The following is a 57,671-nucleotide window of genomic DNA, read 5'->3' on the forward strand; positions in this document are numbered from 1 at the left end:
TTTAGCATCCCAGTAGCCACAGTCAAGCTCTATAAATACCGAGGTGTAAGGTTGTAATGATTCCGTCTTAAGAACAACCACTTTAAACAGTTTTGATGCCTCATCTATTTTTTTGAATATCGCTTCGTGTGGAATATCCTGAACAGTATATTTACTCCAGAGGGCTTTAACCTCCTTTTTATACTTATCTACACCTTTTACTAAACCCTCATCCAGATAATTGAGTTCTGCATCCTGATAAATAATCGGTTTGATATGAGCTTGCATCTGAAATATACTGTCCATTTCGCGCAGCACATCCATCATTTCTGCTCCAGTATTGATCATCACAATATCCGAATTATTAGGTGCTGGGTAGGCCTTATCAACAATCAAAATCCAGTTCCGATGTCCCAATAAAGGCAGCTGCTCTTCCAACCTTTGTTGCCAATCCTTATTGTTTACGCTTCCCTTTTGCTGAACACTGGCGGGTTGACAAGCGACTAAAGAAAGTATCAGCAGCAATACCATTATAGTTCTCAATCTTCTTATCATGACCAGCTAATCTGAAGTAAATCCCCCTTGTTCAGTTGCAGTTCCTTCTGAAATGTTACCGTTAATTTATCCGAAGCATCCTCTACTCTCGACAATTTTAGGGGTTTATTATTTAGAACTGCTTTTAGTCGATCCTTTTGCACAGGCTCATTTCTGACCTTACCTATCGAAAACTTCTGCAGCTGTAAATTTCCATAAGCCACAGACAGCTGACTTGTCTGTTCAGTATCTTGTTGAATCTGTTCATAACTTCCCCATGCTTCTGCTGTTGTGAAAGGGCTTTTGAACTTTTCTGGCAATACCTTCGGTGCAAAAGCCAAGTATTTATTAGGACCATGATACGCATATCCACAAGCATTCACAAATGTACCATAGCTTGCCATGGCACGGGCATAATGATCACTACATTCTATTTCATTAAATGGATTCCGCTTTGCAGCATGGTAACGGTCGTGAATGACCCGGGTCAAAACTAAGCTCTCCTCCACCATACCTTCTGCCATCATATGCGCGGCTACCTGATGTTCAAATCCGCTCATACATTCATGAAAATAACCCAATTGCCAGGTTTCATTTTCCCCATAAGCTTTCGCTTCATTTTTAGGGTTGGTATTCATCACCATCCCCCCCTCTCCGGCAAGAGCATAGGGCCGGCCATTCAAATGCGTTTTGATATAAGGACCTAAATCCATTGTAAAGTTGTACTTCCATAAAGCACGTAAAGCCGCCAATGTCTGTTTTTGATCATTGATACGGGGCATCCCCAATTGAAAAGTCCATGCCTGTCCATACACCTGATCAATATGGCAAGTGTTGTAAGAACCCAGATTTTTACGGCCAGATTCTGTATTGGGACGATGAATATAATAATCACCATTAAAGAGTTCTTTATCCATATTCACGGAGCCTTTCTTGACATAATCGTAACACAATTTTGCAAAACTCCTGTCTCCCATTTCCGTAGCCATTGCCCCTCCAGCTTGTACAGCAGCCAGACAAAGACCTACAATCCATGATATCTCACCTTCCCAAACCGCATCGAGCGTATTTTCCATAGGTGTATCGGTCATACCGTCGCCGTTCTTGTCTTGATCAATAATAAACTGGATCGCTTTTTTTAAATTAGCCCAATTTCTCTTCAAAAAAACATTGTCGCTAGACATCTGATGATCCCGGTAAAAACGAAGTACAACACCTGCCTGCCCATCTATAGCAGGACGGCTTTCATATTCGGCTCTAAAAATAATCGCCCCAGTCTCTGGTTTAAAGGCAATGTCTAGATCCGTGACCTCACGCAGATTACGCTCCAGCTCCGGAAATATACGTCCCATGGCCTGTCCGTACTGCCAGACGTGTGTGCAGGTTCCTGCACAAGCACCGATACCTTCCCAGCCCCAAAAACGGCCCGTTGCGAACCGATACGTATTGGCTGTAGCCAAAGTTCCGATATTAACAAAAGTGCGATCCAGGAACCAGTACGGAAGCGTCGAGTCATTCCACGTATCAGCCCATAATAATGTGTTTTCGTCCAGTTTATTTCTCTCCTGATTATAATACTCCAGTACATGATAAGCATTACTAAACTTTGTTCCGTACCAATAACCGTTCTGCGCATCTTTAATTCTTTCCTTCAGCTTAGGATGAACATTGTTAAAATGCCAACTTATCGCATAAGAGATTTTAACCTTTGTAGCAGCAGGTATCTTTCTTTTAACAGTAAGACTCCCAACCTGCAACTCATTAAAACCGATATTGCTAGACCCTGCTTCACTGATTAGATCAGCAGGGTTTATAGGCCATTCTTTAATTTGCGCTACAGCAATCGCATCACTGTGCTGGCACGATATGGCCATAGAGCCATAATCACTGGCTAAAAGATCTTTCTCCGGAACCTGTTGACATTCGAAAAATAACGCTTTCCCATCAATAAGATCTTTCGAAACCGACACTTTACGGACAGATGAAAGGTCTTTTCTATTCTTATGAACCCCATTTTCTAGCCAGCCACTAATCAATACATCCAATGGTTGATCAGTTTTATTAACGACTTCAACATGCAGCGCAGTCATAGGCAGTGAAGAATTTTCGATATCCAACGGAATAAAAGGAGAATAAGCCGTAAGCTTTACATCAACCGGAAAATCAGCACTACTGTAAGTCACTGTACACGTCGGGTACGAGGGTTCAAATACAATTTCGTCCCAATGGTTTTCGCGGAGCTCTTTTATCAACTGCTTACCTTTATAATACACAGAGATTGCAAATCCCTGTTCCAGTACGCGTAGATTATCTGCAATAGCCGGCTCAATATAAGCAGAACCATCTCTTGGACGAATCCGGACCTGTTCTTTACCGTTGTTCCATAGCACTATTTTCGGTTCTACACCTTCCTTCATACCATCGTAAGATTCGTTGTAAATCTGCCACAGCCACAACCGGCCGTCCCCTCCGATATACACAGTACCAGTATGAAGTCCTCCAATAGGCATACCGATATATTTGAGCTCATTTTTACTTTTAAAGTACTTGATTTTTTCTCCACGCTCATATAGTGAAGCTAGCCATTGGGGATCTATAGCCTTATCGGCTTCAATATTATGAATTGGTTGTTCCCATGCAAAAATACTGCGGGACCATGCCGGAAACTGTGTCGCCAAAACACCCAAGCTGATTAAACTTGAATTCCTTAAAAAATTTCTTCTGTTCATTATTTACGGTTTATCATGCCTTATTACCATCCTGGGTTCTGAGGCAGTAGGTTTTTATTTTTGTCAATTGAACTCTGTGGCACTGGCCATAAGTAGTGTTTACTCTTTTCAAATTTTCGGTTTTGAGCAAGAAATCTCGGTTTAGTCCAGTCACCGATCAGATCATTCTGATTACTGTTGATACCCTCTGCATTTTTATTCAGTACATCTTCCGCAATTTTCCAGCGTAATATGTCAAAATATCGCTTATGTTCTGCAACAAACTCATGCCGTCTTTCTTCCCGAATCAATTTACGCATAACAGCCTGATCTGACAAATCACTATTGCTTAACAAAGGTAGGCCTGCCCTCTTTCTAATCTGATCAATCATGGTTTTGATCTGCAGATCACCAGGTTTAAACTCATTCAATGACTCAGCAATGATCAGTAAGGTTTCAGCATAGCGATAAATAGGCCAATTGGCAAAACCAGCATCTGTTTTAACATACTCCGGTTCGTTAAACTTCAGGTACATATACCCCGTAATTCCCCCGCCCTCACTGTTGATTTTTTCACCCATATTGTAAGCTGGGTGAGGTTGGTAAGCCGCATATTTGCCATTTGGACGCAATACAGGTTCACCCGGTAACATAAATGTTTTTTTCAACCTTTTATCCCTATTTTCCCAAGGTTTTGCCGGATCATATAAATTGGAACTGCGAATGTCTTTACCATCGGTACAGAGATAAGAATCAACCAGTTCGCGGGTCGGACAAAAACTTGCCCAACCATTTCCTGTTATCCCCGTTCCTGCCGGAGAAGCCAGTACTGGTAACATATGGGTTATTTTATCTTCCACGTACTGTCTTGCCAAGATTACTTCAGTCGTATTGAGATTGTTGGCCTGCTTAAACACCTCCGCATAATCGTCGACTAAACCATATCCCATTTTTAAAACTTCGGATGCCGCCTCATAGGCCTGTTTCCACAACTGTGAATCTGCAGCTCCTTCATGATATTGTTTGATACTGGCTTGATGTAAATAGATATTTGCTTTTAACATGTAGGCTGCTCCCTTGTTGATTCTTCCCAAGTTTGCTCCAGTATAATGCTCCGGTAAATGATCGATAGCATAAACCACATTTTCAAGAGCATAGTCCAACACCAGGTTTTTATCTGTCCGCGGTAATGCACTTTCATCAAGATTGATCGGTTCATCTTTGATCAATGGGATATTACCGTAATGTTGCACCATTCTAAAATAACGCAATGCTAAAATAAACCGAGCCTCCGCTTCAAGTCTATTTTTTAGATCTTGCGTAAAAGACATTTTACTTAAATGTTGCAAATAATAAAGACATTTCCGAATATCATCATATCTCCACTCCTCCTGAACGTAAGCAGTCGCCGCATTATGATTACCCATACTGATATACCCGAGGCCACCTTCACCCCAAGCATTGGTCATAACAGAGTTATCGCTTTGACAATCACGCCAAAAGTCCCGTTCGCCAGGTAATGCTGTATATACTGCATTAAGCCCCACCAAGGCATCATTTTCTGTTTTCCAAAAGTTTTTTTCTGCAGCCTCAGATAATGGATCTCTATCCAAAAACTTTTCACAGTTGCTAAAAAGCACCGGAATAGATGCACAGATTATTATTTTGCTTATAAAATTAAATTTCATGATAGTATATTTTTAAAGGCAATGAAACAGCATGCAGTACTTGTTTTCATGTTATACGGACAAGCATTTCATGCTTTTTTAAAAGTTAAGATTAACACCAAATGAAAACGTTCTGGATAGAGGATAATAACTTCCCTCTGGATCAAACCCAGGATATGCAGTGATCGTTGCCAGATTCTGTCCCGACAGATATAACCGAAGTCCGTTGAGTTTCCAATTATCCATAAGACGTTTGGGAAACGTATATCCCACCTGCACATTCTGAATCTTGAGATAGTCGGCCTTTCTTAACCAATAGTCAGAATACTGCTGATCGTTAGAAGTATTTTGTAAGGACAATCTTGGATAACTCGCATCGGTATTCGTTGTTGTCCAATTATCCAGATGCATAGGCCTTGCATTCTGTGTTAGAAAAAATGCCCAGCCTTCATAACCGCTGATGTAACGTACATTTTGTAATGTTCCATAAAAATTAGCCATCATATCCAGATTTCTCCATCCCAAACTGATATTCATACCAAATCGAATACTGGGCTTGTCCCGCAAAATCACACGATCCTCCCCATTGATTACGCCATCATGATTTTGATCTTGATAACGGATGTTCCCTGGAAAAACATTTGTTCCCTGCGATGCGCTGTTCTGAATTTCATCTTCAGATTGAAATAGTCCGATAGCTTGATATCCATAAGGAAGATTGAAGGTATGCCCGACCTCGGTATAGGTTGAGGAACCAATCCAAGGTCCTGTTCCTGCTAAATCCCGGACTTTATTCTTGGAAAAAGAAGTATTAAAGTCCACGGCCCAGTTCCAATCATTTTTGTGATCCTTGTATCCAACCAAAACTTCTAAACCAGAGCTCTTCAGTTTCAACAGGTTGTCTAAAGGTCCTGTTAAACCAAATTCTGAAGGTACTGGAGGAGCATACAAGATCTTATCCCTATTATTTAGAAAATAATCAATACTGAAATTGATTGTCTTGGCGATTCCCAGATCCAGACCAAAATTAGTCTGTTTCGATTCTTCCCAACTGATATTGGGATTGATCGACACATTGTTCCATGCCCCCGGAACAACCAAACCATTAAACCCGTACATCGCAGGCTCATAGGCCAACACAGCAGCAGTTGCATAGTTACCCACCTTTTCTGCATCACCCAATATTCCCCAAGAACCTCTTAATTTTAAAGAGGAAATTAAATCCCAATGAAAAAAATCTTCCTGATGGATATTCCATCCGGCTGAAAAAGAAGGAAAAATACCCCAACGATAACCTTTTGCAAATCGTGATGAACCATCACCTCTTATATTTGCCTGCAAAAGATAGCGACCTTTATAATCATAATTTAAACGTCCAAATAACGATTGAATGGCTACATCTTTAGCCTGTCCTGCAGATCTCATATTTATTTGACTACCACTGTTAAGCACATCGACTTCTCCAAAAGGGAGATTCTCTCTAAATGCGGAAAATTCTGATGTATTAAAATATTCCTGTGAAAATCCACCTAACAATTTGATGGAATGATCACCAACTTTCTTGTTATAATCTACTGTAAATTGGAGCATATTTCGGTAGTTATTACTCACTCCTTCCGTCAAGCCTGTTGTTCTATTCTGCACAGAAGCGACCTCCCCCTTATCATTGTAAAGATTATAAGTCAAGACCCGATCTTTACTCCAATTATCATAGGTGTAACGTGAAAAATTCCCTTTAAACTCGAGATCTTGAATCGGTCTAAATACCACTTCAAAAATGCCCATCAGCTCCTTATACTTTTGTTTATTATAACCAGCTTCCTGTACACCCGCAATTGGATTATTCGCAATAGCAGAACCTGTTCCATACTGACCAAATGAATTTTTGATAAAATTTATCGGTGCTATACGCGTAGCTTGACTTTGCCAGGATTCAACTCCTCCCTGGGGTGTATTGATATAAGTTTCTGTATATTGAATATTAGCTCGCGCAGTTAATTTATCCGAAAGTTTAAATGTCATATCGGGTTTAAGGATCACACGGTTGTAATTATTATTCGGTAACGTCCCATTCTGATAATCGTGCGATGCCGAAAATCTATATTTCATTTTTTCTGTATTCCCGGAAAAAGCCAGATAGTTATTGGTGATCAAAGTATTACGTTTATAAATCTCTTCGTACCATTTTACATCTGCATATTTTCCATTTTTAAGATCTTCCAATCCTTTCTGGCCATAAAGAGGTGTCTTACCATCATTAGCCAAAGCTTGATCCCACAGCCTCATAAAATCTTCAGAGCCTACAAAATCAATCTGAAATTGTGGCGATTGTATACCTACTGAACTATTCAGTTCTATCCTTAATTTATCCAACTCCTGACCACTTTTGGTCGTAATCAGGATCACCCCATTCGCGGCACGAGAGCCATATATCGATGCCGAAGCGGCGTCTTTCAATACAGAAACACTTTCGATATCATTAGGATTGAGCGTATTGATATTTCCTGGCACACCATCAATCAAAATCAATGCGCCAGAACTTCCTCCAATAGTGGATGTCCCCCGAATATTAATGGTAGCACCACTACCGACTGCTCCACTTCCTTTACTTATATTGAGCCCCGGGACAGTTCCAGCCAACAACTCCTGTACATTCGTGACGGGTTTAGATTTTAATGCTTTTCCAACATTTACCACACCAACCGATCCAGTAAGATCCGATTTCTTCTGTGTACCATATCCCACAACAACAACTTCGTCCAGATTATTAACAACACTCTGTAATGTAATCGTCAGATTTCCACTCTGAGGAATCGTCACCACCTGTGTTTCATAACCGATGAAACTAATCTGTAATTTATCCCCTTCAACAGCATTAATTTCGAATGTCCCCGATTCATCCGAATGCGTCGCAACTTCACTATCCATTTTCTTAATCGTTACACCAGCAAGTGTGCCTCCTTGACCATCTTTCACCACGCCCTTTACCTTCTTCTCTTGTGACGTTTTAAGCAACTCAACCTCTTTATAGACAATATGCCGTTTTGATATTGCTTTTGACGCTATTATATACTGATTGCTAGATATTTTTTCAGCTTTCAGATTTATGCGAGCTAATAAAATATGAAGATCTTTCAATCTTATCGAAGCACTGTCAAAATTTTCTATTGATTGATTTTTAAGCACCTGATCAGCATATACAAAATAGATTTTTTCCCGTTTTGAAATCAGGGATAAAAGCTCATCTAACTTCATCGTACTGACTTTGCCGCTATTATTAAGCTGTTCACTGATGACGATTATATTCGTTTCACTAAACATGCCTGCAGCACGGGCTGTATGCGGACTAAGCACAAGAAGGCCAGGCCACATCAAGACGAATTGTTTGGTCCAGTTGCGGTTCATAATTTGATTTTGAGATTTATGGTTTTATTGATTATTTTTTTTAAAGATTATTTGGTCATTTTCCTTAACAATTTCAATGTTATAAATACTGCTTATAGAGCGGTAAAGATTTTCCTGGTCCCGAACATCAATCTCGCCACTCATCGTTAAGCCCTGTATTTCCTTTGGTAGATTATTTACAATATCTACGCCTTGTGTGATTTCTAACCAGGTTACAATTTCATGCAGGCTCGTATTATTCAATTGCAACACGCCCGTATGCCAAGCATTCATGAGAACCGCTTTAATCGGCACCAATTTCAATTCATTTCCTTCACTTTTGACCACTTGTCCAGGTGCCATGATGACCTTTTTATCAAACTGATCAACTGATACACGACCTTCATCCAGAGCAATTAACTTGACATGTTTATTATTGATCATGTTGAAACGCGTTCCAAGAACTTTCACCTCAAATCCATCTCCTCTAACTGTAAACGGTACCCGAACTTTATCTTTTAATTTTTTTGCAACATGTAGATAAGCTTCTCCCTCAAGCTCAAGATGTCTACCATGTTCATCTTCGCGATATTTAATCTGACTACCCTTATTTAAGATGACCCGACTGCCATCCGGAAGTGATACAGAACGTTGGTCAATTGCAGAAACGATTGCAATAGTATCAACAGATTTATAATCCAAAGGCATATTGAACCATAGCGAAAGCGATAATATAGCGAAGATCATTGCTGCATATGGAATCCAACTGCTAACCATCCGCTTCAAGAATGAAGTTCGAGATACGGGTGAATCCGAATATTCAACAAAGTCATCAACGGCCGACCAAACCTCTGATGCATACGCATCGCCATTAAACACGGATTGCTCAAAATACTGCAGCTCATACAAAGTTCTAGCTAAGTAAGAAACAGGTCTATACGCTAGCCGTTCGGCAAACCATTGCTCCCATTCATCTTGTTCGACAAATTCGGAACGTGCTAATAGTTTACAGAATTCCTGATTTTCATACAAATCATGCAAAAGCTCATCTTCTTCAGGTAGTTTCATTTAAGTCATTTAGGTTCTTCTCAATATTTGTACATCGTACTATTAAAAGACACAAGATCTCAAACTTTACCCCACCCAATCATTAAAAAAAAACATATCACACTGATTATCAAGCAAAAATAATTCAGCGCATCAGATAACAGATCGAAATCATATAAATTCTTATATTTGGTTGGCTGATAAAAGAAGCTTAAGCATCTATTTTTAATGAAACTACTAGAACACGATAATCATGAGTGGAATAATTTCTGTGCGGGAAACCGTACATCATTTAAAGTGATCTATGAGAATTATTTCAACAGTTTATTTCTGTATGGTTTACGCTTTACAGACAATCATGAGGTTATTAAAGATATCATCCAGAACCTGTTTTTTAAATTATGGGAAAACAGAAAGTCACTTCAGGATATTAAGCAACCACGCAGTTATCTGCACCGGGCCTTGCGTAACCTTCTCCTAAATAGTCAGCGCGACTCCAAACAGTACCTACATGAGCCTATTGACGAAGAGCATTATTCATTTCAATTGGATTTACCTATAGAATCTACCATTATTCGTGAAGAAGAACGATTGGAAATTCATAAACAGTTGAAAGACGCTTTCCGTCATCTTACCTCAAAACAAAAGGAAATGCTGTACCTAAAATATGTGAAACAGCTTTCATTTAAAGAAATTGCCGAAATTTTGGAAATTTCAATAAAAGGTACTTATAAGCTACACCAAAGAGCTATACAATCATTAAGAGCACAACTTGGTCAGATAGGAAATTCCCTTTTTTCCCTTATTGTATTGTACTTTCAGATCGTAAAATGATTTACTAAAATTCGATGAACATATATTATTAAATAAACGTAAAAGGTTTATATAGATTTTAAAATCGCATTCCTTGCCCATTTATTAGCAGTACAATTTTACCTAACGTCCACAAGCTTAGTAACAAGACACGATTTAAGAAATAAGAAAGTTATTTTGATGGAAAAATGATAAAAACCTTTCAGTTTGGAGTATACCTCTGAAATAGAAAAAGGAGATACTATTTGTATCTCCTTTTTCTATCATAAGCCATTTGAACTTATTTAAATCTCAACAGATTAATATGTTTACAATAAAACGTTCAAATCAGTTATATATAAAATCATGTCAGGAACAAACTTTAAATTTTCCGCTGTTAAGAATTATTTTTGACAACATCAACCATGTGATCCAGATCAAACGGTTTTTCGATATAGTCATCAGCTTTACAATCTTTTGCTGTTTGAGGCAAATCATATGATGTTGAAGTAAGCACGGCCGATAAATCCTCTGTTTCTGGATCACTTTTCAACTCTTCTATCACTTTCGTACCTTTCTTCCCTCCCCTAATATGCTCATCTACTACCACAACATCGGGTTCGATCTTGTCGATATTTTCAATGGGTTCGGTTGTTAATGATGAAGTAACATCAAAGCCCTCATCCGTCAAAACTTCATCCATGATTTCAAGGATATCTTCATCATCCTGAATAAGCACAACCTTTTTTTTCATATTTCCAACAATTTTGACACAAATATATAGATATAAAATTAATATTCTAATGACCTAATCAACACCTTTTAAACATGATAACAAATTGACAATCAATAAAATGTATAGTTAAATTTATATCACAAAAGTTTAACATAAACACACTAGTAGGATAATTAGAAAACTTTTTATAGAGCCATCAACATCTCGCGTTCTATTGTCAAGTAACAATTATAAACATTCTAATCTATTTACCACATCGAAAAATCTGGTTTAGTTAAAGCCGGAAGTACCTGGTCTCTAATTTCATGTTCAATGCCCTCCATTTAATAGATTCAAATGCATACAACATCTTACTGTTATCAGCACTGTATGCTCGCATTACAAAAATATATTGATCATACTATTTTAAATTGTAGGTAGCTTATAACCATTATGGTAGGATGCCGATATTAATTTATCTGCATCTGCAGTTCCAAAAGACCAGGTTTCTTGGTTCCAATAAATCTTCTTTCCCGTACGATAGGCAATGTTCCCCATTTGCGAAAATATCGCGATTGCAGCCCCATCCTCCACAGGACAGTTCAAAGTCGATGAATCTCTGCTTTTCACTGCTTCAATAAAATTAACCGCATGCAGATTCAAACCGTCATCAACTGAACGCTGAAAAGCAATGCCATCCATGCGACCCTTTTCAGGAATGACCTCCCAACCGCTTCGGTTAAGCACTAAAGTACCATTGTTTCCAATAAAAGCCACGCCATGATCCTTTCCATAAGGACCACCGTCAATACCTGTAGCATGCTCCCATTGCACATTAAAACCCTCAAACTCATATACCGTGGTTAGCGTATCTGGAGTTTCGGCTGCATCTTGAGGATAAGCAAACTTCCCTCCAGATGCCATAATTGAAATCGGTTTAGTCGCCTTCATCCCTAGCAGTGCATAATCAAGCATATGAACACCCCAATCTGTCATTAAGCCACCAGCATAATCCCAATACCACCTAAAATCAAAATGAAATCTATTCGGATTAAAAGAATGTTTCTTTGCAGGACCCAACCACAAGTCATAATTCACACCTGCTGGAACCGGCCCATCAGGTTTAACAGGAATACTTTTCATCCAACCTTGGTATGCCCAAGCTTTTACCAAGCGGATCTTACCCAGCTTTCCGGAATGCACAAATGCTACTGCATCTCGAAAATGTTGTTGACTGCGTTGCCACTGCCCTACCTGAACAATGGATTTACTTTTCTTTACTGCATCCACCATCGCCCTGCATTCAGCGATCGAATTACCCAATGGTTTCTCAACATAAACATCTTTCCCCGCCTGGCAAGCTTCTATCATCTGTAAACAATGCCAATGATCAGGCGTACCGATAACCACGACATCCACATCTTTACTTTTTAATAAATCACGGTAGTTGTTAAAACCTTTTACCGAAATACCTCTTCCTTCAAGCTCTTTTATCCGCTTCTGTAAAACATTGTTGTCCACATCACAAAGTGCTGTACAGACAACATCTGGATGTTTAAGGATCGCATTCAAATCAGACCATCCCATACCGTTAATACCAATGGCACCAACACGAATTTTTTGAGTTGCACCCACTGAAGCATATAGCTTAGGAAATATAGAAGTTAGACCAGCTATTGTAACGACAGCTGTCGAGTTCTTAATAAATTTTCTTCTTGATGTGTTAGTCATAATTGTTTAAAATTTGTTGGTTAATTTGGTTGATCGAGCGATAATACAAAGGGTGTGCATCATTCTAGTTTATTTGTCTTAAAGACATTTAATACATAAAGAACCATATTTTATTCCAAAAAAACAAAAAAAATAGCAAATTGAAATATATCAATTGTATTCCCCATATTTCCTGCACCCTCAAAACCAATACTTTATCAGTTGCTATATCAATAAGACCAACCGCATAGAATCGGTATCCTGCATGCATGGCTATATGAAGCTCTATAGTCCATGATGTAATTGGCCTGGAGCACATAAAAATGCTATTTTCAGATAGTTTGATAATAGAATTTCAAGCTTTGAAATGTGATTATTGTACCCTGATTTCTTTGATATTAAACATTTTTTAACTATCTTAACAAAACACTCAACAATTATCAGTTTCAAATTAAATTTCTGATAAATAAAATGTAAAAGTTATGATATTAAAAGAACAATTACAGAAAATCGCCAATGTAAAAAGTAATCCTTGTGTAACCATCTCGCTGAATACGCATCGTACTCACCCGGATAACCTCACAGATGCAGTTTCCTTGAAGAATTTACTTAAAGAAGCCGAAGATAGATTAACAACAACGTTTGATAAAAAAACAATAGTCCCCCTATTGGAAAAAATACAAACGATAACTACGCAGATCGATCTCAATTATAATCTGGACAGTCTCCATATTTTTCTATCTAATGATACCGAAGAAATAATAAAATCAGCATGGGAAACAAGTCGTGAAGGCGTACATATCTCCGAAAGATTCGCTGTTCGCTCACTTATCAAATCCTATAATAGAAGTACAAACTATTTGCTGATGTTACTATCACAAAGTGGTGTACAAATTTATGAAGCCGTAAATGATAGCATAGTTACTGAAATAAAGAATGATGACTTTCCCTTTCCGGAGAATACGCTTCAGGTGGCCAACGCAGATCAAGCCAGTAATGCCCGGAAAGTAGATAATATGGTGCGTGAATATTTAAATACCGTCGATAAGGCATTCGTAAAACTGCATCACGATACCGGATTGGCTTGTGTGGTCATCAGTACAGAAGATAATTATGTCAAATTACAAGAAGTAGCTGATATACCAGCGGCCTATATTGGACATGCTCCAATAAATTATAATCACGTTGCTCCTCATGAAATTGTAAAGCAATCTTGGGAGATTATTGAAACATTACAAAAGCAGCAACGTACCGACGCCATCAGTCAGATGAAAGAAGCCGTAGGAACAGGTAAAGTACTGACGGATTTGCAAGAAATCTATCAAGCTTCCCTGGATGGTCGCGGGGAACTTCTAATTATTAATAATGATTTTTCGCAGCCTGTAGTCATGACAGACGAAAGAACATTTGATCTCGTTGACGATGCGAACCAAGAAGATGCCATAGATGATATTGTTAGCAATATCGCTTGGGAAGTACTGTCTAAAAAAGGTCGCGTTGTATTTACAACTCAGACCGACCTAGCTGATTTAGGTGAGATCGCATTGCAAGTCAGGTATTAATAAGTGAGAACTATTAATACGATGTAAACAATTAAGGAAGTGCGGGATAATATATTCCGCACTTTTATTTTACTTTCAAAACCTTTTACATGCATCAGTTCAGTTCCTTGCAATTACTTTAGCATCTTTAGCGATTAAAAAATTCATCGCTATTACATTTATATCGTATTTTTCCTATAGGTTTGATATAATAATAAGGAATAATTGAATACAGTCAAATGATACAGTCTTTTTTACTCATTGGCCAATCAAATATGGCAGGCCGAGGTTACTTAAATGATGTACCTCAGATATTAAATGAAAATATTAAAGTTTTACGGAATGGCAGGTGGCAGATCATGTTTGAACCTATCCATAATGACCGCTCTACCGCAGGGGTTGGCCTTAGTTCTTCATTCGCAGCCTCATGGCAAGCACACAACAAAGAACTTGAAATTGGACTCATACCCTGTGCAGATGGCGGCACAAGCCTAGATGACTGGTCTATTGGAGGTGCACTTTTTGATCATGCAGTTGCGCAAGCGAAGTTAGCGATGCGCAGCAGCCACTTAGCAGGCATACTCTGGCATCAGGGCGAGAACGATAGTTTTGCCCACACTGCGGCACATTATAGTGATAAATTTGAAAAAATAATAACTGAATTACGCTCACAATTGGACGCTCCGCATCTGCCTTTGATTATTGGTGAGATTGGAAACTTCTTAACAAACGGGCTTTATGGCCAATATTTTACAAGCTACCCCAAAGTCAATGAAGAATTGTTAAAGTATGCACAGTCACACGCACATTGTTATTATGTAACAGCCAAAAATTTGACTGCAAATGAAGATCAGCTTCATTTCGATGCAAAATCTCAAAGAATATTAGGGGTTCGATATTATGAGGCTTTTGCCAAATTAAAGCACATAACTACACCATTATTAAATGAAAAAGCACGAGTAGAAGATCTATATAAAAGACCTATGACTGAAAATGAAAATAAGCTGCTCTTGCAACACAGATTTGGTTCAGGAGAGATTTCTCAAGAAGAATTTTTAATAAAAATGAAAGCTCTTGGTATTTCATAAGTAGCACAAAAAATAATAACGTTTGATTTTATCATAAAAAAAAAGTTTTCCAATACATGTATTAAATAAGAAATTCTAAAAAGCCCTTTTTAATCATTTCAACAGAACATATGCTGAACTTAAATTTTACAGATTTTCCAACGCTGCATACAGAACGGTTAACATTAAAAAAAATACTCAGGAAGAATTATAACTTCATTCATAAACTACATTCCGATCCAGTTACAAACAATTTTGTTGGCCGGGACAATGCGACGACTTTAAAACAGGCAGTCAAATACATTGAAAGAATCAATGGAATGGTAAAAAATAAAGAGTGTCTGTACTGGGTGATCACTTTAAGTAACAATGATACTTTAATCGGTTCGGTCTGTTGCTGGAACTTTGATCATGAATCTGATATGGTCGAGATTGGTTATGAAATGTTACCAGAATTTCAGGGAAAAGGCTATATGAAAGAGGCTTTACAGGCCGTTATTAGATTCACTTTCAATAATTTGAAGGCCGCAGTAATTACTGCATTTCCTTCATCAGATAATAGCAGTTCTGTAGCAATATTGAAAAAGCTAAATTTTGTATTTGAAAACCAGACTTATAACAACAAACACGTAAACATAGAAAATATAGTTACCTACACGTTAAGACCATAATCATAAAAACAGGTTTAAATGCCATAGTCTTAAATTTAATTTCCTGACTATGGCATTCAAGATTATAACGTTTCTAAGATTTTACGGGCTTTTTCATTTTTAGTATTGATTTCAAGTACTTTTAGGTAGTTCTGCTTTGCTTTTTCTTTCTGTCCGTCTTTGAGATAAGCCTCAGCTAAACTATCGTAGACATTTTCACTCTCTGGATACAAGATCGTGTTGATGCTAAAAACAGCAATAGCCTGAGCATTTTTTTTCTGATGGAGCAGTTCATATCCTGTACCATTCAGAAAGCCTTCTGAAAGCTGCTCATGTTGGCTATCCTCTTGTTTTGCCTTTTGATATGCCTTTACACCTTTTTCAAAATGACCTTCTAAAATTAATGCTAAGGGTACAATTTCATCGCTGCCGATCTGAGGACTTTTAGATCGAACAGTTTTATCAGCTAAAGTCTGTACAAGTTCTTTTTTACCAGAACTTGAATCCATATCAAAACTCACCTTGAAATTCCAGTCTCGCATAGCGAATGTATTTTCCCCAACTTTGATAAGTTCCACCGGAGCATCCACATTGCGAACTGTCATCAGTTTACCATTTTCTTTATAGACTTTGATAAAACCATATTTTTCAAACTTGTAGTTCCCTAAATGAGCATTTAAATCTTGCTGACTTAACGGCAGAATTTGATTAGTTGGTGCAATATAGTTGGGCCAATGGTAGACTAATGCAACGGATCTCACGAGCTCATTGATAAACAGGGGTTTGTTGGTGTTTGTAAGAATCACAACTCCGTCACCGCTTGTTTTACTTCCAATAAAGCTACTACTAAACCCCTCATTCCAACCACCATGGGTCACATAAACCTCTCCGTTGTAATTTTCTAGAAAAATGCCCAAACCTATAAAAGGTTCAACAAACGGACTCGTAAATTCTTCTGCCGTTTTTTTGGAAATTACCCTACTGCTTTTGCCACTAAGTGTATTTTGAATATCGATGACAAACTTAGCATAATCTTCGGCCGTAGACCACAGACCCGCAGCAGCCTGCTCCGGATAAATATGGTATCGTCCCTCCACTTTACGTCCATCGACACCATAGGCTGTAGCTGTGAACTGTGCTTGTGCTGCTGGAAGTGGCTGTGCAAAACTGCTGTTGTGCATAGCAAGAGGGAGAAGCACTTTTTCACGCATAATAGTCGTAAAATCTTTCCCCTCGAGGTCCGAAAGCATCTGTTGCATCACCGTATATCCACCACCTGAATATCGAAAATTAGCCCCCGGAAGCTTATCAACAAAAACTGCAGGGGTATTGGAAGGTTTTACGCCATTCAACACTTGAACAGCAGTAGGAAGAGGATCACTTACCTTATAACCAGGAAATCCACTTACTGTAAAACCAGCAGTATGGCTCACAATATTTTTTAGTGTAACTTTTTTCGATTTAGTCCATTCATTTTCAGAAACTTTCCATGACTTCAGATATACATTAACATTACTATCAGGGTCTAACTTTCCCTCTTCCACGGCTTTCAAAGCCGCATAAGCGCTTACAGGCTTACTCATCGAAGCTACCTGGAAAAGTGTTTTTGAAGTTACTGGCGTTTTAGAATCAAGATCTGCATAGCCATACGTTTTACTCCAGATAACTTTTGAATCTTTGATAACAGCTATACTCACCCCAGGAACGTTATAAAACTGCATCCGGGAAACGATATCCCAAGAAGTTTCACCCTCAAAACGGACTGGTGGGATTAATCCAGCTTCGACCTTGGAAATACCCTCCTGAATCGTCATGTGGGTCTGTGCAGAAGCAGTTCCTACCAACATTCCAAGAATAATTGTAAGGGAGAGCGGTTTTATAATCATCATATTTATCTTGGCTAAAAGTAAAAATTGAACACTGAATTCCTTTATGATTTGCAAATGAATTACTGATATGTAGTAATCGATTGCGACACTTTCCAGTTACCGCCGTCATTGACCAAAGTTACAAGATCAGTCTTAATAAATCCTTCAAATTGCATTGTTATTCTCGCTACTTTATAATCAGCGGAATTCTCTACGATTATGGTACTCGTTTTACAGTTCAGTTGATCTCCTTTTTGTTTTTTTAAGAATGAGACGACTTCTGAACGATTATTGGTCCGCCCTTCTTTTGCGTTTATCTTTTGGGTGAAATCTGAAGTAAAAAGTTTTTCCAGACCTGCTGATTCACCCGCAGTCATAATCGCTACGTAATGGTCGATAGCTAGCGTTGCTGTCGATAGATTGACAACTGTTTTTTTATTCGGTACTTTTGGTTTTGCGATCGCCATAGTGAAAGTCGATACTACGATCAAGGCTACTGCTACGAATGTGTTTACTAAAGTTTTCATAATGTCTTTATTTTATATTGATGGTTAGTCGTTCTTTTATTGATTCAAAAATAGTTTGTAAATCAATCGAACACGATGACATTTAGACTAAGCTCAGGAAAAACTCGGTGAATACAGGGAATTTATAGGTGAAATATGGACATCAACCTGAATTGCAATTGCGCCAAATAGCGATACTTTCCAAAATTTATACAAGAAAAGATCAATGAGGACGACAATTCCACTGATCACTTCAATAAAAATCCGACAAGATGAAGGATCGAAAGTCATCTTTGGCAGTCTTTCTTCCAGTAAAAAAGACCGTTAATCAGGATGTGATTTCCTTCAATATTTCACTTTTTGATCCTTATATTTGCAGAAATTAGAGAGGCCGAAAAACTACATCTATCACTTTATTTTGTTTATTAAATGAATATTGAGACATTACATTACCTACAGACATTCATTCATTATACCTTACATTTTTTAGCTCCAGGATTACTTTCGTATGTGTTTTTTAGAAAACAATGGAAACGTGCCTGGTTAATCATGATTGCTACAATGCTGGTTGATCTCGATCATTTGTTAGCGACTCCAATATTCGCACCAGATCGTTGCAGTATAGGCTTTCATCCACTTCACTCCTATTATGCAATTGCAGTATACTTTATCTTACTCTTTTTTCCGAAAACTCGAATTATTGCGGTTGGTTTACTCTTTCATATGTTAACAGACTGGCAAGACTGTCAATGGCATTGATCAACAAGATCTTAAAAGGTAATTATTAGACAATTACACCATTGATGATTACAAGCAAAACAAAGAGCGCAACTATTAATCATAACATCAAGAGCATACTAGAACCATTTTTTTAGAACTGATTCGCGTTCAGTACCTATTATCGACCGACATTAAAAACTAGACTTTGATATTTATATCCCGAAGCTAAATGAAGCCAATTTTAAAACTAATATTTCTTGCAACAACAGTTCTATTGACAAGTTGCCATTCATCAGCACAATTAAAAGATAACTATTCAACAAAAATTGATAGTTTATTGCTAACTAAAAGTCCACGAGATTTTAATGGAGTAGTTTACATTGAACAAAATGGAATAACAAAATATGCAAAAGCATATGGACGAGCTGATTTTAGCAAAGAGATCCCCTTAAAAATGGACGACAAGTTTTCTACCATGTCCATAGCCAAACAATTTACCGCTGCACTTATTTTACAGCAAGTAGAAAAGGGGAAAATTGATTTGAAAAAACCTATTCGTAAATATTTGCCTGATTTGAAATATACTTGGGCGGATACCGTCACCGTCCATCAACTGCTCAACAACACTTCAGGATTATACAGCGACGATATAGACAAACCATTGAAATTTAAACCAGGATCTTCATTCAGTTATTCTAATATGGGTTATTATGTTGCGGGACTTGTTCTTGAAAAGCAAAGTGGGAAAAGTTTTGAAGCTTTAGTGACAGCACTATTTAAAAATTGTCACATGAACGATAGCTATTATCCAAATGAAATCAATAGCCAATTACTAACAAAAGGACATACCGTGCTACAAGACATAACTTTTAGACGCAACGAACAATTAAGTTTTGATGCTAGCCATACTTTTGGCAGTCACTTAATTGTTACTGCACCCGATCTTGCAAAATGGAACGCATGTTTACATCAGGGAAAAGTTCTAAAACCTACCACCTACAAAGTGATGACAAGTTATGTTATAACCAACACACATCAGCTTTTTAGTAAAAATCCTATTGGTTACGGCTATGGTTTGCGAATAAATGATAAAGACAGTATTGCTGAAATTGGCCATACAGGATTTCACCCATCAGAAGGTTTTACGGCGGTTAATTTATACTATCCAAAAACAAAAACCAGTGTTATCATAATGGAAAATGTAGGGAATGAAAATTTTGATATTGCCTATCATTTTGAACAGGAAATCAGAAGAATTATTAAAGAAAGCAATCTTTTGAAATGAAGATGACACCTACACTTCATGGCTATTCAAGCGGAAATGTGGGCAATGAAGTATTCATTTTCAAACCTGTTAACTACACATTTTTTAAATAGCTTCGCAAAATTAAAAACTACTATAATAAATACGCTTACCCAATCATAGATAAGCGTATTTATTCTGAATGACAGAACAGTTTAGAACTTCCAAAACGATAAGTAATCACATACCTTTCGACAACAACTGCGCCGTACTGTGCTCATAACTTCAATAGCGTTTGGAATAATCAAAACGGTCTTAATTGCTAGTAACAGTACAAGTATCCGGATATAGATTCACAGTAAAAAAGTAACATCCGTTGCATCTCTGTCTATAATAGCTGTACTTTTATGCGGTGTTTGCCTGCCTCAAGCGCCATAGATTGCTTTTCTTTAGCATTACTAGGAGGAAAAAAGGTCGCTGTTGCATTGGCCGGAACTGTTACATCATAAGTAACAATATTCTTATTCTTTTTCCATTTAGATACAATATCACCATACGGCGAAGCATGTGTAATCTCGGAATGATCCAATGTTTTCGGAAATATGGGCTTCAGCAGAATATGTTTAAATCCAGGTTGCTCAGGATCTGGTAAAATCCCACCCAAAGATTTAAAAAACCATCCCCCTATTTCCCCAAACATCATATGGTTATCCGATATATCTCGCTTAGCATCAAGATCCCAATTCTCCAGTAACGTAGTAGCTCCGTTAACGACCCACCATCCCCAAGATGGATAAGAATCTTGAACAGCTACTTTATAAGCGGACTCCTCATAACCATTGTTTTTGAGCGCATTCAACAATGCCTTTGCTCCCAAAACACCAACATCTAGATGAAAACCGGATTCCTCAACTTTTTTATTCAGATTAAAAGCGACCTTTGTTTTCACATCTTCAGGAACAACATCCCAGTGCAGGGCCATGCTCAATTCAGTCTGCGTTCCACTTCCATAAATTCCTGTAGAAATATTCAGAAACTTTTCATTGATCGCCTTTTTGATTTTCTTACTTAAGCGATCATATTTCTCATAGTCATCCTGTTTTCCAAACATTTTCGCGGCAGCACTTAGAATTGTCGCATCCACATAGAAATAGATGGACGATGTCAATTCTAAATTTGAGGTAGACTTAACAGGTACCCAGTCTCCACGCCCAAAAGTAGTCAATGCTTCCGGACTGATACGGTCCACATAATCGACATAATTCTTAATATTCTGGTAGGAATCTTCCAAAAGCCTGTTATCGCCATAAAACATATATACCTGCCATGGAATAATTGCGATTGTACTGGTCCAGTCCAGCCCGTTTGCATCACCATATCCCCAGCCACCTGTTGGAATAATATCTGGTAAAACACCATTGGGCTGTTGTTCATCACGGTGATCGGCAATCCATTTTTCATAGACAGTAATTCCATCAAAATTATAAAATGCTGTTTCGATTGCCAGATGGCCATCACCTGTCCAGCCATTTTTTTCCCTTTGCGGACAATCCGTAGGATACCCCATCAGATTGGATAAATACGCATTATTAGTAACCTTCCAAAGATCATTGACCAACTTTGACGACGTCTTAACCTCACCCTTTGCAGCCACATCACTATGGACAAAATAAGATGTAATATTCAGATCTTTTAAGTCCAATGGTTCACTACTGGACACCTCTACATAACGGAACCCCTTATAGTTAAACTTTGGCATGAACTCATCCTGCTTTTTGCCACTCAGTATTAAAATATCCGTTTGAAAAGGATCAGTCTCTTTGTCACCTCTAAAATAAACATCAATATTAGACTGATCCAGACGCCCATCTTGATGTAATCGTTCCCCGTGTTTAATCTTTAATACCGTTCCTGCTGTCCCACTTGCCTTCACTTTAGTGATGCCTGACATATTCTGCCCCAGGTCAAAAACGTAGGTTTTATCATCTATTCTTTTAACGCTTTTGGGCGTAAAAGTATTTACCATACGGATTGGAACCGTCTGTTGCGCCACAATCAAATCAGCAGGCGCACTGCGATACCGCACACCATTCCATTTTGAATCATCAAAATCCGCTTCATCCCATCCTTTCTGCTCCAATCTCGCATCATAATGTTCACCGGTGTAGATGCTATTGAATATAATCGGTCCTGAAGAAGTTTTCCAATCGCGCTCTGATGAGATTGTCTCTTCCGTCCCATCGGTATATACAATACGTAAATCCATGCAAAATGTAGGACGGTTGCGCCACGGCGCATTGTTGAAATCCCAAACAGCAAGTGACTGATGGTTGTACCAACCATTTCCAAGTATCACTCCGATTGCATTATTTCCACTTTTAATCTGCGCAGTCACATCATGAACAACATATAACAGCCTTTTATCAAAGCGCGTGTACATAGGATCGAGGATGTTCTTTCCAACTTTCGCTCCGTTTAATGAAAGCTCATAAAGACCCGCTGCCGCTATATAGGCCCGAGCATACTTAACCGTTTTATTCATTGTAAACTTTTTACGAAAATATGGTGCGGGTTTATCATTTTCATTCGCATGATCACTAATCCATGCACCTTTCCAGTTGTACCTTGCCATCATGCCCGTTTCAAAAGAAGCAACGTCCGAACTACTTGGTCTTCCATCCTTATCCCATACCGTAACTTTCCAGAAATATCGTGTCAGTGCATGAAGATCTTTACCCGCATAACGGACAAGAATATTGTCTTTCATCAGTTTGCCAGTATCCCAGATATTTCCTTTATTATTGACGATTGACAATGAGTCAGTTCCCACTATAACTTGATAGGCCATTTGCTTAGCCCCCTGCCGATCGTCTTTCAGCATCCAGGTAAATCTGGGTTGCTCCACATCAATACCCAATGGATTGACCAGATGCTCACATTGAAGTGCGATAGGTTCAAAGTCAGCTCCCTTTTTCTGACCATAAAGATTGCAGGAAGCACATAAGCCCACCAGCAATAGTATATTTTTCATTCTTGATTTATTGTTATTCATCTTTTCAATATGCGTATAACTCGTATGCATCATTGGCTTAGGTTTATCAATTTTTCAGATTAGCTATAGAAACGCGCATTCCAAGACATCAACCTCAAAAAGATTATGCTAGCAAATTATAATTAGACGTAGATAAAACGGGTTCCAAATAGTATGCAAACAGACCAAATATAACTATTATTGGTACAATAACTGTCCTGTACCAACCTGCTCTTGCCCGTTAACAATACAAAAAGTTTATTTTTATAACTTGTAAGATAAAAAAACAAAATCTATAGATGATCAATTATTACTAACTTGAATTCAACAATATCTACAAAAAGTAACGCATCGTTGATCGTAACATCTTCAATATATTAAAATAACGCCACACCTATATCACTTTTAATAAAACGCACCTACCACCCAATACTGAAATAACTTTAAATACTTGATCGCATTATAATTATTCCATTGTGCTTCAGACGATCCATCGTTATAAACTATTTTTAAATTTAAATCATAATCATAATATATTTTTAGGCTAACCACAGCATTATAGTCAATGCTATTTCCCTCCCTTATTTGCGTAAATAAGCTTATCAGTTTGTGATTCTCATAAGATGCATCATCCTGTATAATTCGATCAATATTTCGAGAAGTTTCAGAACTGGAATCAGATCCATAAGTGCCCCTCAAGAAAAAATTAAGTATTTCAACTCCTTCATCAAGCTTTGTGCTCGCTATCGTTTTCTCCTGCTGATCATATGCTAGCATAAACAATAAACTGAATAAAATAATCAATGCATGATTAGCGATTTTTCCAAGAGTAGAGTCAATAAATTGAATAATCATTTTTAATTTATATTTTTCATGAATCTCAATGCCAACTATTCTACCAAAAACATATTTTACTCATTAACAGGTTATTAATAAATAGCAAGAATAACAGGTTAACCATAATCGGACACTACCTGTTCACAATCGAACAATCTAATCAATGACCCATATTCATACTATGAAAATTCCCTTACATTATCACCTCTTTTTAAAAGAGTATTTATGAGAGTATATCTTCTGCCGTTTTGCACAAAAGTCTACTTCTGCAATCGCCATAATCAATTAAAATGCAACAAAATTTGAAATTAACCTTGAAATATATTACCTTTAGTATGAAACCAAAAGCGGGTTTAGGGCTGTACTTAAAGGCTTTATCACGCATAATTATAAATCATTAATTACAAACAATGGATAATTTAAAAAATTATAAGTTCGGTGTATTCTATTATAACCCTTCAGACCCTCGTCTATTAGTACCTAAAACACGCTCGAGTATACACGGATACACCTTGAATTTTGCAAAACCCATCAGTTCTGTCATATTGGGCATATTCATCTTCCCTGCTGTAGCACTTCTTTACTTAATTTTCAGAAGCTAAAACATTTTCAAATGTTATTAAGACCATAATCACATGCGATTATGGTCATATACTTTTATGATTCAACAACTGATATCCTACGTTACACTCATTCTTTTATTATTTTCTATAGATTTTTTGATTTTCATTCGAACCAAGAAATTATTAATCTGGAAATCAAACAGAAAGGTTGCGAACGGGGTATGGTGGTCAACTTGCTTGGTAGCATATTTATGTATATTTCTGAGCTTCTTTTTTCAATGGAGTAATTATGTAACAGCATGGCTAACATTTATTCCAATTACTTTTACACTAGGCAAATTAATGGCTGTACCACTTATAGCTTTCGACCTATTGTTATCGATTTTAAAAAAAAATAAGTTATTGCTTATAAAAACCAATACATCAATAAATAAAAATCTCCCTTTAATAAGTAGATCCGATTTTTTGATCAAATCGGGAATCTTCATTGGAGGAACTACCATGATGCCACTGATTTATGGATTTAAGTCTAATCTGTACAATTATCAAGTAAAAAACATCGATCTTGTTTTACCAAATCTGCCAACTTCTTTAGATGGAATCAAAATTGCACAGATCTCCGATATTCATGCCGGTAGTTTTTTTAATAAAAAAGCAGTAGAAAATGGGGTAAATTTAATACTCGCAGAAAAACCAGATCTCATATTTTTTACAGGAGATCTGGTAAATGATTTTGCTCATGAAATGAATGACTATCTCTCCATATTTAGTAAATTAAAAGCTCCGCTAGGAACGTTCTCCATTTTGGGTAACCACGATTATGGAGACTATCATTTCAATAGATTCCATTTTTTTGAAAAGAATAAGATGACTAAACAACAAAATTTGGTCGCAATTAAGGAAATACATAAAACATTAGAATGGCAATTATTACTAAACGAGTCGAAAACTATATTGGTCAATAAAGAGGAGATCGTTATAATTGGAGTCGAAAATTGGGGAGCAAACAATGCGCTTAATTACGGTGACTTAGCAAAAGCGATGATGAATGTTAAAGATAGTACTGCCATTAAGTTGCTGTTATCACATGATCCATCCCACTGGAAAGCGGAGGTTGTTCCCAATTTCCCCAATATTGATGTTACTTTTAGTGGACATACACATGGCGGGCAATATGGTATTGACATCCCTGGTTACCATTGGAGCCCGATTCAATATAAATATAAAGAATGGTCAGGTCTATATCGTGAAAAACAGCAACAGCTTTATGTCAATGCTGGATTTGGCTATCTAGATTATCCCAGCCGCGTTGGCATATTACCGGAAATTACTATTTTTCATTTAAAAAGATGAAAAGTGAATGTATTAAAATTAACCTTGATGGCAATACCACATAGACTCATATTCGATGGCCTGTCGATTTCAAAATAGTTTTACAGAATAACGATTACCACAACCGAACGATGTCCCGAAACACAATACAATGTGCACGAAAAACATAATTACAATCTGTAAAAGGCCGGTATATTTGTTTAAAATTTACAGATTTGAAACAATTGACCATATCCATACTATTGATGACGTTCTTATTCCAGACGTTTAGTAAAATAGGTATGCTCGTTGATTACAAATTAAACAGGATCGAATACCTTAAATCCTGTCAGAACATTGATAAACCGCTTCTACACTGCAACGGGCAATGCGTACTCATGAAAAAGCTGAAGAAGCAGGCTGAAAAAGAAGCAAAACAGGCAACCGTTAACTTAGAACAGTTAGCTTCTATTCATCATCTTGACACCTTCGAATTTCCGAAAAATAATCGCATTGCACGACGTATTTCCAAGCACTATCCACAAGATATGAGCTATACTTTCCTTTTTGCAGAAACGATCTTCCACCCACCCCTCTTTTCCATCTAGTTAAAAAAAAAACAAGTGACATCATCTGTCATTTGAGACTTTTCATTTTTCACATTAATTGATACCTATATAGGCTATCCAGTACACGCTATTCATTATTTTGAATAGATACGCTGTATCGTATTCATTTTGAGCAATAGCTATTGCACAGATTAGCCATATACAAAATCATTAGTCATAACACGAAGATAAATGTTATCAAAATATAAACATACACTTCTTGGCTGTGCATCTATTGCGCTGTTCATGGGTGTGGTAGGATGCACATCATCTAACCAAAATAGAGAACTGCCTATTTTAGGAGAGCAAGAAATTATTTCCACTTCAAAAAATGGTATTACACAAATAGATACCCTATACCATCATATACCTGAATTTCGTTTTGTCGATCAAGATAGTAACTGGATCAGCAACGAAGATTTAAAAGGTAAAATATACCTTGCCGATTTCTTTTTCACCCGCTGTCCGACCATTTGTCCGATCATGTCAAAAAACATGCTGGAGGTGGCTAAGCATTTTCAGCATGAACCACGCTTCGCTATTATATCTCATACCATCGATCCCGATCATGATACACCGTCGGTTCTGAAAACTTATGCACAAAAATTGGGTGCACCAGACTTGTGGAAATTTGTTAATGGCCCAAAATCAACAGTATATGACATCGCGGGAGCTGCAGGTTATTTTTCATTCGCAACAGAAAGCCCTGAATCGCCAGGTGGCTTTGACCATAGTGGAGTATTTACACTCGTAGATGGAAAAGGTCATGTGCGAGGTGTATACAGTGGTATTGAAATGGACTCAGTCAAAGTTGCAATACAAGACATTCAGCTATTATTAGACAAACGTTAACCGATTAAAATAACATCAATAAATATGCATATAATAAAACTAAACACACTCATATTTCTGGGACTAACAACTATATACAGCTGTAATAACGCCACAAAACCCAGTCCATCTCAGATAGAAAATCAGAGTGTTACTGATACTTCCGATCTATCTAAGATGATCATGCTAGCAGATACAACCTTTGAAGGACATCAGGTATCACTCTGGACCCCGGATAGTCTGACCAATAAATTTGAAAGCCTATACCTGAAGTTTGAAGATGGAAAAGGAAATCCGGTATCGGATCTAGCAGTGGAATATGAAATTACGATGGATATGGGTATGATGGCACATAGCGGTCCATATTCCCCTCTCGTAAACAAGGGTAAAGGTATCTATCAAGCGGATGTGGTATTTATCATGGCCAACATGAAAGATATGGGCAAAGGCTGGTTATTTAAAACCTTTCTCAAAGGCAAAGATAAAATGGATACACTAACTTTTGCGCTACCTGTCCAACAAACTACTATACCACGAACAATACCTACTGGTACAGCAACAGATGATCGCGTATTTGTATCCTGTTTAATTCCTAACGAGGTCGAGTCAGGTAAGCACAATATCGAATTTGCTTTACACAAAATGGACAAAGAGACCTTCACCAATCTAGATGGATATACCATAGCAGTAGAACCTTTTATGCCCGCTATGAAACATGGCTCTCCAGAGAATAAAGATGCTGAAAGCAAGGGAAATGGCCGTTATTCCGGCTTAGTCAATTTCACGATGTCTGGAGACTGGGTGATCAGAGTTAAGCTTATGAAAAAAGGGAAAACAGTCTCACAAGATAGTTTGGTCTACCCTATCAAAATCAAATAATAAATCACAAAAATTTAACAAAACAAATTATAACATAATAAAATGAAAAACTATTTAAAACAAGAAGTATGCAGCCTCCTCTCTTGCATCTTTTTATTAACAGCTTGTGAAAAAGAAACAGTCGTTCAACCTAACATTGATGCAGCATCAGGTAGTACAACTTTAATATTTGATGCCCGATATGGTGATGCTGACTTCGAATTGAACAAAGCATATGATTATAAATTAACCAATACCACAGGACAATTCGACTTTAAATATGAATTTAATCAACTGCGCTACTGGGTGAGCAACGTTCGTTTAGTCAATGCTTCTGGTGAAGAATTTAAAGTGCCCGAATCCTACTATCTCATCGAGGAAAATGTTGAAATTCCAGTACAGGACGGATCCTTCGGCAAGAAATATCCTGCAAATAAAAGAGAGCAGATTAAAATCGCTGCGATACCCGCCGGTGAATATACTACAGTAAAATTTGCTATCGGAGTTGATTCAAAATATAACGACAATCTGACCTTGCGCGCTGGAGAATTATCCGCTCTCAATGGGATGGCTTTTGAAAGCTGGATGTGGCTCACCAGCTACAAATTCTTTGTCCTAAATGGAAAAATGACCTGGGTAAAAGCGGCTCCAGACGCTCCGGCTTTACAAACATTCTTTTGGGACTTCGCTTCCAATGATCTTTATGCTGAAAAAGAGATCAAGCTAGACAAAGCAATCACGATTAATGCTCAAATGACGACCAGTATCAACCTAGAAATGGATGTTAAAAAAGTGATCGACATTGAAAACCCATGGTCCAACAGGTTAATCAGTGCTTCCCAAAAAGAGCTGATGACACAGCTAAAAAACAACTTGCTGACAAAGGCTATCACTTTAAAAAGCACAACTGCTACCGCAACCACGAAATAAGATGAATAAAAACAAAGGATCACAAGTAGGAGCCATCATTTGCTTTGTAGTGAGTGTATTGATGATATCTTGTCAAAAAGAGCAACAGGGCACCCTAGAATATGACCAAGCTCCTACCCCTTTGTTATTAAAAATTCCGCCACATTTCCCCAGACCAATCGAAATGCCTGATAATCCACTCACAGTCGAAGGAGTACATTTAGGTCGGCAGCTGTTTTATGACCCTTTGTTATCTGCAAATATGCAAGTCAGTTGTGCCAGCTGTCATCATCAAGAACGAGCATTTGCAGATGGAGTGGCTCTTACTGCGGCTGGTGTATCTGGAAAGAATCTGGAGAGACACTCCCCGACTTTAATCAACTTGGCATGGGCAGACCAAGGATTTTTCTGGGACGGTGGAGCCAAAAATCTGGAATCACAAGCCTTTGGACCGCTTACACATGCCGATGAAATGGGAATGTCCTTAGTCACTTTGGCCAACCGTCTGATGGCTAGCGAACTTTACGTCAACTTATTTCAGCAAGCTTTTAATGAAAAACCATCAGCACAGGGTGCCGCAAAAGCATTGGCGCAATTCCAGCGAACCTTGATATCGGCCAGTTCACGTTATGACAGTTATCGAAGTGGACAAGATATGCAGGCGCTCACAGCAAGTGAACAACGTGGCATGCATCTCGTCATACAAAAATGTGGTGGATGCCATCGTGGTGAACTGTTCACAGACAATGCTTTCCATAATAATGGTATTGACGATGACTTTACCGATGACTCGAACGAATGGATACATCGCGGACGTTATCGCATATCTTTTAATCCAGTAGATCTCGGAGCCTTTAAGACACCAACACTGAGAAACGTAACACGCTCTGCCCCATATATGCACGATGGAAGATTTACATCGCTTGATCAGGTGTTGAAACACTACAGATCCGGTATTAAGCATAGCCCGGTCACAGACCGACTTCTTTACGATCAAAATGAAAATCCTGGCATAGCAATGAGCGATGGGGAAATGAACGATATAAAATCCTTCTTGGAGGCACTTACAGATGAGATATTTTTAAATGAAACCAATTTTTCTAATCCGAATAAAAATGAAAACAGAAAAAAATAACATTAACAATAAAATCGTACTTACAGCGATGATATTACTCATCATCGCCCTTATAACTGCCTGCAGTAAAAAAGATGCACCAGCTCCCGATGCCGAAAAGACCGGGCAGTTTTCCATCGAATTTGACAACATTGTAGGTGAAGAAACTTTAGGCTTCGAACCCCGGGTTTATAAAAATGCAAAGGGAGAATCCTTTAGAATTAAATTACTACAATACTTCATCAGCAACATCAAACTCTATAAAGCAGATGGCAGCAGCTATACAGTACCTCAGGATGACAGTTATTTTTTAGTAAATGCAGCAGATCGTACCACACGATTTACGAAAGTAAAAGTACCCGAAGGAAACTATGAAAAAGTCGAATTTATCATTGGAGTGGACAGTTTACGAAATACAATGCCCGTCGAAAAGCGGACTGGTGTATTGTCCTTTAATCCAGAAGAAGGACACGAAGGTGGAGGTATGTACTGGGGATGGAACAGCGGTTATATCTTCTTTAAGATGGAAGGTTACTGCGATTTGATCTCCGACAATCAACAGGGAGATCCCACTGGAAATAAACAGTTCAAATACCATATCGGTGGGTTTGGCGGTTACAATGCCCCTACCTTGAACAATATCAAGACAATTACAGTAGATCTTAAAACTGCGGGCATAGCGCAGGTGAGAGCAGGCTTGCGCAGTAATGTCCACCTGTTTGTCGATATCATGAAAATATTCAATGGCCCCCATACATTCAGCATCGTCGAGCATCCCAATATCATGTTCAGCGAATACAGTGTCAATATTGCCAATAACTTCCCGCATTTTTTCACACATGATCACACTGAAAATTTTGTAAAAAGTGAAGACGAATTATAAAAGATGAAAAAAATATTCGTACTAATTGGAATTTTAGTCCTCGTATGGGCATGCAAGAAAGGTGAAGATGCATTACCGGAACTCTTCACAGGTTTTGTAAAGCCAAATAATTTTCCGGAGCCAGTTTATAATTTTACTAGAAACGCGATCACAAAAGATGGATTCGAACTAGGTAAACGCCTCTTTTTCGAACCGCGCTTATCCCGTAATAATACCATCGCCTGTGGCAGTTGCCACATCCAGTCTGCGGCATTCACCCATCATGGTCATGATGTTAGCCATGGTATTGACGATCGGCTAGGCATACGCAATCCCATGCCTATTATGAACATGGCCTGGCAAAAAGAATTCTTTTGGGACGGAGGCGTATTTGATTTAGATCTTGCAGCAGTAAACGCGATCACAAACCCTGTTGAAATGGATGAAACAGTGCCCAACGTGCTCAAAAAATTAAGAGCACATCCCGATTACCCAACACTGTTTAAAAAAGCATTTGGAACAGATGAAATAACAGATGCACGTTTTTTCAAAGCCCTATCGCAATACATGCTCATGGCTGTAAGCAGCAACGCTAAATACGATCATGTGATGCGCAAAGAACCAGGTTATGCCTTTACCGAACAGGAAGAAAAAGGCTATCTATTCTATCAGAAAAATTGTTCCTCATGCCACAGCGAACCTTTATTCACCGACAGAAGCTACCGTAATAATGGGCTTGCACCCAATAGAGTAAATGACACGGGTCGTGATTCCGTCACGTTAAATGCCGCTGACCGATATAAATTCAAAGTGCCTAGCCTTCGCAACATTTCCTATACCGCCCCTTATATGCACGATGGGCGTTTCCTGACCTTAAACCGGGTCATTGAACATTATCGTACAGGCATGGTCGACTCTCCGACCCTCGATCCTATTTTTAGACAGGCTGACGGCTCACTGGGCATAAAAATGACAGAAGAGCAGAAGGATAATCTTATCGCTTTTCTAAAAACATTGGATGACCGTGATTTTCTCACCAATAAACTACTGGCAGAACCAGAAATAAAATCAGGATTTGTTGTGAATTAGGCAAGTTCCTTCGTCATTTAAACCATACATTTTAATGAATAATATCATAAAATAAGACACAAATGAATAACGATAATCGAAAAACTAAAGCAATAATTTACACCTTATTAACCGTCATGGCATGTGGCCTAATGATCCCCTTATCAAAAGCCTGTGACATCTGTGGATGTGGTGTAGGCAGTTATTACATCGGTATCCTCCCCGATTTCAACAAGCGGTTTATAGGACTAAGATATCAGCATAAATCACTGCTTTCGCACTTAGGTCCTACCGGCAACCGGACTCCAATTACCGCCGATGAAACTTATCAAAGCATGGAAATGTGGGGAGCATGGAATATTGGTCAGCGTTGGCGAGTCATGGCAATTTTGCCCTATAACTTCAATACGCGCAACATAAAGGGCAGCGGAGAACAAGGGAAAAAAAATGGAATGGGTGATGTCGTAGCGATGGGCTATTACAAAATATTTGAAGAGGCGAAAGGCACCGCATCCAATAAAATGCTCGTCCACTCCCTCTGGATAGGTGCTGGTGTCAAAGCCCCTACTGGAAGGTATGATGCCGGTGAACGCAGTAATGCCGCACAGGACTCTCCAAACAATTTCCAACTAGGAACCGCCAGTACAGATTTTATGTTCAATCTCGCCTATGATGTAAGGCTCATGGATCTGGGCGTGAATGTCAATACAACCTATAAACTGAATACGGAAAACAAATACGATTACAGGTATGCTAATAAATTTACAGCCAATGCACTCGCGTACTATAAATTTAATGTGAAGAATAAAGTACGCATAGCGCCAAACGCCGGCATCACCTATGAAACGCAGCCACAGGATGTCGTATTCGGCAAATATGATGTCGCACAATCTGGAGGAAATTCCACGACCGGTATAGTGGGTGTAGAAGTCAATATGGGGAAAATATCATTTGGTGGAAATTATCAATCTCCCTTAAATCAAAATCTTGCAGGAGGACGTGTTGAAGCTGGCAATCGATTTCTGACCCATTTGTCTTTTAGCTTTTAACACAAATTAGGAAAATATTACTAAAAAACTGTAGCAATCACTAAAAACAATAACTTATGAAATTTATCAGTACACTTTTCATGCTCTTATCCTGCTGCACATTGGGTATGATCGCCTGTCAGACCAACACCACCAACGACTCCAAGACTAAAAGTGGAGAATCTGAAACGGAAGAAAAAACACCTGTAACACCGATAACAGACTTTCTAAAACAAGGAAACAAAGGTATTGGGAGCATCACAAGTTTTGAGCACAAACCATTCGATCAAAAATTAGCCGATGAAGGCAATAAATTATTTATTGTTAAGTGCACGATGTGTCATGAAATCAAGGAAGATAAAATAGGTCCGGCTCTTTATGGCGTCACAAAAAAAAGAACGCCAGAATGGATGATGAACATGATCTTGAATCCCGATAAGATGTTAGCGGAGGACCCTGATGCGCAATTACTCAGTAAATCTTACGTCGGAACAATGACAGCGTTAGGACTGCAAACCCAAGAAGCAGTAGCAATTTTGGAATACCTCAGACAGGAAGATTCCAAATAGTAATTTACAGCTCCTCTATCAAGAAAAAATGAACTGCAAAAAATAGCATCAATAAAGGAAGCAGCAACCTTTATTACGATAGCGCAAAATATTCCTCAATACAACTTTAGCTTGTATTGAGGAATTGTAAGCGATCAAAATAGGATCTTACGATCTTGACATCTTACTATTCTTTTTTCTAAATCCATCCGGACTAATGCCAAATTTCTTTTTGAAAAATGTGATAAAATAAGATACATTTTCAAATCCCAGCTCAAAAGATATCTCCGAAATATTCTTGCCGGAATGAATCAGTAGGTTTTCTGCTTCCAGCAACACATATTGACGGATTAATTGACCCGCAGATTTACCGCGTCTTTCCTGACATAAGCGATTGAGATAATTGGTCGTTATAAATAACCGATCAGCATAAAAAGAAGGTAGACGCTCCTTCGCATATTGCTCGCTAATAAGGCGCTCAAAAGAAAGAACCTTCTCTTCCTTTTCGTTTTTAACACCGACAATAGCTTCAGGAAAGATAGTTCTACCCAGTGTTCCTAAAAATATATGGAGATATGAACGCAATATATCCTTCGCATCCGGATGCTTATACGCATATTCTCGTTGCATCGTTTCCAAAATCATAGACAAGCCCAGCCCTTCCGAAAATGGAACATGCTGTGGCTCCACCTTTTGCTTCTTTAAAAAGTTAAAATGATGCAGGACATGATCATTGTAACGTGCTGTGACAAAAGGTTTTTCAAATAGAACGATCCAACCTTCTTTTTGCTCTTTTTCAATTGGAAACTGCAGTTCTGTACCAGGACCGAAAGAGATAACCTGCTGACATTCCAGTTTACTCACATAACCGTCGATAGAGATCTGCATAGTTCCAGATATCAAATAGATGACCGTATAAAATGATCTTCGATTTGTCAAATGCAAATGCTGTAAACAGCTGTAGTCGTCTTTAAGATCGAAGACAACTAAACCAATATGATCGGGATCAATAGTGTTTAATGTGAATGTATTGATATTTTCTGTTTTAATAACCATAAATAATGTAATTGTAAAGTGAGATAACCGACTAAACAAAAAACAAAATGGGTGGCTTGAAAATAAGGCTATCCGTTCCCTCCAAAATGAGATAGCATCGAAAAAACACGTCGGAGCATCGCAAATCAGTAAAATCATCGTCAGACTTCACTAAAAAACAGGTCAGCGGAAGATAAACACTCAGATCGATCTGCTTCGCTTTAGGAGCAGGATCTTGTTGTTCCCTTTCCTTTTCCACCTGCTTATCGATATAACAGAATCCACTACAGGTCACTGCAGGAGTAAATCTGTTTATACACAATGCTGTTGTAATATATTCGCGATTGAGCTCAAAACCAACACAGATCCAGGTACAGCTAGTCGCTTGTATGAAAATGGCTAAGACAAGGAGTATCGATAATTTAACGCGCATTAAAAACGGTATTAATAATAGCATGCTGCAGTCATGAATATTGACTATCAAACACGAGAAATGCAAAATAAATAAGGGGGCCTAGCTATCGGTTTATTTCAAACAGAGATAGCGAGATTAATAGTCAGAAAAACTCGATGAGGGTATTAACAACTAGGTGGACGCAAAATACGATGAACACGATCAAAAGTATAGTGTGATTTTCGCATATCAAAATTTGCTTTTTCAACAGCATTACTTTGATACGAAGGGAAAGCGAGCGCAGCAACTGCTGCTACAACAAATACATGCGATTCCTTTATTTTATTTTCCGCATTTTTCTTTTCATCCTCGCGTGCTTTTTTCATTTTCTTCATCAAGACACAGGTACCCTGACAATGCAATTGAGGAGCATCTCTATTTTCACAAAGATATTGCGCTATATAATCACGATTGATATAAAAAGCACTTATAATCATTATACCCCAGCATGCCTGAATAAGCATGAGCGTAGATAAGAAATATAAAAGTACTCTTTTCATAAAGTTCAAAGATAATACATTAATAAGGAACTTTAAAAAGTTTTAGAGCTAAATAATAACTTTGCTCATCCCAATAATAGGCATGTACCTGCTTTAACCATATAGGTATAGCATACAAAATTCCCGAGGTTATTTCATGCCTCGGGAATTTATTTACATAAATAACATCTTAATTTTAATAAATTAAAGTACACATCCTATTCATCTATATATGATGCAGTGCCTCCAATAAAGACCATTCCCTCTGTGTGCGTTATTCCGCAAAATCTGGCATCGCTATTCGACGTTGTGTCGGGTTATTTAATTTTCACGTACCACACTTCGGTTTTTCTCATCTTCAGCAGCATTCACTTTCTTCGTATTTTTAATCGAACCTCCAAAACTATAAGTTAGATTCAATTTCACCATACGCGTTTCAATATGATTACGCCAGTTCTGCTGTATTGGCCCACTATTTTGTTGGAACTTATTCTTATATGAATTAAAAACATCCATCACATTAAGTTGCACAGAAGCACGTTTCTTTAGAAACTGTTGCCTTACTCCTACTGTTAAATAAGCAAAAGCTTCATTGCTGATGTTTCGTTCCACACTTTTACCTCGATAATTAAAAAGGACTAAAAAAGAGAAGTTTTTATGAAGCAAAAAACTATTATAAGAAGTGGCGGAGATGCTATAGCGGCCATCAGTCTGAAGCAAAATACCATCAAACTCTCCTTTAAACGACCGCTTCGACAAGATCGCATTAGAACTGGTGTACCACCACGGTAATACCTGCTTGCCATACATCGCCTGAAGCGTAAAGTAACCTGCATGATCCGCATTTCCTGGTAATGTTGTGACTACACCATCTTCCACTGGCACAGTTATATTGGTAAAATCATCTACACTGTAACTGTAAGTAACACCTGCGTAAAACGCATTTTTGTACCCGTACCACAAGTCAGCATTATAAGCCAGTACAGGTCGTAATGCAGGATTTCCTTGTTGCAGGTTATTACTGTTAATGATCCGGATCAGTGGATTTAAACTTTCATAACCAGGGCGTTCAATCCTTTTATTGATCCCGAGACTAAGATTATGATTTTTAGTAAGCTTATAGTCAAGATGAACCGACGGAAAAGGATTAAAGTAATTTTTATTAAAGCTGTTCTTTCCAGACTGCTCCTCTCCTTGTCCATACGTGTACTCACCCCTGATCCCCAATTGGTATGAAAATTTTTCACCGGTAGCACCATATGTCAAGTAGAGGGCCGAAATGTTTTCCTGATAATCAAATAGATCGTTCTGATAGTTTGCCCCTTCCCGGAAATCATTACTATTGTCGGAAAACACAAAACTCGTTTTCATTCCCATCTCGAACTGACGCCCTTTACCCAAAGGCTGTACATAATCCGTTTTAAAAGCATACACATGAAGGATACGATCTTGAGCAATCACGCTCGGCCGGTCAACGATAGGATTGAAAGAAACTGTTCTATTATTTTGATCATTATAGTTTGCATAGCGATAATAATCCAGATCCATTGTTAGATCCCTTCCCGCAGTATCGATCTGATGTTGCAGACGCAGTCCGGTCGAAAAGTTAGCTGCATAAACAGCAACGTCGTTGCTAAACACAGAAAGTGACTTACTTTTAGCAATAACATCCACTTCTTCAATATGCGCTACTCCATCCCGCCATGATGTTTGAAAACCAGGCTTAACAGAGGCAGATAAAGTAGTACGCTTAGATAAATAAAAATCCATTCCCAAGTTGGGTGTGTAGTTGGCAATAGCCCTCGTGCTCTTCATTTTCGATATCGACTCCCCAACAACTGTCCCCGCATCATCTAAAAAATTGGTTGCAATGTCCGTGTTGTAAAAATACTTATTGTAATTATAATCCAGATTCAGCAGCAGATTATAACCTTTTCCTTTATAATTGAGATTGACACCACCATTCGCTTTTCCATAAGTCCCTTTCCCAGCTCCTGCATAAACATTACCATCTAGACCGCCTTTGTAACTACGTTTTCGGATGATGTTGATGATGGCACCATTTCCGGCCGCATCATATTTAGCAGAAGGTTGACTAATCAATTCAACTTTTTCAATTGCTGCCGAAGAAATACCCTTCAGCAGACCAGACAATGCATCTGCCGAAAGTGCGCTCACTTTACCATCAATATAAATCTGAACCGATTTGCCGTTTAGACTAATTAGGTCTGATGCATCAACAGTAACCCCCGGCAACTGATTCATAACCTCCATTAATGGAGCTCCGGAACCAAGACCATTCAGATTGACGATCACTTTATCTGCCCTCCTTTCGATAAAAGGAAGCTTTGCATCAACCGTCACAACACCTAACTGTGTCGGTTCAATTTGGAGTGCAATACTCCCTAGGTTTATACTCGATACCGCAGTAACTTCAAAAGTTACAGTATAAGCTGACCTATAACCCATGCTCTTCACTTCAATCAAATATTTACCAGATGCGATTGCAAAACCAAAATTTCCCAAACTATCTGCCAATACCGTCTTTACCGTGTTTGAATCAAGACTATTTTTTAAACTAACCTGAGCATAAGGAACGAATGTATTCTTTTCATTGACAACAGCTCCAAAAACATTATCCTTTTTTTGCTGTGCATGAGCGAACATTAAACTACATATTAATAAGCATAAAGAGCTGTAAAATCGAGTGGATTTAAAAATCAGAGTGCTTGTCATGTTTGGTATAAATTGGTATACCCAAACATACAACTAACAAACTAGTTATACAACTAATTTATTAGTCGTCACGACTAATAATACAATAAATGAAAATAACCTACTGATTATCAGGGTTAAAATTTATATTCATATGATAAAGAGATCGAACACGAAGACCATTTTGGACTGCTGGTTGCCAGTTCGGACTTAAAGAAATAATACGCAGGGCCTCCCTGTCCACTATAGGACTTAATCCATTTTCAACTTTTTCATGGGTCACTTCACCATTAGCTTCGACAATGAAACTCACTGCTACTTTTCCCCTTTCATTTGAGACCTTTTTTGAATTCTGAATCAAAAAATTACTAAAAGCGTCAACCCCTCCAGGAAAAATAGCAGGCTGCACCCTACTGTCCGAATCCATCGCACTAAAATTTGAAATCTTCCACGAACAGAGTACCACAACAAGCGCGGCCATAGGTACAAGCCCAATGTATTTCCATAAGCGTTTAACGCTGGACTTCTTGCACTGAAGCATCCTGATCCGGGCTTCCAGTAAGGAAGGATTATAAAAAGTATTCGTCAGCACCGGTCCAACTTTAAAAGATTTCAGAAAAAGAGTCATTGCATATTGCTTAGTGCTGCCGGCATATTTGACAGCATGTTCATCCGCGAGATATTCATGAACAAACTTAAGACTCTTACGATAACAATATATGAGCGGGTTGAACCAAAAAAATACGGCAATCAATTCGACAAAAATGATATCCAGTGTATGTAACTGTTTAACATGAACCTCTTCATGCGCATTTATTGCGTCAAAATCCGATAGATCTGGATCAATAACTTTAGTTCTCCAGAATGAAAATGCTCTACCGATCTCCTGCGAATGCAATTGATTTTTTATAACAGCAAGTTTTATGACCAGCCATATAGCACTGCCACTAACGCCGGTCCAATATAAGACAGAAAACAGGTGAATTTGTGTCTCCGCGACAGAAACCAGCTTTTCTTTAGCAATAAAAAATAAAGAAATATCCATTAACTCCATTTGTGGTAAGCTAAAAAGCGTCGAAAGGTTCAGCAATGGGAGCATGATCGCCAAACAAAGTGTTGCTAACAAATAAATTCGATTCCATAAAAAGAAAGTCTCACGTTTGAGCACCAATTGATAAAACATATAAAAAATGGTCATCGCGATACTCGACCAAATGAAGTAGAGCTGGTTTTCCACAGGACTTAGTCTTTAATTTTATCAATCATATTAAGTAACTGTTCAGCATCCTTTAAGTCAATTTTCTTTTCATTAACAAAAAAGGAGAACATATCCTGAATAGAATTGGAGAAGTAATTGTCCAAAAATTTATCGGCCTCGAAACGCATATACTCCTCTTTTGAAATCAACGGATAATAACGGTGAGTTTTACCAAAAGCTTCGTAAGCCACTGCACCTTTTGTCTCCAAAATACGGATCATCGTAGACACGGTGCTATAAGCAGGTTTTGGTTCAGGCAATTCCTGTATGATTTCTTTAACAAATGCTTTCTCTAATTTCCACAGCACCTGCATCAATTGGTGTTCTACTTTGGTAAATTCTACTATTTCCATTGCTGATTCTTTTATACTCAAATATCAGCTAAATAATTAGTTATCACAACTAAAAGACAACTAATTATCCAGCAGACCGAAATCTCATGACACTATGAGATTTCAATCCGCTTATTTTAATACTGTTTCTGTTTTGTCCAGAAAATTATGAACAGCATCTTTAATATCAATGCCCGATCTTTCTGCCAATACGATTAACCACCATATATTTTCCCCTAGTTTATGTTCCAGCTCAGCTTCCGATCCCACTTTTGGCCAGCGTAGTTGTTGCGACATAATGTCCCGTCCGATCAACCCAGCATCAGTTAAATAAGCTAAAGCATCTTCTTCCACAGTCCATTCGCTGCCATGATGGGTCATCTCCAACTCGTGGTATTTTTTCCTGATAGTTATTGAGCGACGAATTATTTCGTCAAAATTATCTTTTTCCATGCTTATATATGTTTATACTACTGCGTAAAATCGGACATTACATACCGTATTTGGCCATTCTTAAATTTGAAATCAAATATTTCAACGATTCTACATTCGTGGAAACCTTCTGTATCTTGCTCTTCAAGATACGCATTATTATATTGTCCAAACCTTAGACCTATTTCTTTTGTGAAATGTCTCTTTCTAAAATAGGATCATTCGAGTGCTTATGCGAAATAAATAGTTTTCCTGTAATTTTATCAATTTAAAGATATTCAGGTACTCGTTCCAAAGCGACATCGTCAATATGGTTTAAAAACTGAAAATAATCTTCCATTATCTCTTTTCCAATTCTTTGTTTTTCTTGATTAATCATTCTCAATAAACATAATCTCAAATATAGTTCAGCGACATATCGGGTGACATTTTCTGATAAATACAATATAACAAAGAACTAAGAAGCCTTTTAAAGGTAATTATATTAAAAACAAAATAAAAAATATCTTATCGATAAATATTTATTAAATTAGATTCTAAATATCAACATATAAGTAGGTAAAACATCCTACTTGAAATAAGGTGAAAAGAAACGAAAAATTAGGTAGATTATAAGTGGCGATCAGGGGCGTTTTTCAAAAAGAAACGCCCCTTTTTTAGATCATGCAAGAAAGATATGGGGAGATATCAGGATAGATTTGCAGATCAATTATATAAATTTTAAACTTTAATTATGATAAAAAACACATTCAAATTAGGGCTGATAGCGTTCATCGCCATTCTTTCATCCTGTCAAAAAACGATAGGCCCTATCGAAACCATCCCGGTTGATAGTTTAGCGATCAGCTACGATACCATCCAGGTTTTTAATGAACTGCCCTCGGGAGTCAAAGAATCTAAAAGACTTGGGCAATCATTTCCAGCATCAGATTTTACCGCTACCGGGTTTTACGTAGCACCAAGTGGCACTTTATCCATTTACGTAGACCAGCTGGAAGATGGTACCGGCCTTCCGACCTTATTGATAGGAACCTATTCAAGATATAAAGAAAAATGGAATCCGACAGTCGTTCCGCTGACACAAGGTCTAAATACCATTCAGGCAGATCAGTACGGGGGCTTATTATATATACGTTATAATGCGAATGACAACAGCACACGTAGCGGTAAAGCCCGCATAGAATTCAGAGTAGGTCATAAACCTGTCCCACATTACATACTGGGAAAAACAACCAATGCACAGTGGCAGGTCATGCTGAATACCTGGACTGAAGCACCCGATGTACTATTAGAAAGCGAAGAGACCATGTTAGTAGCTTCCCGCGCAAAGGCCTTAGACCACAGACTGGAAAATCAAGAACAGCTCATGCAGACATACGATGAAATTGTCAAAGCAGAATATGCGATCAGTGGTATAGACGGTTCAGCTGCACAGCATGATGAGAATATCCATAAAATATTAATGACCGAGACCGATAATGCAGACTATTTCATGGTTGCCACCTGGTATCGGACTGCTTACTACACCTCCACAATGAATACACTGCTCACAGTAACCGGTGCTAGAAATGACGGCTGGGGTCCGTGGCATGAACTGGGACATATGCATCAGCAGTCCGCCTGGACATGGGAAGAATTAGGTGAAACCACCGTTAACATTTATTCCCTGGCTGCGGAACGAAAAATGGGCGCTCAAAACTCGAGGCTGACCCGTGATAATGTATGGACAGAGGTCATGGACTACCTCATCATTCCTTATGCTGAAAAAGATTTTAATGCATCAAGTACCAGTGTATTTGCGCGCTTAGCCATGTTCCAGCAACTCTGGTTAGCATTTGGAGATACTTTTTATCAAACTTTGCACAAAGAAACCAGAATAGAGCAACCTAATGTGACGACAAGAGCACAGAAGATGCGCTATTTTATGTTAAAAGCATGTACAATTTCAGGTAAAAATCTAAGCGGTTTTTTCCGCAAATGGGGACTTAAAGTCGATGAATCAGTATATACAGAAATACAGAATCTCAATTTACCAACCCCTACTGAGGATCTTACGACTAAGACCGACGATCCTAATTGGGAAAATAAGTGGCTCGTGATCGATTACACCAATCAGGAAACCGGTGCAGAAAATGGAAGGGCAGCGAACATAATTGATGGCAATGCCAATACATTCTGGCATTCACGCTGGTCCAGCAATCCCGAAACATATCCCTATTTTATTACAGTAGATATGAAGAGCAGCAAAACGGTCTCCGGATTTACGCTGACCCAAAGAAATGGTTCTCGTAAAGTAAGAGAAATTGAAATTCAGGTGAGTCAGAACAACACAAACTGGACCAATTTAGGAACATTTACCCTGCAGGAAAATAGTGTACCACAAAACATTGACTTACCATCAACCCAATCCTTCCGTTATTTTAAACTTGTTTTCAAATCCGCATTTGACTTCACCCAAAATGCCGCCATGGCAGAAGTATCGGTTTATTAAACGCTGAAATTATATTTTAATGTGACGGGCAACCATACATTAAAGTCAAAAGTAATAACATAAAAGGGATTGATGGGTAGAATTACCATCAGTCCCTTTTTGATAATCTTACATAACTCTAGCAGTAATATCGCCATCGATACCGCTTTGATAATTACGTTTGTGTAAAATATTGATAATCGCAACATTTCCTTCCAAATCATATTTTGCAGAACCATTGACAAATGAATTCTACTATTTCTATTCTGCCGAATTTTGCCGATTATGCTAACAATAAAATAAGCTTTTCAGTTCGTACTCCCAAAACCTAGCGTCTTTACGAGCAATAAAATCTTATGCTACCCGCGGTAAAAGCTAAAAGTGGCAAACTATTGCTACATCCTATAAATAGGTAGCTTGAGCCTCTATTAATACTTTCAACGTATTTCGCTTCAATCGTCAGAGAAATGTAAAGCCGACATATAAATGACAAATCATTTTATTTAGACAGCTTCTAAATAAAATGATTTACCTATCTTTGCTGGCACATCACCTATAATCTGCACCAACATGCACAATATTAACTTATTCTGATATACGAGTACAATGAGAAAACCTATACTTTTCTTTGCGCTTTTATCTTTGCAAACCACGTTTATTGATGATTCAATGGCCCAACAGTCAGCATCAATAGAAACAAAGCTATCGCCGCAACAACAAAATCTGACAGGAACTGTGAGACGAAACAGCAATAAAGATCCTTTAGTCGGAGCCACCGTTCAAATTTTAGAACTGGGTTTATACAGTAAAACCGATGCATCGGGCAAATTCTCTTTCTCTAAAATCCCAAAAGGTACTTATACCGTAGTCGTACAATATCTCGGTATGCTGGAAGAACAACAAAAAATTAGCTTTCCAACCGGTGAGCTTCAGTTTCTGTTGACAGAAAACAGCATTACCCTAAAAGATGTCGTTGTTGTTGGAAAAGAACAACGTAGAGATGGTGCCACTTCAACAGTGATTTCCCGTAAGGCTATCGAGCATATGCAGGCAACACATTTGGGCGAGATCCTACAGCTGTTACCGGGAGCGATAGTCTCCAATCCGAGCTTCACAAACCCCAATAAAACGAGTATTCGCCAATATTCAGGGGATGCCGCATCTCCCGGCGACAATATGAGTTCAATGGGTACATCGGTCATTGTCAATGGTGCTCCGCAGTCTAACAACGCCAACCTCCAGTCCATGAACACGGTCACCTCCGGTGTGCTTGCAGGTTTTTCTACATCCAGTGGTATGGGTACAGACATGCGTCAACTTTCAGCAGACAACATTGAATCGGTAGAAGTCATACGCGGTATTCCGTCCGTTGAATACGGCGATCTTACCTCCGGAGCTATACTTGTGAGTACCAAAGCCGGTGTAGAACCCTTACAGGTAAAAGCCAGGCTCAATCCCAAACTCACGCAGTTTTGGGCTGGCCAAGGTTTTAGCCTCGGAAAAAATAAAGGCAATTTATTTGTCGATCTTGATTTTACAAAGGCTTACGACAACCAGATAACTGCTTATTCTGCATACGAACGCATGACCGGGTCCATGCAGTATACCAATACCTTTGGAAAAGAACGTCCGCTATATTCCAATACGACATTCTCCTTCGGTATGAATCTGGATGACAACAAAGTAGATCCCGATTATCAAGCAGAGCAGATCATCAATAAGGCACAAAATTACGCTTACCAGTTTTCAACCAATGGTAAATGGAAATTAAACAAGCAGTTTGCCCGTAATCTTAATTATACCCTATCGGGTAACTACAGTTTACAAAAAGGATATCAGCAACGTTTAAACACCCTCAGTGTGTCAGCTAATAGTATGGCCACCGAAAATGTAACGCAGCAAGTCCCTTATCTACCGGCGACATTCCTCAATCAGTTATGGATCGAGGGCAAGCCTCTCAACATCTTTGCCAAGCTCTCTGATGATTTTTACCTGAAAACAGGTGAAGGTACACACCGTTTCCTTCTCGGAGCAGACTATCGCCTAGATGCCAACTTTGGCTCTGGTCGAACAGTTGACCCAAACAATCCTTACAGAACAGCCGATCCTTTAGGATTTAGACCACGTTCTTACAAAGATATCCCTTCCTTAAATCAATTCGGAGTATATCTTGAAGATCGCTATTCCATGCAGATTTTTGATCGTGACCTACATGTACAGGCAGGAGTACGTTGGGACCAGATACAGCCTTTCGGAAGTTTCTCGCAATCCGTACTTGCCCCAAGAATAAATGCTTCCTATGAATTCATCAAAGACTTTACCATCCGCGGTGGATATGGTATGACTGCAAAATCGCCTACTCTCCTCTATCTTTATCCAGATCGCGCTTATTATGACGCATTCAGCTTAAATCATTATAAGGAAAATCCTGTAGAGGCAATGGCCATCATCAGCACACGGGTTTTTGATACCGCAAATCCAGATTTGAAGATTGCAAAAGCCACAAAAAAAGAATTGGGACTGGATTATACGCGCGGTAAAAAACGATTTTCGGTGACGGGCTACCATGAAGAGACCAAAAACGGCTATGAGATGAACACCAACCTCAATAGTGTTAAATTTTTCTCCATTCCAACGTATTCTGTCCTGGAGTCGCCCGTAGGTCAGCCTCCTGTACTTAGCACCGAAGTTGGCGAAAGCGTCATTGTTTCAACATTCAACGCCCCGAGTAATGATCGAAATATCCTCAATAAAGGAATAGAGTTTGATTTTGATTTTGGTCGATTCGACAATATCCGTACATCATTTGTTTTAAATGGAGCATACCTATCCACGAAATTAACGACCGCTAATCCGTATATCCTATTACAAAATGCGCCTAATATGCCCCTAAAGAGAATTGGGGTATTTGAAGCAAGAGGTATGCAGCAAGAGCGATTTGTAACCACTTTAAGGGCGATACATAACATCCCAGAATTTAGGTTTATCATTACCGCCACCGCACAGACCATCTGGAAAGATAAACATCAATATCTCAATTATTCCAGCATACCGGTTGGTTACATCCCTGTAGGTGCTGCCGGCAGCTCACCTCAGATCACTTATTTTACAGAAACCGAACGCCAATCCATCACAGAAGCAGATCGCGATATTTACCTGAGTTTAAATGATGGTTATTTCAAGGCCGAAAGCTGGAAACCGCTATGGCTCTTCAATCTCAAGATGACAAAAGAATTTGCCAATAACATGGGTTTTTCATTCTACGCCAACAATGTTTTCAACCATCGTCCATTACAAGCGAGCACGCGATATCCACAAGAATATTCGAAACGTAATATCAGCATGTTCTACGGAACAGAAATAACGATTAAATTCTAAACTGACATGAAAAACACTCATATACTGATCCTAAGCGGGCTCCTATTCTTGCTGACTTCCTGTCGTAAAGACTATTATAGCTACGATACACTGGACTATAATTTTACCGTACATTATCCCGAAAATTACAGCACAAAACTGGCAAGCGAAGTCAAAGTCACCCTTAAAAATACGATCACTGGCGCCAGTGAAGAATACAGATCCGATAGTGAAGGCCGTATCAGTATTACGGATATCACACCCGGTATCTATACCGTTACTGCTTCCAAAACCATCAACCCTGCAGAAGCAGAACAACTGGTAGGTATTGCCGAAGAAATCTTCTGCAATGGCAACATCCCCACCCTTCGGATCACCGAAGCGGCAAACAGTACGATCCAACTAACTGGGAGTATAGCAGGCGGATTTGTGATCAAGGAATTCTACTATACCGGATCAAAAACTCCTGCAGGCACCAACTATCTCTATGATGGCTTCATCGAAATATACAACAATAGCACAGCGTTGCAATATGCCGATAGTCTCGTGGTTGGAAATACGAAAACATCATCCAATTCAGTCTATGGATTTTATCCAGACAAAAACTATGTTTACCTCGCGCAGGCTTGGATGGTTCCCGGCTCAGGTAAAGAATATCCGGTAGAACCTGGAGCATCTATTGTAATTGCTGTTACAGCACTTAATCACAAAACAGATCCAAACGGTAACCCCAATTCCCCGACCGACCTAGGAAAAGGTATTGCTGACTTTGAGACCTATTTCAATCCTACAGGTACTAATATACGGGATACCGACAACCCCGATGTCCCTAACATGATCCATCAATATTACAATACCACTGCTGGATTTGACTGGAATATTGGGATCAATGGTGCAGGATTAGTTTTATTCAGAGATGCTTCAGTAGCTGATTTCCCCTCGATGACAGAACCTAATGTAAGCGGTACAACACGTTTTCTACAGGTACCAGTGCGTGCGGTACTCGATGCCGTAGATTGCGTCGGCAATTCTACCATCACGATGGACAAGAAACGATTGCCCGAAACGGTAGATGCCGGACTGACTTACGTCGGAGTGGCTAATTCCGGAAGATCGGTGATCCGGAAAGTTAAAAGTACAATCGGACAACGGGCTGTGTTAATGGATACCAACAATTCATCCGAAGATTTTGAAGTAAACAACAATCCAACACCAAGAAAAATTAAATAGTAATCATGAAAAAGAACCTATTTGCCAGCATATATCTGATACTCGGTCTTGGTCATGTTGCTACGGCACAAACAGTACCAACATACGACTATTTTAAAATCAAAGAACCCCTACTCAAAAGTTCCAATGCGGCACTATTACGCTATATGACCCTTCCATTAGAGGGAGAAAATGAAATTGGAGCGTACTATAAAGGCGGAGACTTCCGATCGCCTTACAGCTCAAAGTCAACCCAGGGAGTCAATTTTTCGTCAGCTCGTTATCAGCGTCTCAACGATTGGACCTTCTATGGTCATTTCAATTTTCAATCCAGCAAAGATAAAGAAGTGGGACTCACGGCACATACTGATCCCTACCGTGACAACCCTTACCAACTGATCGATTCACTATCTGCCGATTGGAAGAAACAAAAATATAGCTTACAGCTTCATGTCGCCACACCGACTTTTGCACATGATCGCATGAATGCGGGTATCCGTATTCAGTACGATATGCAGACCGGAGCTCGGCAGAAAGATCCACGGCCACTTGACAATACCAGCAACCTCAGCCTGTCGCCCAGCATCACGTATAAACTTGATGATCAAAATATCGTTGGGCTGACAGGACATTACCTTTTCTATAAAGAAGATCTGAGTATAGAAACAGTTGGAAAAAACCGTCAGTTTAATTTATATCGCTTATTAGGAGCCGGCGAGTACCAGAATAGTGCGCCCTATATCTTAACGGTAGGTTATAATCGCACCTATGAAGGCCGCACATTGGGCGGAGCAGTGGATTACGTTCATCGCAGTGCCGGAAAACAATGGACGGTAAACTTTGATTACCGCAATGGATACGAAGACGTCACAGATGGGAGCATCTACTTGCAGCAAGCAGGAAAACACGCTTTTAAACAATATCAGGCATTTTCTTCCTTCGATTGGAAAATAAATAGAACTTCCCATCAGATTGGGCTAACATGGACATTAAAAGACATGGACAATACGGAATATCATCAAATACAAAATCCAGATACAAAGCAGTATGAAACCGTATACTCCGGTATTATGAGCACCATGTTAAGAAACAATACCCGTCTCTCCTATTTATTGAGTAAAGAAAGAAAAGATGGTCAGGTTGATTGGTGGTTAAAAGGGACTGCCGCTTATCATAGTCTTGATAATAGATATGCAAACCCAAAGAACAAACAGCTGATCGATAAAATCAATCTGGATCTGAGCTTTGATAAACGCTATCCATTGTCAAACAAAAGAGCCCTATCCTTGCAGCTTAAATCTGCCTATGACTTTCTTGTTCACGATGAAATTTTGTACACCGACAAATCCTACTCCAGTAATTTCGTTGCCCATGAAGTATTTCTTCCCATGCACGATTACAACAAGGTCAATACCTGGACAAATGAAGCACATATCAAATACCATTTGAAACCCTTTGGAAAAAGAGAAAATCAGCTTTACATAAAAGCTTCCGGACTGATCAGCAGCGCAATGAATAACAGCGGCATCATTCAAAAAGGAGACAACCGATACATGACACAATTATCAATTGGCATCAATACATTTTAATTTACACTCAAAAAAGATCCGGAAAATAGACATGATGAATACCATTAAAATAAAAAAAGCAATCCTACTGCTAAGTTCTTTCGCCACCGTTGCCTATAGCTACGGCCAAGAGCTGATCCGTCCATCTGTACAATCAAAAACAAGCTTTGCAATTGTTATTGACAGCAAAACTTTTGAAAGTGCACGTGCTGAAGTTATGGCTTATCGCCAATCCATCGAGAAAGATGGATTAGGCACCTACATCATAGCACATAACTGGCAGCAACCCGAGCAGATCCGCGAACAGCTGCAGCAATTATATAAAGGTAAACAAGCTCTTGAAGGAACAGTCCTAATTGGCGATATACCTATCGTTATGATCCGTGATGCGCAGTACCTGACATCTGCTTTCAAGATGAATCAAAAAATAAGATGGGATAAATCCTCCGTACCGTCCGACCGGTATTACGATGATTTCGATCTACAGTTGGATTTTATAAAGCAAGATACAGCAAAAGGACGTACCCACTATTATTACTATAGTCTCAATGGCACTTCGCCACAATACATTGAGATGGACATCTACTCTGCCCGTATCAAACCACCTGTAGAAAAAGGTGAAGATGCCACGCAAAAAATCAAGTCTTATCTCAATAAATTAGTAACATTGCGTGAAGAGAATAATCCGCTTACTGATATGGTAGCCTCTACCGGTCATGGCTATAACTCCAATTCAATGAACTCGTTTGCTGGCGATGTACTGGCGTTGAAATCACAATTTCCAGACCTGTACAAACCCGGAAATTCCATCAAGTTTTTGAATTTCAGAAACGCTGATTTCATGAAATACAACCTGCTTCGCGAATTAAAACGAGAAGGACTTGATTTCGCATTTATGACCGGACATGGAACCGCAACACTACAATTGATCAATGGTTATCCACTCGCATCCAATCCACAGCCTTCTATGGAAAATGTAGGACGCTATTTACGTTCCAAAATCAGAACTGCAAAAGAAGATGGAAGAGATGTCGAAAAAGTAAAAGAAAGTTTCAAGACTTCATTAGGAGTTTCGGATAAATGGATGACCAACGCGTTTGAAAAAGCGGTTATGGATTCAGATTCGGTTTTCAATGACAACCTTGACGTTCAAATATGGGATGTCAAAGATGCAGCTATACAAGCAAGATTGGTATACCTCAATTCTTGTTTAACCGGTTCATTCCACCTGGACAATTATTTAGCAGGCTATTACCCCTTCTCGGAAAATAAAAATGTTGCTGCCATTGCCAATAGTATTGGCGTATTGCAAGATTTGTGGCCGGCAGAGCTGATGGGTACCTTGCAACATGGTGTCCGTGTAGGCAATTGGTTCAAACACATTGCTTATCTCGAGACCCATATCCTCGGCGATCCTACTTTTCATTTTACAAGTAAACGAAGCCAGGAAATCAATAATGCGATTGTTAGTGGAGCAAAAATTTCTTACTGGAAAAAATTACTGCAAGAAAATGATGCCGACCTGCAGTCATTAGCTCTCGTGTATTTACAGAAACAGTTACCTGAAGCCGAGATGGCGCAGATCTTAAAGAATACCTACTTTAACTCACCTTTCGAAACGACAAGAATGCAAGCATTTGCACTTCTTAGAAACTATGAAAACGAGCAATATTTTGAAGTATTACATGCTGCAAAAAATGATTCTTACGAATTTATCAGACGTAGAGCAGTGTATGATTTAGGAGAATTTGGAGGCGATGATTTTGCAAAAGACCTTATTGCATTCTATGTCAGTGACCCGCATTCTGAACGTATAAATTATCGATTGAGAACAAATATGACATTTTTCAATCCTGAATTGCTAAAAAAAGAAATTGAAAATCAAGTGCGTCAAAATAAGAGCATCTATAATGCTGCAAACTTAAGTGACCAACTTTTGAAAGATATTGACTATAACAGCACCAAGGTGGAGAAAATGGAAGCCAACATACGCGACAAAAAACAGACCGAGAAAGAACGCCTTGGCGAGATCACAACATTGCGCCTTTACCGTTTCCATCGCTTAGTACCAACGGTGCTCACGATTATTGCAGACCCATCTGAATCAGAAACGATCCGCATTGCTGCATTAGAAGCAATGAGCTGGTTTCCCCTTTCTTATCAAAGAGAAGCCATTTTCAATACCTGTGATCAGCTCCTAAAGGACGATAAAGTTCCCCAAGCAGTAAAAGATCAAGCACTCAAGACTAAACATGTCATGAAAAAAGAAAAGAAATAGGATATAAAAAAAGTGCAGCCTTGAAAAAGGCTGCACTTTTTTTATACTCAAAAATTTATTTTGCAGGTCCGTGCGAATGGCCCATATCTGCAGGATTAATCATGATATGTGCTTTGTAACTACCCTCATCCATCAACCATGGAATACCCGGAACAGTAGGTTTATTTGCCATACCTAAATCGGCTGCTTTAGCAAAAGGAACATACAGTACATAACGGCGTTTGGCATCAGCCATCTCTCCGGTTTCTTTATTAAGCTGTTCCAAAGAACCCCAATAACCGTATAGCATCGTCGGCTGTTGTGGTATGATCAATTTACCATCTTTAAATTCCTGCTCGCGAATATCATCACGTTCTCTACGCTTTCCTTGCGCGATCAATTCTCTACCTCTAGCCATAAATGGTTCTAAACTCTTCGGATAAGCATAAGCGTACAACATGGGAAGTTTATAATCTGGTGCCAGGCAGATATAATCGTTAGTACCCGCTCTTAAAACAACAAACTTTCCTTCACTATCATAACCATATACCTGTGCTCCTTCTCTAAACTCTGTCGGTGCTGCTTGTACTGCTATTTTAATTTGGACCGCTGCAGGTAAAACTTCTCTTTTTGCTTTTTGTTGTGCCATACCATGGCTTCCGCTGCCAAGTGCTAACAACAATAGGACGATAATTTTCTTCATTTTTGTTTTAATATTTGTGTAGATTGATTCTAAACAAAGGTAAGGTTTTATCTACTAATATGAGTCTTCAAAGCTGTCATATTTACTCAAATTTTCCAATTTATTTAACAGGTAAAATGCCGATTGATCGCGTAAAAGACAATATGTGCAGCTTCCTCTTTGACATTATTTGAACGTAGCGTTAAAAAAAGTCATACCCTTTGCTAAGTCTGGAATAAAGAACAGCGCAATGCTAACCGTCTCTGTAGCTTGGCTTCGTTAAGATACTCTTCATATCACCCGACGAGTATTTTTGTCATGTATAAATCTTTTTGAGAAAAAAATTTTAGAATTCAATTCGTTAATCGTAATATTGCGATATACAAATCATAATACCATGGGTACTACAAAAACAGTTCACTTTACAGAACAGCAAAATCATATCGCCAATATTGCGAAAGCACTTGGACATCCCGCTCGTATTGCTATTATTGAATATCTCTTAAAGGTCAACACCTGTATTTGTAGCGATATTGTGGATGAATTACCATTAGCACAATCCACGATTTCGCAACATTTAAAAGAATTAAAAAATGCGGGATTAATCAAAGGAAATATCGAAGGAACATCCATCTGTTACTGTATAGATGAGAATACTTTCGCCGTCTTAAAAGCCTATTTTGGTAATATAATCCTATCTGTAAACAATCAAAAATGTTGCTAAGAAATGTTTAAGGCTGATGCCTTTTAAAAAATAACTTATTTTTTTTTACACACAACCATCGTAATATAACGATATAATAAAACATAAATACTATGAAATTATCAGAAATCAAACAGATCCTTCCAACATTAGAAAATGTTGAATTCCAATTAGAAGATGGAACATTTGTACCAGAGCATTTCCATGTAACCGAAGTCGGTCAGATCAACAAAACTTTTATTGATTGTGGCGGAGTTACGCGTACTGAAAACACGGTAAATTTCCAATTATGGAATGCCGACGATTATGAGCACCGCTTAAAACCCGGAAAATTGATCCACATCATCGAACTCTCAGAAACAAAACTGAATATTGGAGATCATGAGATAGAAGTAGAATATCAGCGTGGTACAATTGGAAAATACGGTTTAACATTCAATGGTAAGAATTTCGTCTTAACGAACAAAACCACAGCCTGTCTGGCACAAGATGCCTGTGGTATCCCCAATCCATTGCAAGTAGTCGGTTCAAATTCAAACAGCTGTACACCAGGATCTGGTTGTTGTTAATCAAAAGACCGACATGAACGCGAAACTAGTAAATACCATTTCGGAAATACTGAAATTAACGATCAATCAAGGGCGCAAATCTACGTTGCAGCCCCTGATTGATTATATCCAGGATAAAGTTACAGCTGGCTCAGCTATCAACATCAATTTCATCTGTACGCATAACTCCCGTCGAAGTCACCTCTCTCAGGTCTGGGCACAAATCGCTGCTGCGCATTACCAAATACCAAACGTAACCAGTTATTCAGGAGGTACTGAAGAGACAGCACTGTTTCCTAAAGTTGCCTTAACACTTGAAAATGCAGGTATTGCCGTCAGTATTATTTCCAACAGCGAAAATCCGGTTTATGCCTTCAAATACGATGAAAATGCTTTGCCGATTATTGGATTCTCTAAAAAATACGACTCCCCTTTCAATCCTGAATCCTTCTTTGCGGCAGTCATGACCTGTTCACAGGCAGATGGCGGTTGCCCTTTTATTGCAGGAGCTGAAAAACGCATACCGATTACTTTTGAAGATCCTAAAATATCGGACAATACAGCACAACAAGACGAGGTCTACAGAAACAGAAGTTTGCAGATTGCCTCCGAAATGTTTTACGCCTTTTCACAAATTAAATAAAATATAGGATGCAGGTAAAAATGAAATTTCTAGACCGGTATCTCACGCTTTGGATCTTCCTGGCGATGGGATTAGGTATCCTAATAGGCAATGTATTCCCCGGTATTTCAGATGTAATGGATCACCTGTCCATCGGTGCCACCAATATACCATTGGCAATTGGATTAATCGTTATGATGTACCCGCCACTCGCTAAAGTAAATTACGATCTACTGCCCTTGGCATTCAAAGATAAAAAAGTGCTGCGTTTATCCCTTATACTGAATTGGATGGTGGGCCCCATCTTGATGTTTATACTGGCAGTGCTATTTTTAAGAAATGAACCCGATTACATGGTAGGGTTAATTCTAATCGGACTCGCGCGATGCATTGCTATGGTGATCGTATGGAATGACTTAGCCAAAGGAAACCGCGAATATGCCGCACTTCTGATTGCTTTAAACAGTGTATTTCAAGTCCTGTTCTATAGCTTATTTGTATGGTTGTTTATCAATGTTTTGCCCTCCTATTTTGGATTTGCAAAGTATGCGATATCAATAGAGATGAGCGAAGTTGTCAAAAGTGTATTGATCTACTTAGGAATACCTTTTTTTGCGGGCTTTTTAAGTCACAGATTTCTCCCCCAAATAAAAGGTGAAAATTGGTATCATCGTAAATTCATACCCCTAATATCGCCATTTACGTTATATGCCCTGTTATTTACCATAGTGCTGATGTTCAGTTTAAAAGGCGAACAGATCATTCAATTACCCATGCAGGTTGTTAAAGTGGCTGTACCAATGGTGATTTATTTTGTACTGATGTTTTTTATAAGTTTTTTCATCAATAAATCGATGAAAGTCGCCTATGATAAGAATGCAGCGATATCATTTACGGCTACCGGAAATAATTTCGAATTAGCCATTGCAGTAGCGATAGCCATCTTCGGCATACATTCCCCACAGGCATTTGTGGGCGTTATAGGACCGTTGATTGAAGTACCGGTCCTCATCCTCTTAGTACGTGCCAGTCTTTGGCTCAAAAAGAAATATGATAGTTAGTTTTAGCATGGTGCCCTTCGCATTAGCTCCTATTTTTGATCGTCGTTTATTTAAACAAAAAAATGGGATATGCCTCCCTAAGATGGAATTACACTGCAATAAATAAAGCACCTTAATAAATAAGGTGCTTTGTTTATTTTAAACCATTTTCTTTCTTCCACTTCCGAATTCGATTGCTCGCATTGGCATAAGGTGAAGAAGTATTGAACTGGATCATTCTTCCGCAGGTCCATTTGTCATACCAAGGTGTTTCATATAATTCATGATTTGACTTTTTAGCTATTAATGCTAATATCGCCTCTACAGTATGGTTTAACTTATCCGTCAATACATGAAAATCGTCATCCTTATAGTCGTCGTAAAACTTTTGTGCCAGTCGGCCAAGTTCATTCCATTTAAATCCTGACTCAGGAAAAGACACCTCCTCGTTATTATCCTTTTGTCTATTCCATTTGAGTACAAGCTCTCCCCACCCTGCCAAATAAGCCAGCAGATCGTTGATACTCATTAATGTACCTTTACCATGACCTTCCATATCCTTCACTGCTGTCCGCTCATAGGGAACAGTAGTTAAGTCCTTTTTCAGTTTATCGTAATTTGTTTTTATTGCTAATTGTAGCTCAGATTTATTTGTTGGAACTGGCATAAAATTCTTTCAGTGAAAAATAGGAATACGATCAAGTGATTGTTAAAAATTATTTAGAATCATCACATTCAAAAATATATCCGGTTCTTCATCATCATCTAACTGGAACCGCAATTTGACTTCCTACCGAATCATTATAGAACCGCTATAATAGTTTAAAAGGAATTGCAAACTGGTTCCTAAAGTTACAAAATACCTTCCAAAAAATTTGCGGAAAACCCGATTATTGAGACAATAATATTCTTACGTTGACTTAACCTACCCCATGCCTGGAACACGCTATTTCATCAAAAACGGCAAGCTAAAGTCTCAAAAAAAACCATTCGAAGCAACGTGAATCTTAATTCGAACGTGTATACTCCGCATCGGTAACGGGCTTTAACCATTTTGTTTCCCCTTTTTCTCTACCTGTAATTGCTATTTGAACAAAAGCGCTATCTGCACTTGCTCCATGCCAATGAGGGATGTCTGCTGGACATTTTACAGTTTCGCCCTTTCTTATAATAACCTTTTCTTTTCCCTCTTCCTGATAATAACCAACCCCATCAAGAGCTAGAATAATCTGCCCTGCGGGGTGTGAGTGCCATCTGGTTCTTGCTCCCGGAGCAAAAGTAACACTACCGACTGCATTTTGATTAAGACTGTCTGCTTCCACCAGATTATTTAAATAGACATCACCCGTAAAATTACTGTTGTTTACCTTTTCACCTTTGGCAAAAATCAATTCTTTGTTTTGGGTATTTTCAGAATGAGTTTCTTGGGAGCAGGAAACCACTGAGATACCCAAAAGAAACAGCAATGCAAAATTTTTAAAATTCATATTTTTTAATTTTAAAGGTTTGTTTGGTAAAATTCAACCAGCTTATGTACGGCCTGCGTAACATACTCCGGCACCCAATAAGTCTGTATATGTGTAGCCCCTTCAATCAGGAACAGCTCCTTGTGCTTTGCATTTGTAGCTTTGGAAAACGCCTCGTCGGACATGTACTTTGTGTCGGCTTTACTGCCGGCTATCATTAACAAAGGCTGATCAATTAAATCAAGCTGATCGGTTGCATCCCAGGTCATCAGATCCATGAGGCTGCTTGTCGTATATAAAAAAGTTGAATTGGGATGTGCATGAGTCCTGTAATAGTATTCAAATCCTTCACGGTATAAACCTGCGGGAGTTTTTGCAATTTCTTCATCCGTCACACTTGCTACGCCCGAGAGCAAAATTTCTCCACCCGCAGCTTCTTGTGCACGAGCGTCCGAAGCTTGCTTTAAGCGTTCCTGAATGGTATTTAGCTGCGAATTTAGGAAGCCATTCCTTCTTACTTCTCCGGAGTTGAACATACTTAATGTTCCAATGGCTTTAAAACGTTTGTCCGACTGAGCTGCTTTTAAAGTATAGCCACCACCTCCACAGATACCTAAAGCACCCAGGCGATTGGCATCAACCCCTGCATATTGCATGATAAAGTCAGCCATACCACGAATATCTTCCGTGCGGAAGTGCGGTTTGTCGGTGTGCCGTGGCTCCCCCCCGCTTGCTCCCTGATAGGACGCATCTGCAGCAATAGTTATATAGCCCGCCTCTGCCAAACGCTGTGCATACAGTCCCGCTGTCTGTTCTTTGATACCACCATTTGGATGCGCAACAACTACGGCCGGATATTTTTTGGATGCATCATAATGAGCAGGTGTATATACGTTTGCAGCTATATCAATACCATTCAGTTTATAGGTAACCGGATGGATATTTACTTTCCCCGCTTCATTTTTTAAGATAGCGCCATCGTAGACCAAGGTCCAGGGATTTTGTTGATGCTTATTTTGCTTAGATTGTGCATGCACTTGATCAGTAACAATCATCGATGCAACTATTGCGAATATTGATGTTAACTTCTTCATATTATTTCTTACTTTTTAATACCTCGTCCAATACATTCTGTGCTGACGCGGCTTCTTTTTCACCAATGGCTTGCCCAATAACCCTAATAAATTCTTGCAATTGCTCTGGTTGCAAACCCACATGCAAACAAAGGTTGAAATGCGAACGTAGCATAGGCTCTACGCCTCCTACCCCACATAGAACCGATACCGTTAACAGTTCTCTTTCCTGATATGTCAGCACATCACGCTCGAAAATATCTGCAAAAAGA

General features: G+C 38.7%; 49 protein-coding genes (2 of these 49 running past the window's edge). 26 read left to right on the forward strand and 23 right to left on the reverse strand.

The features are described from left to right. The 5 genes from EDF66_RS02810 to EDF66_RS02830 all read right to left on the reverse strand — a co-directional run. Positions 1–534, reverse strand: the 5' portion of a protein-coding gene (locus EDF66_RS02810; RefSeq protein ID WP_132840402.1) for an RbsD/FucU domain-containing protein. Its footprint begins 33 nt before the window's first position; only the first 534 of its 567 coding nucleotides appear in the window; it begins with the start codon at positions 532–534; the stop codon falls past the left edge of the window. After that, positions 531–3,242: a GH116 family glycosyl hydrolase gene (locus tag EDF66_RS02815; protein WP_132840404.1), complete on the reverse strand. Its 2,712-nt coding sequence runs from the start codon at positions 3,240–3,242 to the stop codon at positions 531–533. The genes EDF66_RS02810 and EDF66_RS02815 overlap by 4 nt, the downstream gene beginning before the upstream one ends. 23 nt (positions 3,243–3,265) lie before the next feature. Continuing rightward, entirely contained in the window at positions 3,266–4,909 is a 1,644-nt protein-coding gene (locus EDF66_RS02820) for a RagB/SusD family nutrient uptake outer membrane protein (RefSeq protein ID WP_132840405.1), read from the reverse strand. A 78-nt stretch (positions 4,910–4,987) separates the two neighbouring features. Further along, positions 4,988–8,293, reverse strand: coding sequence for a SusC/RagA family TonB-linked outer membrane protein (locus EDF66_RS02825; RefSeq protein WP_132840406.1), 3,306 nt, complete (start codon positions 8,291–8,293; stop codon positions 4,988–4,990). Between the two features lie 24 nt (positions 8,294–8,317). Further along, on the reverse strand, positions 8,318–9,340 hold the full coding sequence (locus EDF66_RS02830) for a FecR family protein (RefSeq protein WP_132840408.1): 1,023 nt from the start codon (positions 9,338–9,340) through the stop codon (positions 8,318–8,320). 207 nt (positions 9,341–9,547) lie between these two features. On the opposite strand from EDF66_RS02830, the gene EDF66_RS02835 reads away from it, so the two are divergent. Next, positions 9,548–10,153 (forward strand): RNA polymerase sigma factor, encoded by a 606-nt coding sequence (locus EDF66_RS02835; protein ID WP_132840409.1) that lies wholly within the window; start codon positions 9,548–9,550, stop codon positions 10,151–10,153. A gap of 355 nt (positions 10,154–10,508) precedes the next feature. On the opposite strand, the gene EDF66_RS02840 is transcribed toward EDF66_RS02835, so the two are convergent. Beyond that, positions 10,509–10,865, reverse strand: coding sequence for a response regulator (locus tag EDF66_RS02840; protein WP_132767591.1), 357 nt, complete (start codon positions 10,863–10,865; stop codon positions 10,509–10,511). Positions 10,866–11,252: 387 nt separating this feature from the next. Beyond that, positions 11,253–12,557 (reverse strand): Gfo/Idh/MocA family protein, encoded by a 1,305-nt coding sequence (locus EDF66_RS02845; RefSeq protein WP_132840410.1) that lies wholly within the window; start codon positions 12,555–12,557, stop codon positions 11,253–11,255. Between the two features lie 461 nt (positions 12,558–13,018). Between EDF66_RS02845 and EDF66_RS02850 the strand changes: the two genes are divergently transcribed. From EDF66_RS02850 to EDF66_RS02860, 3 genes are all read left to right on the forward strand, one after another. After that, positions 13,019–14,098, forward strand: coding sequence for a hypothetical protein (locus EDF66_RS02850; protein WP_132840412.1), 1,080 nt, complete (start codon positions 13,019–13,021; stop codon positions 14,096–14,098). A 218-nt stretch (positions 14,099–14,316) separates the two neighbouring features. Beyond that, the gene (locus EDF66_RS02855; protein ID WP_132840413.1) at positions 14,317–15,165 is read left to right on the forward strand and encodes a sialate O-acetylesterase; all 849 of its coding nucleotides are present in this window, start codon (positions 14,317–14,319) and stop codon (positions 15,163–15,165) included. 110 nt (positions 15,166–15,275) lie between these two features. Next, entirely contained in the window at positions 15,276–15,815 is a 540-nt protein-coding gene (locus tag EDF66_RS02860) for a GNAT family N-acetyltransferase (RefSeq protein ID WP_132840414.1), read from the forward strand. A 62-nt stretch (positions 15,816–15,877) separates the two neighbouring features. On the opposite strand, the gene EDF66_RS02865 is transcribed toward EDF66_RS02860, so the two are convergent. Further along, on the reverse strand, positions 15,878–17,683 hold the full coding sequence (locus EDF66_RS02865; protein ID WP_132840416.1) for a serine hydrolase: 1,806 nt from the start codon (positions 17,681–17,683) through the stop codon (positions 15,878–15,880). Positions 17,684–17,742: 59 nt separating this feature from the next. Then, complete coding sequence (locus EDF66_RS02870) at positions 17,743–18,189, reverse strand: nuclear transport factor 2 family protein (protein WP_132840417.1); 447 nt, start codon at positions 18,187–18,189, stop codon at positions 17,743–17,745. A gap of 408 nt (positions 18,190–18,597) precedes the next feature. Between EDF66_RS02870 and EDF66_RS02875 the strand changes: the two genes are divergently transcribed. Together EDF66_RS02875 and EDF66_RS02880 are read left to right on the forward strand one after the other, a co-directional pair. Beyond that, positions 18,598–18,927, forward strand: a complete 330-nt coding sequence (locus EDF66_RS02875; RefSeq protein ID WP_132767578.1) for a DUF6122 family protein — start codon at positions 18,598–18,600, stop codon at positions 18,925–18,927. Positions 18,928–19,117: 190 nt separating this feature from the next. Then, positions 19,118–20,173 (forward strand): serine hydrolase domain-containing protein, encoded by a 1,056-nt coding sequence (locus tag EDF66_RS02880; protein WP_132840419.1) that lies wholly within the window; start codon positions 19,118–19,120, stop codon positions 20,171–20,173. Positions 20,174–20,519: 346 nt separating this feature from the next. Here the strand turns inward: EDF66_RS02880 and EDF66_RS02885 are convergent, their stop codons facing one another. Continuing rightward, on the reverse strand, positions 20,520–23,216 hold the full coding sequence (locus tag EDF66_RS02885; RefSeq protein ID WP_243655976.1) for an alpha-L-rhamnosidase: 2,697 nt from the start codon (positions 23,214–23,216) through the stop codon (positions 20,520–20,522). Between the two features lie 351 nt (positions 23,217–23,567). After that, positions 23,568–24,017: a hypothetical protein gene (locus EDF66_RS02890; RefSeq protein ID WP_132840421.1), complete on the reverse strand. Its 450-nt coding sequence runs from the start codon at positions 24,015–24,017 to the stop codon at positions 23,568–23,570. A 392-nt stretch (positions 24,018–24,409) separates the two neighbouring features. Here EDF66_RS02890 and EDF66_RS02895 point away from each other — a divergent pair, with 392 nt between their 5' ends. The 11 genes from EDF66_RS02895 to EDF66_RS02945 all read left to right on the forward strand — a co-directional run bounded on the left by EDF66_RS02895 (position 24,410) and on the right by EDF66_RS02945 (position 33,720). Then, the gene (locus EDF66_RS02895; protein ID WP_084825366.1) at positions 24,410–24,601 is read left to right on the forward strand and encodes a hypothetical protein; all 192 of its coding nucleotides are present in this window, start codon (positions 24,410–24,412) and stop codon (positions 24,599–24,601) included. A gap of 33 nt (positions 24,602–24,634) precedes the next feature. Continuing rightward, positions 24,635–25,915 carry a metallophosphoesterase gene (locus EDF66_RS02900; RefSeq protein WP_243655977.1) on the forward strand — a complete coding sequence of 427 codons (1,281 nt, stop codon included), beginning with the start codon at positions 24,635–24,637 and terminating at the stop codon, positions 25,913–25,915. Positions 25,916–26,109: 194 nt separating this feature from the next. Continuing rightward, positions 26,110–26,481, forward strand: a complete 372-nt coding sequence (locus EDF66_RS02905; protein WP_132840423.1) for a hypothetical protein — start codon at positions 26,110–26,112, stop codon at positions 26,479–26,481. A 192-nt stretch (positions 26,482–26,673) separates the two neighbouring features. Beyond that, positions 26,674–27,333 carry an SCO family protein gene (locus EDF66_RS02910; RefSeq protein WP_132840425.1) on the forward strand — a complete coding sequence of 220 codons (660 nt, stop codon included), beginning with the start codon at positions 26,674–26,676 and terminating at the stop codon, positions 27,331–27,333. A 24-nt stretch (positions 27,334–27,357) separates the two neighbouring features. Further along, positions 27,358–28,191, forward strand: coding sequence for a FixH family protein (locus EDF66_RS02915; protein ID WP_132840427.1), 834 nt, complete (start codon positions 27,358–27,360; stop codon positions 28,189–28,191). 42 nt (positions 28,192–28,233) lie between these two features. After that, positions 28,234–29,100 carry an MbnP family protein gene (locus EDF66_RS02920; RefSeq protein WP_132840429.1) on the forward strand — a complete coding sequence of 289 codons (867 nt, stop codon included), beginning with the start codon at positions 28,234–28,236 and terminating at the stop codon, positions 29,098–29,100. Position 29,101: 1 nt separating this feature from the next. Then, complete coding sequence (locus tag EDF66_RS02925; RefSeq protein ID WP_207898409.1) at positions 29,102–30,214, forward strand: cytochrome-c peroxidase; 1,113 nt, start codon at positions 29,102–29,104, stop codon at positions 30,212–30,214. After that, the gene (locus tag EDF66_RS02930) at positions 30,195–31,076 is read left to right on the forward strand and encodes an MbnP family protein (protein WP_132840431.1); all 882 of its coding nucleotides are present in this window, start codon (positions 30,195–30,197) and stop codon (positions 31,074–31,076) included. The genes EDF66_RS02925 and EDF66_RS02930 overlap by 20 nt, the downstream gene beginning before the upstream one ends. 3 nt (positions 31,077–31,079) lie before the next feature. Next, entirely contained in the window at positions 31,080–32,144 is a 1,065-nt protein-coding gene (locus EDF66_RS02935) for a cytochrome-c peroxidase (protein WP_132840432.1), read from the forward strand. Between the two features lie 62 nt (positions 32,145–32,206). Then, positions 32,207–33,172 (forward strand): transporter, encoded by a 966-nt coding sequence (locus tag EDF66_RS02940; protein ID WP_310437762.1) that lies wholly within the window; start codon positions 32,207–32,209, stop codon positions 33,170–33,172. 56 nt (positions 33,173–33,228) lie between these two features. After that, positions 33,229–33,720: a c-type cytochrome gene (locus EDF66_RS02945; protein WP_243655978.1), complete on the forward strand. Its 492-nt coding sequence runs from the start codon at positions 33,229–33,231 to the stop codon at positions 33,718–33,720. 147 nt (positions 33,721–33,867) lie between these two features. Here EDF66_RS02945 and EDF66_RS02950 read toward each other — a convergent pair whose 3' ends face one another. The 7 genes from EDF66_RS02950 to EDF66_RS02975 form a co-directional block, all read right to left on the reverse strand. After that, positions 33,868–34,755 (reverse strand): AraC family transcriptional regulator, encoded by an 888-nt coding sequence (locus tag EDF66_RS02950; RefSeq protein ID WP_165902340.1) that lies wholly within the window; start codon positions 34,753–34,755, stop codon positions 33,868–33,870. Between the two features lie 31 nt (positions 34,756–34,786). Then, a complete protein-coding gene (locus EDF66_RS25985; RefSeq protein WP_165902341.1) occupies positions 34,787–35,167 on the reverse strand; it encodes a hypothetical protein in 381 nt (126 codons plus the stop codon). Positions 35,168–35,313: 146 nt separating this feature from the next. Further along, a complete protein-coding gene (locus EDF66_RS02955) occupies positions 35,314–35,688 on the reverse strand; it encodes a hypothetical protein (protein ID WP_132840436.1) in 375 nt (124 codons plus the stop codon). A gap of 300 nt (positions 35,689–35,988) precedes the next feature. After that, on the reverse strand, positions 35,989–38,334 hold the full coding sequence (locus EDF66_RS02960) for an outer membrane beta-barrel family protein (protein ID WP_165902342.1): 2,346 nt from the start codon (positions 38,332–38,334) through the stop codon (positions 35,989–35,991). A 169-nt stretch (positions 38,335–38,503) separates the two neighbouring features. Beyond that, complete coding sequence (locus EDF66_RS02965; protein ID WP_132840439.1) at positions 38,504–39,619, reverse strand: energy transducer TonB; 1,116 nt, start codon at positions 39,617–39,619, stop codon at positions 38,504–38,506. Between the two features lie 5 nt (positions 39,620–39,624). Continuing rightward, positions 39,625–39,993 carry a BlaI/MecI/CopY family transcriptional regulator gene (locus tag EDF66_RS02970; RefSeq protein WP_132840441.1) on the reverse strand — a complete coding sequence of 123 codons (369 nt, stop codon included), beginning with the start codon at positions 39,991–39,993 and terminating at the stop codon, positions 39,625–39,627. Between the two features lie 111 nt (positions 39,994–40,104). After that, positions 40,105–40,425 (reverse strand): MazG-like protein, encoded by a 321-nt coding sequence (locus EDF66_RS02975; RefSeq protein WP_132840443.1) that lies wholly within the window; start codon positions 40,423–40,425, stop codon positions 40,105–40,107. A 712-nt stretch (positions 40,426–41,137) separates the two neighbouring features. On the opposite strand from EDF66_RS02975, the gene EDF66_RS02980 reads away from it, so the two are divergent. The 5 genes from EDF66_RS02980 to EDF66_RS03000 all read left to right on the forward strand — a co-directional run bounded on the left by EDF66_RS02980 (position 41,138) and on the right by EDF66_RS03000 (position 51,286). Beyond that, complete coding sequence (locus EDF66_RS02980; RefSeq protein WP_132840445.1) at positions 41,138–42,895, forward strand: M60 family metallopeptidase; 1,758 nt, start codon at positions 41,138–41,140, stop codon at positions 42,893–42,895. A 585-nt stretch (positions 42,896–43,480) separates the two neighbouring features. After that, positions 43,481–46,252, forward strand: a complete 2,772-nt coding sequence (locus tag EDF66_RS02985; RefSeq protein ID WP_132840446.1) for a TonB-dependent receptor — start codon at positions 43,481–43,483, stop codon at positions 46,250–46,252. 6 nt (positions 46,253–46,258) lie between these two features. Continuing rightward, positions 46,259–47,461, forward strand: coding sequence for a DUF4876 domain-containing protein (locus EDF66_RS02990; RefSeq protein ID WP_132840448.1), 1,203 nt, complete (start codon positions 46,259–46,261; stop codon positions 47,459–47,461). A gap of 5 nt (positions 47,462–47,466) precedes the next feature. Beyond that, entirely contained in the window at positions 47,467–49,029 is a 1,563-nt protein-coding gene (locus EDF66_RS02995; RefSeq protein WP_132840450.1) for a DUF6850 family outer membrane beta-barrel protein, read from the forward strand. Between the two features lie 31 nt (positions 49,030–49,060). After that, positions 49,061–51,286 (forward strand): HEAT repeat domain-containing protein, encoded by a 2,226-nt coding sequence (locus EDF66_RS03000; RefSeq protein WP_243655979.1) that lies wholly within the window; start codon positions 49,061–49,063, stop codon positions 51,284–51,286. Between the two features lie 55 nt (positions 51,287–51,341). On the opposite strand, the gene EDF66_RS03005 is transcribed toward EDF66_RS03000, so the two are convergent. Continuing rightward, positions 51,342–51,968 (reverse strand): hypothetical protein, encoded by a 627-nt coding sequence (locus tag EDF66_RS03005; RefSeq protein ID WP_132840452.1) that lies wholly within the window; start codon positions 51,966–51,968, stop codon positions 51,342–51,344. A gap of 376 nt (positions 51,969–52,344) precedes the next feature. Between EDF66_RS03005 and EDF66_RS03010 the strand changes: the two genes are divergently transcribed. The 4 genes from EDF66_RS03010 to arsB all read left to right on the forward strand — a co-directional run bounded on the left by EDF66_RS03010 (position 52,345) and on the right by arsB (position 54,881). Next, complete coding sequence (locus tag EDF66_RS03010; RefSeq protein ID WP_132840453.1) at positions 52,345–52,671, forward strand: ArsR/SmtB family transcription factor; 327 nt, start codon at positions 52,345–52,347, stop codon at positions 52,669–52,671. Positions 52,672–52,763: 92 nt separating this feature from the next. Further along, positions 52,764–53,219, forward strand: coding sequence for a DUF6428 family protein (locus EDF66_RS03015; protein ID WP_132840455.1), 456 nt, complete (start codon positions 52,764–52,766; stop codon positions 53,217–53,219). Between the two features lie 13 nt (positions 53,220–53,232). Next, positions 53,233–53,841 carry a low molecular weight phosphatase family protein gene (locus EDF66_RS03020; RefSeq protein ID WP_132840457.1) on the forward strand — a complete coding sequence of 203 codons (609 nt, stop codon included), beginning with the start codon at positions 53,233–53,235 and terminating at the stop codon, positions 53,839–53,841. Between the two features lie 8 nt (positions 53,842–53,849). Beyond that, the gene (gene arsB, locus EDF66_RS03025; RefSeq protein WP_132840459.1) at positions 53,850–54,881 is read left to right on the forward strand and encodes an ACR3 family arsenite efflux transporter; all 1,032 of its coding nucleotides are present in this window, start codon (positions 53,850–53,852) and stop codon (positions 54,879–54,881) included. Between the two features lie 133 nt (positions 54,882–55,014). Here the strand turns inward: arsB and EDF66_RS03030 are convergent, their stop codons facing one another. From EDF66_RS03030 to EDF66_RS03045, 4 genes are all read right to left on the reverse strand, one after another. Continuing rightward, complete coding sequence (locus tag EDF66_RS03030) at positions 55,015–55,527, reverse strand: ClbS/DfsB family four-helix bundle protein (RefSeq protein ID WP_132840461.1); 513 nt, start codon at positions 55,525–55,527, stop codon at positions 55,015–55,017. Between the two features lie 340 nt (positions 55,528–55,867). Further along, the gene (locus EDF66_RS03035) at positions 55,868–56,347 is read right to left on the reverse strand and encodes a cupin domain-containing protein (protein ID WP_132840463.1); all 480 of its coding nucleotides are present in this window, start codon (positions 56,345–56,347) and stop codon (positions 55,868–55,870) included. A gap of 11 nt (positions 56,348–56,358) precedes the next feature. Next, on the reverse strand, positions 56,359–57,420 hold the full coding sequence (locus tag EDF66_RS03040) for an alpha/beta hydrolase (RefSeq protein WP_132840464.1): 1,062 nt from the start codon (positions 57,418–57,420) through the stop codon (positions 56,359–56,361). A 1-nt stretch (position 57,421) separates the two neighbouring features. Continuing rightward, positions 57,422–57,671: the 3' end of a carboxymuconolactone decarboxylase family protein gene (locus tag EDF66_RS03045; RefSeq protein ID WP_132840466.1), read on the reverse strand. 473 nt of this gene lie beyond the right edge of the window; 250 of the gene's 723 nt are visible here — the last part of the coding sequence; its start codon lies beyond the right edge, outside the window; it ends in the stop codon at positions 57,422–57,424.

This window comes from Sphingobacterium sp. JUb20 (assembly GCF_004342035.1).
Taxonomy (GTDB): domain Bacteria; phylum Bacteroidota; class Bacteroidia; order Sphingobacteriales; family Sphingobacteriaceae; genus Sphingobacterium; species Sphingobacterium anhuiense.

Coding starts and splice junctions, on each gene's coding strand:
- EDF66_RS02815 (WP_132840404.1), bottom strand. CDS start 3,242: ATGAACAGAAGAAATTTTTTAAGGAATTCAAGTTTAATCAGCTTGGGT.
- EDF66_RS02820 (WP_132840405.1), bottom strand. CDS start 4,909: ATGAAATTTAATTTTATAAGCAAAATAATAATCTGTGCATCTATTCCG.
- EDF66_RS02825 (WP_132840406.1), bottom strand. CDS start 8,293: ATGAACCGCAACTGGACCAAACAATTCGTCTTGATGTGGCCTGGCCTT.
- EDF66_RS02830 (WP_132840408.1), bottom strand. CDS start 9,340: ATGAAACTACCTGAAGAAGATGAGCTTTTGCATGATTTGTATGAAAAT.
- EDF66_RS02835 (WP_132840409.1), top strand. CDS start 9,548: ATGAAACTACTAGAACACGATAATCATGAGTGGAATAATTTCTGTGCG.
- EDF66_RS02840 (WP_132767591.1), bottom strand. CDS start 10,865: ATGAAAAAAAAGGTTGTGCTTATTCAGGATGATGAAGATATCCTTGAA.
- EDF66_RS02845 (WP_132840410.1), bottom strand. CDS start 12,557: ATGACTAACACATCAAGAAGAAAATTTATTAAGAACTCGACAGCTGTC.
- EDF66_RS02850 (WP_132840412.1), top strand. CDS start 13,019: ATGATATTAAAAGAACAATTACAGAAAATCGCCAATGTAAAAAGTAAT.
- EDF66_RS02855 (WP_132840413.1), top strand. CDS start 14,317: ATGATACAGTCTTTTTTACTCATTGGCCAATCAAATATGGCAGGCCGA.
- EDF66_RS02860 (WP_132840414.1), top strand. CDS start 15,276: ATGCTGAACTTAAATTTTACAGATTTTCCAACGCTGCATACAGAACGG.
- EDF66_RS02865 (WP_132840416.1), bottom strand. CDS start 17,683: ATGATGATTATAAAACCGCTCTCCCTTACAATTATTCTTGGAATGTTG.
- EDF66_RS02870 (WP_132840417.1), bottom strand. CDS start 18,189: ATGAAAACTTTAGTAAACACATTCGTAGCAGTAGCCTTGATCGTAGTA.
- EDF66_RS02875 (WP_132767578.1), top strand. CDS start 18,598: ATGAATATTGAGACATTACATTACCTACAGACATTCATTCATTATACC.
- EDF66_RS02880 (WP_132840419.1), top strand. CDS start 19,118: ATGAAGCCAATTTTAAAACTAATATTTCTTGCAACAACAGTTCTATTG.
- EDF66_RS02885 (WP_243655976.1), bottom strand. CDS start 23,216: ATGATGCATACGAGTTATACGCATATTGAAAAGATGAATAACAATAAA.
- EDF66_RS02890 (WP_132840421.1), bottom strand. CDS start 24,017: ATGATTATTCAATTTATTGACTCTACTCTTGGAAAAATCGCTAATCAT.
- EDF66_RS02895 (WP_084825366.1), top strand. CDS start 24,410: ATGGATAATTTAAAAAATTATAAGTTCGGTGTATTCTATTATAACCCT.
- EDF66_RS02900 (WP_243655977.1), top strand. CDS start 24,635: ATGCGATTATGGTCATATACTTTTATGATTCAACAACTGATATCCTAC.
- EDF66_RS02910 (WP_132840425.1), top strand. CDS start 26,674: ATGTTATCAAAATATAAACATACACTTCTTGGCTGTGCATCTATTGCG.
- EDF66_RS02915 (WP_132840427.1), top strand. CDS start 27,358: ATGCATATAATAAAACTAAACACACTCATATTTCTGGGACTAACAACT.
- EDF66_RS02920 (WP_132840429.1), top strand. CDS start 28,234: ATGAAAAACTATTTAAAACAAGAAGTATGCAGCCTCCTCTCTTGCATC.
- EDF66_RS02925 (WP_207898409.1), top strand. CDS start 29,102: ATGAATAAAAACAAAGGATCACAAGTAGGAGCCATCATTTGCTTTGTA.
- EDF66_RS02930 (WP_132840431.1), top strand. CDS start 30,195: ATGAAAACAGAAAAAAATAACATTAACAATAAAATCGTACTTACAGCG.
- EDF66_RS02935 (WP_132840432.1), top strand. CDS start 31,080: ATGAAAAAAATATTCGTACTAATTGGAATTTTAGTCCTCGTATGGGCA.
- EDF66_RS02940 (WP_310437762.1), top strand. CDS start 32,207: ATGAATAACGATAATCGAAAAACTAAAGCAATAATTTACACCTTATTA.
- EDF66_RS02945 (WP_243655978.1), top strand. CDS start 33,229: ATGAAATTTATCAGTACACTTTTCATGCTCTTATCCTGCTGCACATTG.
- EDF66_RS02950 (WP_165902340.1), bottom strand. CDS start 34,755: ATGGTTATTAAAACAGAAAATATCAATACATTCACATTAAACACTATT.
- EDF66_RS25985 (WP_165902341.1), bottom strand. CDS start 35,167: ATGCGCGTTAAATTATCGATACTCCTTGTCTTAGCCATTTTCATACAA.
- EDF66_RS02955 (WP_132840436.1), bottom strand. CDS start 35,688: ATGAAAAGAGTACTTTTATATTTCTTATCTACGCTCATGCTTATTCAG.
- EDF66_RS02960 (WP_165902342.1), bottom strand. CDS start 38,334: ATGTTCGCTCATGCACAGCAAAAAAAGGATAATGTTTTTGGAGCTGTT.
- EDF66_RS02970 (WP_132840441.1), bottom strand. CDS start 39,993: ATGGAAATAGTAGAATTTACCAAAGTAGAACACCAATTGATGCAGGTG.
- EDF66_RS02975 (WP_132840443.1), bottom strand. CDS start 40,425: ATGGAAAAAGATAATTTTGACGAAATAATTCGTCGCTCAATAACTATC.
- EDF66_RS02980 (WP_132840445.1), top strand. CDS start 41,138: ATGATAAAAAACACATTCAAATTAGGGCTGATAGCGTTCATCGCCATT.
- EDF66_RS02985 (WP_132840446.1), top strand. CDS start 43,481: ATGAGAAAACCTATACTTTTCTTTGCGCTTTTATCTTTGCAAACCACG.
- EDF66_RS02990 (WP_132840448.1), top strand. CDS start 46,259: ATGAAAAACACTCATATACTGATCCTAAGCGGGCTCCTATTCTTGCTG.
- EDF66_RS02995 (WP_132840450.1), top strand. CDS start 47,467: ATGAAAAAGAACCTATTTGCCAGCATATATCTGATACTCGGTCTTGGT.
- EDF66_RS03000 (WP_243655979.1), top strand. CDS start 49,061: ATGATGAATACCATTAAAATAAAAAAAGCAATCCTACTGCTAAGTTCT.
- EDF66_RS03005 (WP_132840452.1), bottom strand. CDS start 51,968: ATGAAGAAAATTATCGTCCTATTGTTGTTAGCACTTGGCAGCGGAAGC.
- EDF66_RS03010 (WP_132840453.1), top strand. CDS start 52,345: ATGGGTACTACAAAAACAGTTCACTTTACAGAACAGCAAAATCATATC.
- EDF66_RS03015 (WP_132840455.1), top strand. CDS start 52,764: ATGAAATTATCAGAAATCAAACAGATCCTTCCAACATTAGAAAATGTT.
- EDF66_RS03020 (WP_132840457.1), top strand. CDS start 53,233: ATGAACGCGAAACTAGTAAATACCATTTCGGAAATACTGAAATTAACG.
- arsB (WP_132840459.1), top strand. CDS start 53,850: ATGCAGGTAAAAATGAAATTTCTAGACCGGTATCTCACGCTTTGGATC.
- EDF66_RS03030 (WP_132840461.1), bottom strand. CDS start 55,527: ATGCCAGTTCCAACAAATAAATCTGAGCTACAATTAGCAATAAAAACA.
- EDF66_RS03035 (WP_132840463.1), bottom strand. CDS start 56,347: ATGAATTTTAAAAATTTTGCATTGCTGTTTCTTTTGGGTATCTCAGTG.
- EDF66_RS03040 (WP_132840464.1), bottom strand. CDS start 57,420: ATGAAGAAGTTAACATCAATATTCGCAATAGTTGCATCGATGATTGTT.